Source organism: Aeromonas sp. ASNIH8 (assembly GCF_002919855.1).
Lineage (GTDB): Bacteria > Pseudomonadota > Gammaproteobacteria > Enterobacterales > Aeromonadaceae > Aeromonas > Aeromonas caviae.
Genome location: NZ_PQLN01000004.1, coordinates 1 through 56796 on the forward strand (window position 1 = coordinate 1; position 56796 = coordinate 56796).

A 56796-nucleotide genomic window follows, 5' to 3' on the forward strand; every position below is an offset into this window, starting at 1 on the left:
GATCATGCGGGCAATGCCCAGTTCCTGGCAGAGTGCGGCGACCAAACCAAGGTGATCGAGGTTACGGATCGAGATAGCGGGTGCGGCCATGATGATCTACCTGCAAAAGAGAGTAATAGATCAGAACTGCCGATCGCCGTCAAGCACTGAAAATAGCAAAATCAGGTGCGGAATGACGGATTACTCCTCGTTGACGGTTTATTGCCCGCAAGGTGATATAGTCGATGACTCGAGAAATCGGAGCCAGATGACCTTTGTCGGCAACGCTGGCGGTGATGATTCATCAACCAAGGAGATGTTATGAGCAGTCCGTTTATCGAACAGATCAAAGCACGTCGTACCATCTATGCCCTGGGCAACAGGGTGACCCACTCCGAGGCCCAGCTGACCGCCCTCATCAAGGATGCCGTCAAGCACAGCCCCTCTTCGTTCAACTCCCAGAGTTCCCGCGCCGTCATCCTGTTCGGCGAGCAGCACCACAAGCTGTGGGACATCGTCAAGGCGGAGCTCAAGAAGATAGTGCCGCCGGAGGCCTATCCCCAGAGTGAAGCCAAGATCAACGGCAGCTTCCGCGCCGGGGCTGGCACCGTGCTCTTCTTCGAAGACACCGCCGTCATCGAGGATCTTCAGCAGAAATTCGCTCTCTATGCCGACAACTTCCCCATCTGGTCCGAACATGCCACCGGGATCGCCCAGTTCGCGGTCTGGACCACCCTGGCCCAGGAGGGCATCGGCGCCTCCCTGCAACACTACAACCCGCTCATCGACGATGCGGTGCGCAAGGAGTGGGACCTGCCCGCCAGCTGGCTGCTTCGTGCCCAGATGCCTTTTGGCAGCATAGAGCAACCTGCCGGCGACAAGACCTTCATCGACGACGACGTGCGTTTCCGGGTCTTCAAGTAAGCCTTCACGCCCCCTCCACCAGGGGGCGTTTTCATCTCGCACTCGTTCACCCTTGTCACGTGCCAGCCATACTCTGAGCAAACCCTCTCTTGTCAGGAGGTCCCCATGGGGGACATCGCACGCCAACGTACCTCATGCACATTGACGCCCTTGTCCGCTCTGTTGTGTGTCGCCGCCCTGGTACTGCTGTTCTCGCTGATCGGCATCTTCACCCGCCCCCCCAACCTGCTGGCGGCCTTCTGGCCTGCCAATGCGGTCATGCTCGGCTGCATGGTGCGCTATCCGCGCCTGGCCACCCCGGCGGGCTGGGCCGGCGGCATACTGGGCTTTTTTCTCGCCGCCCTCTTCACCGGCGAGCCCCTGTTCAAAACCATCTTGCTGACCTGCGGCAACCTGGCCGGCATCGGCGTCGGGTATCTGCTGATGCATCGGCTCGCGCCTGCCGACAAGCTCCTCAGGCGCCCCACCTCCCTCGTGCTCCTGCTGCGAAACACCCTGGCCGCCTCCCTCGCCGCCGGCGTGGTCGGCGCCATCATCAATCCCATCCTGTCTCTGGGCTCCCCGCTCTACGGGCTGGGCTTCTGGTTTGCCAGCGAGCTGGTGAACTACATGACCATACTGCCGGTGCTCCTGACACTGCCTCCCCATGACAGCGTGCCCCCCTGGTGTACCCTCCTCTATCGCACCGAGTTCTCCTGGGCCGGATTGATGCCGTTGCTGAGCCTGGTGGCCTCCCTGCTGCTCACCCTGCTCATCGAGGGGCCGGGATCCATCGCCTTCCCGGTACCGGCACTGCTCTGGTGCGCAGTCACCTACTCCGTCTTCGCCACCAGCCTGCTGACCCTGAGTTACAGCACTCTGATCCTGATCGCCCTCTCAAACGGCCATCTCGTCATCAATCACGATGTCCAGACTCAGTACTGGATGTTCTCCGTCCGGATAGGGGTCATGCTGATCGCTCTCACCCCCCTGACCGCCGCCAGCATCATGGCGGCCCGCAACAGCCTGCTACGGGAGATGAAACACCTGGCCCACCACGATCACCTGACCGGTGCGCTGAACCGGGCCGGCTTCTGGTCGGCCGCCAACGAACTGCTCCAGCACCTCACGGTGCAGCGCTACCCTGTGGCGGTCTGCATGCTGGACATCGATCATTTCAAACGCATCAATGATCGGCACGGTCACGAAGAGGGGGACAACCAGTTGAGCGGCTTCGCGGCCCGGGTGCGCGACCAGCTTCGACCGGGGGACCTCTTCTGTCGCCTGGGGGGAGAGGAATTCGTGGCCATCTTGCCCGGCCTCAGCGAGGAGCAGGCCATGGCGGTGGCCGAGCGGCTGCGAAAAATCGTCGCGCAGCCAGGGGAAGAAAATGGAGCCGAGCCCGCCGTCTGCATCACGGTCAGCATCGGTATCGCCTCCCAGAGAGAGGGCCCCTTCAATCTGGACGAGCTGCTCTCTCGCGCCGATCAGGCGCTCTATCTGGCCAAGCACAATGGCCGCAACCGGGTGGAACGCTACTCGGCCGAGCAGGCTTCCCCCAGCGTCGGGCAATCTTGCGGCACCTGAATGGCGTGGCTCTTGTCGTCATCATCCGGCCTCTGCCGGCTGCGGGGCGGGCAGATGAAGATGGAGCCCGTCCGATGCCACCTCGATCTCGATCCCGCGCCAGTCCCGCAGCCAGCCCTTGAGCCTGTCGTCATACCGCCTTGTTCCCCCCATCTGCACCACCTGGCAACCCGCCTGCAGGGCGCTGGCGATGCCCGCTGGCGCATCCTCGAACACCAGGCAATCGGCCGGAGCCAGTCCCAACCGGCTGGCAGCCAGCAAATAAGGCTCGGGATCCGGCTTGCCCCGTACCACATCCCCGGCGCACACCAGGAGACGGGGCAGCGGCAATCCGGCGTGCAGCAGCCGGTGCTCTGCCACCCTCCGGCTTGCGGAGGTCACCAGCGCCCAGCGCGTCGATGGCAGCTGTTCGAGCAGTCGCCGGGCACCGTCCAGGGGCATCGGCGCCGCAGCATATGCCATCTCCAGATCGTCGAGCAGGGCCACCTCCACCGCCATGTCCAGCTGGGGAGCCAGGGCCCCTATCACCTCCCGTGAGCGCACGCCGTGGCACATGGCGAGCACGGGAGCGGGATCCAGCCCATGGTGCTGACACCAGCGCCGCCACACGACTTCCACGTCGCCGGTGGAGTGGACCAAGGTCCCATCCATGTCCAGCAGCAGGGCCTCGGCCCTCACGCGCACCGCGCTCACAGGGCTCTCCCCGCCAGCGCATCGGCGAAGACCTGCCGCTGGGCAGCGGCCTCGTAACAGGCGAGCGCCTGCTCCGCATTGCTGGCCCACACCGGCAAGGGGGCGACGACGAACCCCTGCTGCAACAGGCTGGTCAGCAGCTCCCCGGTCTCCGGTGCGGCCAGCGGCTGAGCCATCACCAGGCTCCCCTTGATCAAGAACAGATAGCGTTCGCTCGACATGACATGACTCCTTGTGGCTGAACAGCGGGCAAGCAGGCCCGTTTCGAGACCATTAGAACAAGGAGATTAGATAATTTATAATCAATAAATCGCCACATTTGATAACCAAACGGAATGAGATTCGACCTGAGACAATTGCAGGCCTTCGTCATGCTGGCCGAGAGTGCCAACTACCGGGAGGCGGCCAGCCGGCTTTTTGTGACGCAACCGGCCCTGACCAAGCAGATCCAGGGGCTGGAGCAGGCCCTCGGCAGCACCCTGTTCAACCGGGGCCGCCATGGGGCCGAGCTGACAGCCATCGGCCTCCAGTTGCTGCCCCAGGCCAAGGCTCTGGTGGATCACGGCAAGGGATTCGAGCGGCATGCCCTGGCGCTGGCAAGCGGTGCCGCCGGACGCCTCAATATCGGGTTCGGGCTCTCCAGCTTCGCACTGGCCCCCTCCCTGGTGGCCCGTTTCAAACAGCAGGCCCCCGACGTGCTGGTTCACCTGCGGGACACCACCTCCGCCATCCAGCAGGAGCACTTGCTGGCGGGTCGGCTGCAACTGGGCTTCATGCGACGGCCTGATGCGCCACAACTGAGGGAACACAGGTTGCTGACGGACAGACTGGTCCTGGCCGTCCCCACCCAGGTGGCAGGGCCGGACTTCGACCTGGAGCGGGCGCTGATCCGCGATCCCTTGCTGCAGATGGTGGGCCATCGCTGCCCGGGTCTCAGCCAGCAGATCGCTCGCTTCCTCGGTGCCAACCGGCTGACCGGTCTCATCCAGGAGGCGGAAGACATCCAGACCCTGGTCGCCCTGGTGGCCGCCGGTATCGGCAACGCCATCCTGCCGCGCAGCGTGGGGTTCATCGCGGGCAAGGAGGTGACCCTCTACCCTCTCTCCGGCCCCTGGTCGGAATGGGAAATCAGCCTGGTGTGGAACCCGGAATTTGCCGATCCCATTCGGGATCGCTTCCTCGCCATGGTGAGAGAGACGCACCCCGAGCCCGCATGAGGTGCATGAGATACCTGCAGGAGAGGATGGCCGGGCTCAGTCCCGTTCCGCCAGCTCCGCGACCTTGATGATCTCGGCAATGCGACCGAGCATGCGCAGGGAAGCCTGGTGTTCTGCGGCATCCGCCGCCGCGCAGGCATCCTCCAGGATGGTGATGGCGTAGTCCCGATCGTGGCCATCCCGTACCGCCCCCTGAATGGCCCAGCTGGTGCTCACGCCGCACACATAGAGATGCTCGATGCGATTGGCCCGTAGCGCAGGCTCCAGCGCCGTGCCGTAGAAGGGGCTGACCCTGGGTTTGGTCAGCACCAGATCCCCGGGTTGCACATCGAGCTCCGGGTGAAAGTCGGTGCCGCTGTCCGCCAGGGAGAGGGCCCCGAACTGCCGGGCACGGCCAAACATGGGGGAACCCCTGGGATGCAGCAGATAGCCCTCGTCAAACCCCACCTTGATGAGCACCACCAGCCAGCCGTGAGCGCGGGCATGGGCCAGCGCCTGATTGGCGTGCGCAATGGCGTCCTGCTCGAGCACCTGGGCCGCCGAGGCGGCAATGCGCCCGTCCGGGTGGGCGATGTCGTTGATGAAATCGATCACCAGCAATGCCTTGTTCATGGTGTTCTCCCCCTTGCCTGAGGCCGTTTTGCCCCTGCGCCGCCAGGATCACTCCTCGCGGCCATATAAAAAACCGGCTGGCACCATCACACGGATTGATATGCCACCCGATTGGCACCTGGCAGTGCCACGCACTGCCTCATACCAGCCCAAGCGCATAGCGTAGCGCCATCTCCTTGAGGGGGCCCGCCTTGTCCGCCAGATTCAGCGCCAGGTTGCGGGCAAGCCTGAGGGGGCCTATCTCGTTGCTGAAGACCCCGTAGAAGAGATCCATCCCCGACTGCATCAGCAGATTGTCAGGGCGGCGTCGCCCCTCGTAACGCCCGGCCAGCGCCAGCTCGTGCCACTGTGCCCCCGCCTTGCCGAGCAACCCGGCCCAGCAGGCCACGTCCTTGAAACCGAGGTTCACCCCCTGTCCCGCCAGCGGGTTGATGGTGTGGGCCGCATCCCCGAGCAGCACCACTCGCCCGGCGTGATAGTCGTTGGCGTGGCGGCGCACCAGGGGGAAGCTCCCCTTGGCCGTCACGGTGAAACCGCCAAGGCGGCTCGGGAAGTGGCGGCGCACCTCGACGGCCAGGGCCTCGTTGCTCATGGCGGCCAGCGCCCGGATGCGGGCCGGGCTGTCATACCAGACCAGAGAGCCATGGCGGCCCGGCAGCGGCAGGAAGGCGCGCGGGCCACTCGGGGTGAACTGCTGCCAGGTGATGTCTTCCTGGGCAAAATCGGTGTCGATGTTGATCAGCATGCAATGCTGGCGGTACTCGAAACGCGACACCCCGATACCGGCCAATCGCCGGGTGTGGGATTCGGCACCATCGCAGGCCAGCACCCAGCGCGCCTGCAGCTCGGTGCCGTCATCCAGGGTCAGCACGGCGTCATCCGCACTCTGGCGCAGACTCGTCACCGCCGCCGGGGTATGGGTCTGGATGGTCGGGAAATCCTCCATCCTTTTCAGCAGCGCGAGCTGGATCAGCCGGTTTTCGATGATGTAGCCGAGCTGGGGCAGCCCGAGATCCACCGCGTCGAAGCGGGTAGCGAAGCCGTCCAGCTCCCAGGTCTCCAGCCGGCGATAGGGGCACAGCCGCATCTGCTGCAGATATTGCCAGGCACCGGCCCGGGTCAGCAGCGCCACCGAGGCCTGACTGATGGCGGAAACCCGCAGATCCAGCGACTGCTCGGGGGCATAGGGCTCGGGCAACCGGGTCTCGATGACCCGTACCGAGAGCCCCTCTGCCGCCAGCAGGCAGGCGGTAGCGGCGCCCACCATGCCGGCGCCGACGATGGCGATATCACACTGTTCCATAACTTGATTCCTGCAAGGAGTCCCCGCGATAAGGGGCAAGGGCCGAACCGAATGGGGCATGATAACGCAAGGAGGCGGCAGAAACAGTGAGAGGGATGCGCAATTGCCGACGACAAGCTGGCCCTGATGGCGACGGGCGGCCCCAGACTGGTCAGCACCGGGATTGCGGAGTAAAATGGCCGGTCCTTTGACCCTGCCGATTTCAAAACCAGTCACGAGAAGCAATGAGCAAGAAACTTCATATCAAGACCTGGGGCTGCCAGATGAACGAGTACGACTCGTCCAAGATGGCGGACCTGCTGGATGCCAGCAATGGCTACACGCTTACCGAGGAGCCGGAAGAGGCAGATGTGCTGCTGCTCAACACCTGTTCCATCCGCGAGAAGGCCCAGGAGAAGGTGTTCCACCAGCTCGGTCGCTGGAAGAAGCTCAAGGCGAAAAAACCGGGGCTGGTGATCGGGGTGGGCGGCTGCGTCGCCTCCCAGGAAGGGGAGAACCTGCGCAGCCGGGCGCCCTATGTGGACATCGTCTTCGGACCCCAGACCCTGCACCGCCTGCCGACCATGATCAAGCAGGTGCAGGAGGGGCGCGGTGCCCAGGTGGACATCGCCTTCCCCGAGATCGAGAAGTTCGACAACCTGCCCGAACCCCGTGCCGAGGGGGCGACCGCCTTCGTTTCCATCATGGAAGGCTGCTCCAAGTACTGCTCCTTCTGCGTGGTGCCCTACACCCGTGGCGAGGAGGTGAGCCGGCCGCTGGATGACGTGCTCTATGAAATCGCCCAGCTCGCCCAGCAAGGGGTGCGCGAAGTGAACCTGCTCGGCCAGAACGTCAACGCCTACCGGGGGCCGACCTTCGACGGGGAGGTCTGCACCTTCGCCGAACTGCTACGCCTGGTGGCTGCCATCGACGGCATCGACCGCATTCGCTACACCACCAGCCACCCGGTCGAGTTCACCGACGACATCATCGAGGTCTATCGTGATACCCCCGAGGTGGTCAGCTTCCTGCACTTGCCCATCCAGAGCGGCTCGGATCGCATCCTGACCATGATGAAGCGCCCGCACACCGTGCTGGAGTACAAGTCCAAGATCCGCCGCCTGCGCGCCGTGCGTCCCGACATCACCATGAGCTCCGACTTCATCGTCGGCTTCCCGAACGAGACGGACGAAGACTTCGAGGCCACCATGAAACTCATCGAGGAGATCAACTTCGACATGAGCTTCAGCTTCATCTACAGCCCGCGCCCCGGTACCCCAGCCGCGGACCTGCCCGATGACGTCGACATGGAAGTGAAGAAGGCCCGCCTGACCCGACTGCAAAACCGCATCAATCACCAGTCCATGCTCATCGGCCGCGCCATGCTGGGCTCGGTGCAGCGCATCCTGGTGGAGGGGCCCTCCAAGATGGATCCCATGCAGCTCAGTGGCCGCACCGAGAACAACCGGGTGGTCAACTTCGAGGGGCCGCACCGCCTCATCGGCGGCTTCGCCGACGTGGAGATCACCGACGTACGCCCCTACTCCCTGCGCGGCCGCTTCATCCGCGGCGAGGACGAAATGAACCTGCGCATCGCCACGGCCCCGAGCGAGATCCTCGCCCGTCGTCCTGACAACGTGCCCGATGATCTGGGCGTTGCGGCCTTCAGACCCCATTGATGACTCTCTCCCCCGCCCCCTGGCGGGGGAACAACCGATAAGAGGACACCTTGAGCCGACACATCTCCACCCTGAATCTGCATCTGGAACCCGCCGACAACCAGCGCCTCGCCAGCCTGTGCGGACCCTTTGACGACAACCTCAAGCAGCTGGAGCGCCGTCTCGGCATCGAGATAAGCTACCGGGACAACCACTTCCAAGTGATCGGCAAGCAGGCCCAGGTGGAGGCGGCTGCCGTCATCCTCAAGCACCTCTATGTGGAAACCCAGCCCCTCAAGGGGAGCAAGGTGAGCGACATCACCCCCGAGATGGTGCACTTGGCGGTGCAGGAGTCCCGCGTGCTGGAGCAGGACGACGAACCCGCCCCTTCCCTGCCGTATGGCAAGGAGGTCACGGTCAAGACCAAGCGCGGTCTCATCAAGCCCCGCAGCCCGAACCAGGCCCAGTACATCGCCAATATCGTGCGCCACGACATCAGCTTCGGCATCGGGCCCGCCGGGACCGGCAAGACCTATCTCGCCGTGGCCGCCGCCGTGGATGCCCTGGAGCGCCAGGAGATCCGCCGCATCCTGCTGACCCGCCCGGCGGTGGAAGCCGGTGAGAAGCTCGGCTTTCTGCCCGGCGATCTTTCCCAGAAGGTGGACCCCTACCTGCGCCCCCTCTACGACGCCCTGTTCGAGATGCTGGGCTTCGAGCGGGTGGAGAAGCTGATGGAGCGCAACGTCATCGAGGTGGCGCCGCTTGCCTACATGCGCGGCCGCACCCTCAACGACGCCTTCATCATCCTGGACGAGGCCCAGAACACCACCACGGAACAGATGAAGATGTTCCTGACCCGCATCGGCTTCAACTCCAAGGCGGTGGTGACCGGCGACATCACCCAGGTGGACTTGCCTCGCAGCACCAAATCCGGTCTGCGCCACGCCCTGGAGGTGTTGCAGGGGGTCGATGGTCTCTCCTTCAACTTCTTCGAGTCCAAGGACGTGGTGCGCCATCCCGTGGTGGCCCGCATCGTGCAGGCCTACGAGGCATTCGATGCCCAGCAGGCGGCCGAGAAGAGCGCAGCCACTCCCCGCAACGAGAACACCAGCAAAGAGAGTGCCCAATGAGCGTGACCCTGGATCTGCAACTGGCCTGCGCCAGCACGGACGGCCTGCCGACCGAGGCCCAGCTGCAAGGCTGGCTCGACGGCACCATTCTGGGCTTCCAGCCCGAGGCCGAGGTGACGGTGCGCCTGGTGGACGAGGCGGAGAGCCGCGAGCTCAACCACACCTATCGCGGCAAGGACAAGCCCACCAACGTGCTCTCCTTCCCCTTCGAGGCGCCACCGGGTCTCGAGCTGCCACTGCTCGGGGATCTGGTGATCTGCCGCCAGGTGGTCGAGGCCGAAGCCGTCGAACAGGGCAAGCCCCTGATGGCCCACTGGGCTCACATGGTTGTGCATGGCAGTCTGCATCTGCTAGGTTATGACCATATCGAGGACGAGGAAGCCGAGGAGATGGAGCAGCTCGAGCGCGACATCATGCAGGAACTGGGCTTCGCCGATCCTTATCTGAACGACGAAGAGTAACGAACCGGATGGTCATCGTCTTGAAACAGCCGATGCCCATCCTCATATAGCCACAACGATTTCAAGTGTGTTCATACGAGTAACCAAGAGAGAAAATGACCGACGATCACCCTAGTACCGGCTCGCCGAAGAAAACCTGGCTCGACAAACTCAGCCAACTCTTCCAGGGCGAGCCAAAAGACCGCAACGATCTGGTAGAGGTCATCGCCGATGCCGAAGAGCGGGACCTCATCGATCAGGACACCAAGGACATGATCGAGGGCGTGCTCGAAATTGCCGAGCTGCGCGTGCGTGACATCATGATCCCCCGCTCCCAGATGGTGACCATCGAGAAGTCCCAGCCGGTGGACGAGTTCCTGCCAGTCATCATCGAATCCGGCCACTCCCGCTTCCCGGTGATCAACGAAGACAAGGATCACGTGGAGGGCATCTTGCTGGCCAAGGATCTGCTGCCGTTCGGTTTTGGCGGCCAGCATGCCAGCGAACCGCTCCAGCTGGAGAAGATCCTGCGTCCCACGGTGATCGTGCCGGAGAGCAAGCGGGTCGATCGCCTGCTCAAGGAGTTCCGGGAAGAGCGCTACCACATGGCCATCGTGGTGGACGAATTTGGCGGTGTCTCTGGTCTCGTGACCATTGAGGACATTCTGGAGCTCATCGTCGGCGAGATTGACGACGAGTTCGACGACATCGAGGACGAGCCGGAAGAGATCCGCCGCATCAGCAAGCGGGTCTTCTCGGTGAGCGCGCTGACCGAGATCGAGGACTTCAACGACTTCTTCGGCACCCAGTTCAGCGATGAAGAGGTGGACACCGTCGGCGGTCTGGTGATGCACGCCTTCAGCCACCTGCCCAAGAAGGGTGAAGAGATCGAACTCGACGGCTACCTGTTCAAGGTGATGCACGCCGATCGCCGTCGCCTGCAACAGTTGCAGGTGAAGATCCCCGAGCATCATGCGGCGGCGCAGCCGGAGTCCTGATCCCGCCCAACCCCACGCACATCCCGCGCCCCTCTCGTCAGGGGCGCTTTTTTTGCCTCTCTCCCGCCGCGCGACCGCCCCTGGGCCCACGCCGACCGCGAGGCTCGCCGTTGACCCGGTTTGCGGTTAAGATGTCGGCCATTGTGTTTCCATTCAGTCCAATTCGAGCCCCGATCCCCCGTGAAATCGAAACTCCTGACCAGCCTGTTTGCCATTGCCAGCGGCGCCATCGCCGTGCTGGCCTTCTCCCCTTTCGGCTACTGGCCCCTGGTGATCCCCTCCCTGCTCGGCCTTTACGCCCTGCTGGACAAGGCCACCCCCAAACAGGCAGCCTGGCGCGGCTTCGGCTACGCCATGGGTCTGTTCCTGCCCGGGCAGTGGTGGATCCACGTCAGCATGACGGAGTTTGGCGGCATTCCGCTGCCAGCCGCCTTCGTGCTGCTGGCCGGGCTCTGCGCCTATCTCTCCCTCTATCCGACCCTGGCCTGCTGGCTCTTCGCCCGCTTCTTTGCCGGCCGCCACTGGAGCCGCTGGCTGCTCGCCTTCCCGGCGCTCTGGCTGATGGCCGACTGGCTGCGGGGCTGGGTGATGACAGGCTACCCCTGGCTCTGGTTCGGCTACACCCAGATAGACGGCCCCCTCAAGGGCTTCGCTCCCCTTCTCGGGGTGCAGGGCATCACCCTCGCCCTGCTGCTCACCGCCTCCGCCCTCTGGCTGGTATGGCAACACCGCAAGCCGGCCTGGCTGCTGCTCCCCGTCGCCCTGGTGGGCGCCGCCCAGGGGCTGATGCAGCTCAACTGGGTGACCCGGGGTGAACCGGTCAAGGTCGCGCTGGTGCAGGGCAACATCGAGCAGTCCCTCAAGTGGGATCCGGAGGCCCTGGTGCCGACCGTGCGCAAGTATCAGGATCTCAGCCGCGAGAACCAGGATGCCGACATCATCGTCTGGCCGGAGTCCGCCATCCCAGCCATCGAGAAGGAGATGGGTACCTATCTGGAGAGCCTGGACAAGGCGATGAAGGTGAACGACACCGGCCTGCTGGCGGGGATCATCCATTACGATCTGAAACAGCAGCGCTTCTTCAATACCGTACTCGGCATGGGGGTACAGGATGCTGAGGGCAAGGAGTCCTACTACTACGAGCACAAGAACCGCTACTACAAGTACCATCTGCTGCCCATCGGCGAGTTCGTGCCCTTTGAAGATCTGCTGCGTCCCATCGCCCCCTTCTTCAACCTGCCCATGTCCTCCTTCAGCCGGGGGGACGAGGTGCAGCCAAACCTGATCGCCAAGGGGCTCAAGTTTGCCGCCGCCATCTGTTACGAGATCATCTTCCCGGACGAGGTGCGCCGCAACGTGCAGTCGGATACCGACTTTCTGCTGACCGTCTCCAACGACGCCTGGTTCGGTACCAGCATCGGCCCCTGGCAGCACATGGAGATCGCCCGCATGCGCGCCCTCGAGCTGGCCCGCCCGCTGCTGCGCGACACCAACACCGGCATCACCATCGTCACCGAGATAGACGGCAGCATCATCGCCCAGATCCCGCAGTTCGAGGCTGGAGTATTGCGTGCCGAGGTACGCCCCGCCCACGGCCAGACCCCCTATCTGCGTTTTGGCAGCTGGCCCATGTATGGCCTGGCCGCCGCCCTGCTGGGGCTGGCCCTGTGGCTGCGCCCACGTGCCCACCCCTGGGCGCGCAAGGGCTAAGACCACACAACGCCAATAAACAAAAGAGGCGCCCTTGGGCGCCTCTTTTTATGGTTTGGCTTATGGCTTGGCACAGTCTGGCGGCTCAAGGAGACAGCGGCTCGCGATGATATTCATCGGCCCCACACTCCGGGCAGGTGTCAAGCTGCTCCGGGTGCAGCACGGTATGGCGCCACTCGCAGTGATCGCACACCAGCACCCCGAGTCCCACCCAGTCCCCCGCCCGGTAGACCCCCTTGTGTTCCAGCTCGTCCGCCAACTCCTGCCACTCCACCTGGGTACGGTCGGTCACGTCCGCCAGCCAGGACCAGGCGGTGTCCTTGAGCGCCAGCATGAAGGCGGACTCCTCCACCTGCTCATCCTTGCGCCCTTCGTCATAGTTGCCCAGATCCCGCTTCACATACTCGGCGATCAGCGCCAGCTCGTCCTGGGTCAGATCCCCGGCCGCCTCCAGATAGGCCTGCACCTTGGCGATCATCCGGTTGAGGTGCTCTCCCTGAAACGCTTCCGTCTCTTCCCACTGCTTCTTGAGCTGGGCGATAAAGGCTTCATACCCTTGTCGACGTTTGTCCATGGCCATCACTCCTCTGCTGAATCCCGATCGAGCCAGACCCTGACCTCGGGCTCGGCGGATACGGGCGGCGGTTGCCATTCTCACTTCGTTGCGACTCTTGCGGCTCTGCAAATCCTCGCGGGTACCGGACCTGGCCCGAGACCGGGCGGATGCTGGCGGTTGTTGCCGCCGCAGGATATGGGTATTCTATCGGGATTTCCCAGCCGTTTTATCTATTCATTTCACAGATCCGGATGTCACCAATGCAAGAGCAATACGTTCCCCAATCCATAGAACCAGCAGTGCAGAAGCACTGGGATGCCAAGAAAACCTTCAAGGCGGTGGAGAAAGTAGACAAGGAAAAGTTCTACTGCCTCTCCATGTTCCCCTATCCGTCTGGTCGTCTACACATGGGGCACGTTCGCAACTACACCATAGGTGATGTGATCTCCCGTTATCAACGGCTCAATGGCAAGAACGTGCTGCAACCCATCGGTTGGGACGCCTTCGGCCTGCCGGCAGAAAACGCCGCCATCAAGAACAACACGGCGCCGGCCCCCTGGACCTACGAAAACATCGAATACATGAAGAACCAGCTGAAGATGCTGGGTCTGGGCTATGACTGGGATCGGGAGCTGGCCACCTGCAAGCCGGACTACTACCGCTGGGAGCAGTGGTTCTTCACCAAGCTCTACGAAAAGGGCCTGGTCTACAAGAAGACCTCTTCCGTCAACTGGTGCCCGAACGACATGACGGTGCTGGCCAACGAGCAGGTAGTGGACAACTGCTGCTGGCGCTGTGACACCCCGGTGGAACAAAAAGAGATCCCTCAGTGGTTCATCAAGATCACCGACTACGCCGAAGAGCTGTTGAACGACATCGACAATCTGGAAGGCTGGCCGGAGATGGTCAAGACCATGCAGCGCAACTGGATTGGCCGCTCCGAAGGGGTCAACATCAGCTTCAATATCGACGGTCAGGCCGAGCACCTCGAGGTCTACACCACCCGTCCGGACACCTTCATGGGTGTGACCTATGTGGGCATCGCCGCCGGTCACCCGCTGGCGCAGCAAGCAGCCCAGAACAATCCGGAGCTGGCCGCCTTCATCGAAGAGTGCAAGAACACCAAGGTAGCCGAAGCTGAACTGGCCACCATGGAGAAGAAGGGCATGGCAACCGGCCTCTACGCCATTCACCCGCTGGATGGCCGCAAGGTGCCCGTCTGGGTCGCCAACTTCGTGCTGATGAACTACGGCACCGGCGCCGTGATGGCGGTACCGGGTCACGACCTGCGTGACCACGAATTCGCCACCAAGTACGGCCTCGAGATCAAGCCTGTCATCAAGCCGGTTGATGGTGACGTCGACGTGAGCGAAGCGGCTTATACCGAGAAGGGCGTGCTGTTCAACTCCGGCGAGTTCGACGGCCTCGACTTCCAGGGTGCCTTCGATGCCATCGCCAACAAGCTGGAAGGGCTCGGCAAGGGCAAGCGCACCGTCAACTACCGTCTGCGCGACTGGGGTGTCTCCCGTCAGCGCTACTGGGGCGCTCCCATCCCCATGCTGACCCTGGCGGACGGTACCGTGGTGCCGACCCCGGAAGATCAGCTTCCGGTACTGCTGCCGGAAGACGTGGTGATGGATGGCATCCAGAGCCCGATCAAGGCCGACGCCGAGTGGGCCAAGACCACCTACAACGGCCAGGAAGCGTTCCGCGAGACCGATACCTTCGACACCTTCATGGAGTCCTCCTGGTACTACGCCCGCTACTGCTCCCCGGACTACGACAAGGGCATGCTGGATCCGGCGGCTGCCAACCACTGGCTGCCGGTGGATCAATACATCGGCGGCATCGAGCACGCCTGTATGCACCTGCTCTACGCCCGCTTCTTCCACAAGCTGCTGCGTGATGCGGGCCTCGTGAACAGCGACGAGCCGTTCAAGCGCCTGCTCTGCCAGGGCATGGTGCTGGCCGACGCCTTCTACTACAAGGATGAGAAGGGCGGCAACGTCTGGGTCAGCCCCCTCGACGTCAAGGTGGAACGTGACGACAAGGGCCGCATCACCAAGGCGGTCGACCTTGAGGGTCGTGAAGTGATCCACTCCGGCATGACCAAGATGTCCAAGTCCAAGAACAACGGCATCGACCCGCAGTTGATGGTGGAGCGTTACGGCGCCGATACCGTCCGTCTGTTCATGATGTTTGCCTCCCCGGCCGAGATGACCCTGGAGTGGTCCGACTCCGGCGTAGAGGGTGCCCAGCGCTTCCTGCGTCGCCTGTGGCGCATCACCTTCGAGCACGTATCCGGTGGCGCCGTTGCCGCACTGGACGTCGCCGCCCTCACCAGCGACCAGAAAGCCGTGCGCCGCGAGCTGCACAAGACCATCGCCAAGGTGAGCGACGACGTGGGTCGCCGTCAGACTTTCAACACCGCCATCGCTGCCATCATGGAGCTGATGAACAACCTGGCAAAACTGGGCAGCGACGCTCAGGATCGCGCCCTGATGCAGGAAGCGCTGGAAGCGGTCGTGGTCATGCTCTACCCCATCACCCCGCACATCGGCTTCGAGCTGTGGAAGATGCTGGGCAAGGAAGGGGACATCGATGTCGCGGCCTGGCCGGTGGCCGACGAAGCGGCCATGGTCGAGACCGAGAAGCTGGTGGTGGTGCAGATCAACGGCAAGATGCGCGGCAAGCTGACCGTGCCGGCCGAGATAAGCCAGGCCGACGTCGAGAAGCTGGCCATGGCCGATGCGTCCGTACAGAAGTTCACCGACGGTCTGACCGTGCGCAAAGTCGTGTACGTGCCGGGCAAACTGCTCAACATCGTGGCCAACTGATGACGCCTCCCCTGGCGGCGGCCGACGGTCTGGGCCAGGGGCTGACGACACACGGATGATGACGGCGGGCCCTGCGCCCGCCGCTCTTCCCTTCATGCAAAGAGGATTTTTTATGGGCACCATCTTCACGCGCTGGATGGCCATCGTGCTGGCAGGACTGTTGCTGCAGGCCTGCGGTTTTCAGATGCGGGGCACCGCCATTCCCCCCGAACTGATGACCATGAAAGTGGTCGGTGACAACAAGAGCGACTTCTACCGACTGGTCACCACCCGCCTCAAGGCCGCTGGCGTGCAGCTCGCCGACAAGGAGGGCATCCCGGTGCTGACCCTGGCCGGGGTACGTAGCCGCAGCCAGGTCGCCTCCGTCGACTCCATCGGCCAGGACCGCGAATACCTGCTCAGTTACAGCACCCAGTTCACCGTGGTCATGCCGGGCAAACCGACCCAGGTCTTCCCCATCACCTTCAACCGCAGCTTCCTGAACAAGCCGGATGCGGCACTCGCCTCCTCCCGCGAGCAGGAACAGCTCGGCAAGGAGATGCAGGAGCAGGCCGCCAACCTGGTTATTCGCCAGCTCAGTCAGGTCAAGTTCTGATGCGCGTATCTTGATGAGAGGGTGTTGATGAGAGTCTATCCCGAGCAGTTTGCGGATCATCTCAAGGCAGGGCTCAAGCCCTGCTATCTCATTTTTGGGGACGAGCCCCTGCTCAAGCTGGAAGCCGTCGACGCCGTGCGCCAGGTGGCACGCAAACAGGGCTTCGATGAACGCCACAGCTTCGTGGTGGAACAGGGGCTGGACTGGAACCAGGTCTACGATGCCTGCCAGGCCATGAGCCTGTTCTCGGCCCGCCAGATCATCGAGCTGGAGCTGCCCGCCAAGATCGACAAGGATCTCGCCGCCCGCATCAGCGACATTGGCAAGCAGCTCCACCCCGACCTGCTGCTGGTGCTCTCGGGCCCCCGCCTCAACCAGACCCAGATGAAGGCGGCCTGGTTCGACAAGCTGAGCCAGAGCGGCACCTATGTACCGGTCAACCACCCCGAGCCCCGCTTCTTCCCGCGCTGGATGAGCGCCCGCTTTCAGCGCTTCGGCCTCAAGGCACTGCCGGATGCGGTCAACTTCATGTGCCACGCCTACGAGGGCAACCTGCTGGCCGCGAGCCAGGAGATCGAGAAGCTGACCCTGCTCTCGCCGCCCCAGCCCATCAGCGTCGCCTATCTGCAGGAGACCATCATCCGCCACGCCCACTTCACTCCCTTCCAGCTCGTCGATACCCTGCTGGAAGGAAAGGTGAACCGGGCCCAGCGCATCCTGCTGGCCCTGCGCGCCGAGGGCACCGAACCCGGCATGCTGGCCTGGACCCTGTGCCGCGAGCTGGAGCAGCTCACCGAGCTGGCGCTGGCCGCCCGCGCCGGACAGCCCCTGGTGGAGCATTTCAGCCGCCTGCGCATCTGGCAGAGCCGCCAGCAGCTCATCCAGCAGGCGCTGACCCGGCTTCCCTTCCCCAAGATCCGGCAACTCTGGCAACTGATGGCCCAGCTGGACCATGCCCAGCGCCATTTCGACACCGAACAGGCCTGGCTGATGCTGCAAACCATCGCCCTCGGCTTTCGTGACGGTACCCCGCTCCCCCTGCTGGAGACGGAATCATGCTGACACCGCCCATCGGGATCCTCGGCGGCACCTTCGATCCCATTCACATCGGCCACCTGAGGCCCGCCATCGAGGCACGGGACGCCCTGGGTCTGGCCGAGGTGCGCCTGCTCCCGAACCATATCCCGCCCCACCGGGCCAATCCGCTCTGCTCCAGCGAGCAGCGGCTCGCCATGGTCCGGCTCGCTGCGGCGGACAACCCGGGATTCGTGGTGGATGAGCGGGAGCTCAGGCGCGACACCCCCTCCTGGACTATCGACACCCTTGTCGAGTTGAGGAGCGAGCTGCCGGACACCCCGCTCTGCTTTTTGATGGGGATGGATTCCCTGCTCGGCCTGCCGGGCTGGCACCGCTGGCAGGAGCTGCTCGATTACGCCCATCTGGTGGTGAGCTGCCGCCCAGGCTGGCAACCGGATTATTCCGTCCAGGTTGCCGAGCTGCTGGCCCGCCACCAGACCCGGGACATTCAGGATCTCCATCGCCAGCGCCACGGTCATGTCTGGCTTTGTGACAACCTGCCCGTCGAGCTGTCGGCCACACGCCTGCGTGCCCTGCTCGCGGCAGGCCAGGATCCCAAATACCTGCTGCCCAACCCGGTCGCCGACTATATCCGGCGCCACGGGCTCTACCGCTCATCGGCAACGCAGTAAACGGCGCCACGCAGGCGGATCAGCCGACACGTCCGGGCGCACCGGGCCCGGCCCTGACTATTGCCAGGCCGGGTTGCACACTATAGTGATCGTCAAGGGGCCCCTCCCCCACGGGACGCCTCCCCGGGCGATGCTCCCTTTGCCAGGCTGGGAAACGGGAGTGACCATGATATAATCCGCCGCCCTCTGGCGCCGGAAGATAGGAGAAGACATTGCAAGGCCAAGAATTGCTCGCCTTTATCGTCGACAAGATCGATGACATGAAAGGCCGCGACATCATCACCCTCGATGTGCGCGGCAAATCCAGCATCACGGACACCATGATCATCTGCTCCGGCAACTCCAATCGTCACGTCAGTGCCATCGCCCACAACCTCGCCAGCGAGGCCCGTCATGCGGGGCTCGACCTGCTGAGCGTGGAAGGGGAACTCACCGGTGAGTGGGTGCTGGTGGACATGGGGTCGGTCATCGTCCACGTGATGCAGGATGAGTACCGCGACTTCTACCAGCTGGAAAAACTCTGGAGCGGCGCCGCCCAGGTCAATTCGCAATAAAGGGCGACAGCGTAACCAAAGATGAAGATCCAGTTGATTGCCGTGGGCACCAAGATGCCTGCCTGGGTAGAGCATGGCTTCGAAGAGTACCGTCGCCGCTTCCCCAAAGACATGCCGTTCGAGCTGGTCGAGATCGGCGCAGGCAAGCGCGGCAAGAATGCCGACATTCCCCGCATCCTGCAAAAGGAAGGGGAAGCCATGCTGGCCGCCGCCGGCCGCTCCCGTATCGTGACCCTGGACATTCCGGGCAAGCCCTGGACCACGGAGCAGCTCGCCGTGCAACTGGAAGCCTGGAAGCTGGATGGCCGGGATGTGGCGCTGCTGGTGGGTGGCCCGGAGGGGCTCTCCCCCGAGTGCAAGGCTGCCGCGGAGCAGAGCTGGTCTCTCTCGCCCCTGACCCTGCCCCATCCCTTGGTGCGGGTACTGGTGGCCGAGAGCCTCTATCGCGCCTGGAGCATCACCACCAATCACCCTTATCACAGAGAGTGACCCATGCCGACCCTGAGCATGCATTTCTCCTCTCTCACCCGCACGTCAGCCACAAGGTAACGGCATGCTGAAGAATCGCATTGAAATGCGCGATCACAGTGCCGAGGGACGTCTGTTCTTCCGGCGCACCCTGGTCGCCTACATCGGCATGGTCACCCTCATGCTGGTGCTGCTGGCTAACCTCTACTACCTGCAAGTAGAGTCTTACGAAACTTATCAGACCCGATCCAACGACAACCGCATCCGTGTGGTACCGGTGGCGCCGCCCCGTGGCCTCATCTACGACGCCAACGGTGTCCTGCTGGCGGAAAACCGCCCTGTCTACAGCCTGGAGATCGTGCCCGAAGAGACCGAGAACCTGGAGAAGACCGCGGACGACCTCATCACCCTGCTGGCCCTGCCGGAGGGGACCAAGGAGAAGTTCCTGGCCGAGGTCAAACGTCAGCGCCGCTTCAAGCCCGTGCCCCTGTTCGAGAAGCTGACCGAATACCAGGTCGCCCTCTTCTCGGTCAACCAGCACAACTACCCGGGGGCCAGCATCGAGGCCTACCTCAAGCGCTACTACCCGTTCGGCGATACCCTGACCCATGCCCTGGGCTACGTGGCCAAGATCAACACCCGTGACGTGGAGCGCCTCGAGAAGGAGGAGAAGCTCGCCAACTATGCCGCCACCAAGGACATCGGCAAACAGGGGGTAGAGAAGTACTACGAGGATCAGCTGCACGGCGTGGCGGGTTATCAGGAGGTCGAGGTGAACAACCGCGGCCGGGTGGTGCGCACCCTGAAATTCCAGCCCCCCGAGCCCGGCAAGGACATCTACCTCAACATCGACATCCGCCTGCAGTTGAAAGCCCAGGAGCTGCTGGCCGGCCGCCGGGGCGCCATCGTGATGATGGAGCCCAACACCGGCGCCATCCTGGCCATGGAGTCGAGCCCGAGCTACGACCCCAACCTGTTCGTGACCGGCATCTCCAGCGCCAACTACTCGGCGCTGCTCAACGATCCCGCCCGGCCGCTGGTCAACCGCACCACCCAGGGCATCTATGCCCCCGCCTCCACCGTCAAGCCCATGATGGCGGTGATGGGGCTCAATGAGGGGGCGATCACCCCCAATTACCGCTACTTCGGCGGGCCCAGCTTCTCCATCCCGGGCACCACCAAGAAGTTCCGGGACTGGCGCCGCTGGGGCCACGGCTGGCTCGACGTCTATCGCGCCATCGAGGTCTCGGCGGATACCTATTTCTACGATCTCGCCTACCGGGTCGGCATCGACAAGATCAACAGCTACATGACCAAGTTCGGCTTCGGCCAGTACAGCGGCGTGGACCTCTATGAAGAGACCCGGGGCGTCATGCCCTCCCGGGACTGGAAGATGGCCCGCTGGCGTCAACCCTGGTACCAGGGGGACACCATCTCCATCGGCATCGGCCAGGGCTACTGGAGCGCCACCCCGATCCAGCTCGCCAAGGCCATCAGCATCCTGACCCAGAACGGTCACGACGTGACGCCGCACCTGCTCAAGAGCACAGCCTCCTCCGATGGCGTGGTCAACGCCCCCATCAACCCGAACGTGGCCATCGCCGCCAAGAGCGATACCTACTGGCAGGTGGCCAAGGACGGCATGTGGCGCGTCATCAACGGCCACGAAGGGACGGGGCGCCGCGCCTTCGCCAATACCCCCTACAAGGCGGCGGGCAAGTCTGGCACCGCCCAGGTGGTGGGCCTGAAAGAGAACCAGGTCTACAACGCGGCCACCACCAAGGTGGAGCACCGCGACAACGCCCTGTTCGTCGCCTTCGCTCCCTTCGAGGCACCCAAGGCGGTGGTCGCCCTGGTGCTGGAGAACGCCGGGGGCGGCAGCGCCATGGCGGCACCGGTCGCCCGCCACATGCTGGATGCCTATCTGCTGCCGCCGGAACCCCAGTTGCCACCGGCACCGGAAAAGCCGTCCCAACCGAGTGAGGTCGTTTCCCAATGAGTAATTCTGCCCGCCAGCAGAGCATCTGGTACAAGCTGCACATCGACCTGCCGCTGCTGCTCGGCCTGCTGACCCTGATGGCCCTCTCCATGGTGGTGCTCTACTCCGCCTCGGGCCAGGATCTCGACTCCATCGTGCGCCAGCTGGTGCGCGGCGCCCTGGCCTTCGGTCTGATGATCGGCATGGCCCAGCTGCCGCCCTCCCTCTATGCCCGCTGGTCGGTGCCCCTGTTTGCGGTGGTGGTGCTGCTGCTCATCGCGGTGGACGTGTTCGGCCATATCGGAAAGGGGGCCCAGCGCTGGCTCGATCTCGGCTTCATGAAGTTCCAGCCCTCCGAGGTGATGAAACTCTCCATGCCCATCATGGTGGCCGCCTGGCTCAGCCGGCACTCCCTGCCGCCAAAGTTCAGCCATGTGATGATCGCCCTGGTGATGGTGCTGCTGCCCACCCTGCTGATCGCGGCCCAACCCGATCTCGGCACCTCCATCCTGGTGGCCGCTTCCGGCTTCTTCGTCATCTTCCTGGCGGGGATCAGCTGGTGGCTCATCGGGCTCGCGGTCTTGCTCATCTGCGCCTTCATGCCGGTACTCTGGTTCTTCCTGATGCACGACTACCAGCGCCAGCGGGTGCTGATGCTGCTGGACCCGGAGAAGGACCCGCTCGGTCGCGGCTATCACATCATCCAGTCCAAGATTGCGATCGGCTCCGGCGGCGTGTTCGGCAAGGGGTGGCTGCAAGGTACCCAGTCCCAGCTCGAATTCCTGCCAGAGCGCCACACCGACTTCATCTTCGCCGTCTTCAGCGAGGAGTTCGGTCTGGTGGGAGTGGCCCTCTTGCTGGTCATCTACCTCTACATCATCAGCCGCTGCCTGTTTATCTCCATGCAGGCCCAGAACAGCTTCGAACGCCTGCTGGGGGGCGCCCTGACCCTGACCTTCTTCGTCTATGTGTTCGTCAACATGGGCATGGTAAGCGGCATCCTGCCAGTGGTAGGAGTTCCCCTGCCACTGGTGAGCTACGGCGGCACCTCCATGGTGACCCTGATGGCGGGCTTCGGCGTTCTGATGTCCATCCAGACCCACAGGCGGCTGCTCGCCTGATGCGGCTCGGCTGGCTGGCTCTATCTCTGTGCACCCTGACGGCGGGTGCTGCCGTCTCGCCGGCCCGGCTCAGCCTGCTGGCCGAGCAGCAGCAGGTGCCGCTGGCAGAGTTGCAGGCCGCCGCCGCCCAGGCCAGCCTGCGCCAGGAGGTACTGGACACCATCCGCCGCCCCTGGGAAGCCAAGCCCTGGCACCGCTACAGGCCGCTGTTCGTCACCCCGGAGCGCATCCGGGACGGAGTGGGATTCTGGCAGCGCCATGCCGCCACCCTGGCACGGGCCGAGCAGACCTACCAGGTCCCCGCCTCCCTCATCGTCGCCATCATCGGCATCGAGACCTTTTACGGTCGACAGATGGGCCGCCATCCGGTGCTCGACAGCCTTTACACCCTGGGATTCCACTACCCAGAACGGGCGGATTTCTTCGCCAAGGAGTTTGCCCAGCTGGTGCTGCTTGCCCGGGAAGAGAAGTGGCCGCTCACCAATCTCAAGGGCTCCTATGCCGGCGCCATGGGCATGGGCCAGTTCATGCCCTCCAGCTACCGCCACTACGCGGTCGACTTCGACGGAGACGGCAAGCGGGATCTCTTCGCCAACCCGGCAGATGCCATCGGCAGCGTGGCCAACTACTTCGCCCTGCACCACTGGCGCTGGGGCGAGCCGGTGGTGGAGCCCGCCTTGATCGGATTGGCGCCAGTAGGTACCCTGCTTGCACCCGAGCCCGAGCTAAGACACCGCTGGGCAGAGCTGGCCGCTGCGGGCATAGAAGTCGCCACACCGCCGTCACCCGAGACGCCGGTAAAACTGCTGGCGATGGAGCAGGCCGAAGGACCGGAATACTGGGTCGCGCGCCACAATTTTTACGTGATCACCCGCTACAATCGCAGCCCTCTCTATGCGATGGCGGTGCATCAACTCAGTCAAGCAATCCAGGACGCTTATGCATTACAGCCACAAACTTCTTCCCCTCAGCCTGACCTTGTTGCTGGCCGCCTGTAGCAGCCAACCCGAGCCCCAGCCGCTGCCGCCAGAGCCCATCCCCCAGGAGAAGCCCCAGGTCATCGAGATTCCCCAGGCGACCGGCGCCATTCCCCGCCCCGAACCCATGAGCGAGAGCGGCAACCGGGACTACTGGATCGGCAAGCAGAAGTTTGAGGTGTGGCGCGACGTCAAGCACTACAGCGAGGAAGGCACTGCCAGTTGGCTCTCCCGGGATCTGGACGGCAACAAGACTGCCAACGGTGACGTGCAGGACAGCACCCTGTTCAGCGCCGCCCACCGCAACCTGCCCCTGCCAAGCTACGTGCGGGTCACCAATCTGGACAACGGTCTGGAGACCATAGTTCGCGTCAATGATCGCGGCCCCTTCGGCAGCGATCGCCTCATCGATCTCTCCCACGCCGCCGCCGCGCAGCTGGAGATGGTGGAAGGGGGTGAGGCCCGGGTGCGCCTCGAACTCATCACCGATCAGCCGGATCAGATGGTAGAGATGGTGCCCATGACCCCGATGACGCCCATGGAGCCTGCGGCGCCAGCAGCCAATTCCTTCGCGAACGAGACGCCGGCCCCCACGGCACCGGCCAAGGCCGCGCCTGCTCCTGCCGCCACGGCAACCACCACCGTCTCCCCCCCCAAGGCCGGTGCGACCCAGGGCAAGATGATCCAGGTGCTCGCCAGCGGCTCGCAGGCGCGGGCCGAGGCCATGGGCAAGGTGATGACCCAGCGCTATGGCGTGCCGTACCAGGTGGTGGCACATGGCGCCGTCTTCCGCGTCCTGCTCGGACCCGTGGCCAGCGACAAGCAGGCCCCTCTGCTCGAGCAGATCCGCCAGGGTGGGTTGGAGCAGGCCTTCATCGTGCCCTGATACCCGCCCCGACCTCGCGCCGGGATACGACGCGAGGTCGGGGACCATCCCATAAAATCCCGTCCAGGTCGCATCTCGGACTATGACCGACACGCACATCTGGTATAGTGGGGCCCGCTTTTTTTCAACTTGGGTACATCCCATCCAGGCACCAGGAATTTCAAGATGTCCAAATTTGCCCGCTCCGTTATTCTGGCCTCCCTGTTAAGCGCCACCGCTCAGGCCAACCAGCCTGTTCCGACCCCGGATTCGGCCCTGCCGAGTGCCCAGCCGGTCCCCACTTTGAACAGCGCCCCCATGGTGGTGCCTGCCGCGCCCGAGATCTCCGCCAAGGCCCACATCCTGATCGACTACTTCTCGGGCCAGGTGCTGGCCGAGCAGAACGCCGACGAGCGTCTGCCCCCCGCCAGCCTGACCAAGATGATGACCTCCTACATCGTCGGCGACGAGCTGCACAAAGGGAACATCAAGGGCACCGACATGGTGACCATCAGCCAGAACGCCTGGTCCAAGAACTACTCCGACTCCTCCAAGATGTTCATCGAGGTGGGCAAGCAGGTCTCCGTCGATGATCTCAACAAGGGCATCATCATCCAGTCCGGCAACGACGCCTGCGTCGCCATGGCCGAGCACCTGGCAGGCAGCACCGACTCCTTCGCCAGCCTGATGAACGCCTGGGCCGCCAAGCTCGGCATGAAGGACTCCCAGTTCAAGAACCCCCACGGCCTGGATGAAGAGGGCCACTACAGTACCGCCCGCGACATGGCCCGCCTGGGTCAGGCCCTGATCCACGATCAGCCGGAGGAGTACAAGATCTACTCCCAGAAGTCCTTCGTGTTCAACGGCATCACCCAGCACAACCGCAACCGCCTGCTGTGGGACCAATCCCTGCAGGTTGACGGCATCAAGACAGGTCACGTCAGCCAGGTCGGCTACAACCTGGTCTCTTCCGCCACCAACAACGAAGGCATGCGCCTGATCGCCGTGGTCATGGGGGCCAACAGCGAGGCCTCCCGCGCTGCCGAGAGCAAGAAGCTGCTCACCTACGGCTTCCGCTTCTTCCAGAGCCTGACCCCCTACAAGGCGGGCACCGAACTGGTCACCCAGAAGATCTGGATGGGCGACAAGCCGGAAGTGAAGCTGGGGGTCGACAAGGACGTCTCCGTGCTGGTCACCCGTGGCCAGGGCAACAACCTCAAGGCGGACTTCCAGCTGGAGAGCGAGCTGAAGGCGCCCCTGGCCAAGGGCCAGCGCGTCGGCACCGTGTACCTCAAGCAAGGGGACAAGGAGATCAAGCAGGTTCCCCTGGTTGCCCTGGAAGAGGTGCAGGAAGGTGGCCTGATGAGCCGCCTGTGGGATTACCTGGTGATGCTGGTCTCCAGCTGGTTCAAGTAACAGACCCTTCCTCAAGCAGCGGCGCCAACAGGCGCCGCTCCTGTCTTTTGCGGTCTGTCCAGTCAATAACCCTGTAATCTGCAGGTTCCGCCGACTGACGATTTGTGGTAAAAAGCAGCATTTCCACGTCTTGCCGCACCGCCGGGTCTTGATCCCGAGGCGGCTCATGCCCATATAGACTGGGAACTGTCCCCTGGGGGCAGATGAGGGGACCGTTTCGGCGGCCCTCAAAGACGTAAAGATGACGTCGCGTCCCGGCGACCCAGAAAGGTGAAGTAGATGAATACCAAGTTTGATGAACTGCTGGAGTTCCCCTGCAAGTTCCCGTTCAAGGTGCTTGGCGTGGCCGATCCCGCCCTGCCCGACATGGTGGTGGAAGTGCTGCAGCAACATGCTCCCGGCACCTACAGCCCGACCGTTCAACCTAGCTCCAAGGGCAACTATCACTCGGTACGGGTGACGGTCACCGCCCAGAGCAAGGAACACATCGAGGCCATGTATACCGCCCTTGGCAAGATCGAGCTGGTTCGTTACGTCCTGTAAGTTGCCTCTCTCGCCCCGCCACCGGGGCGACTGATTATTTGCCGCCCGGTCGCAGCGGCGACCGTACCGACACCGCGCCGCCAGTGAGGAAAGATGTCACTCGAAACGCCCGCCGAGCCACAACCGTCAGCCGGCCAACTGCTCGTCAGACAGCTGGGCCGTCGCCCCTACCAGCCGGTGTGGGACGCCATGAAGGCGTTCACCGACAATCGCACCCCCGACACCCCGGACGAGTTCTGGGTGGTGGAGCATGACCCCGTCTACACACAGGGTCAGGCCGGCAAGGCCGAACACCTGCTCGCCCCCGGCAACATCCCGGTGGTGCAGAGTGATCGCGGTGGCCAGGTGACCTATCACGGCCCGGGCCAGCTGGTGCTCTACGTGCTGGTGGATGTGCGCCGCAGCAAGCTCTCGGTACGGGAGCTGGTGACCTGCCTCGAAACCGCCATCATCAACACGCTCGCCAAAAGCAATATTGAGGCCTACGCCAAGGCCGATGCCCCGGGCGTCTACGTGAAGAGCGATCTGGGTATGGAGGCCAAGCTGGCGTCCCTGGGCTTGCGCATTCGCAAGGGGTGCTCGTTCCACGGGTTGGCCCTCAACGTCAACATGGACATGACTCCCTTCCTGCGCATCAATCCGTGCGGCTATGCGGGCATGGCCATGACCCAGACCAGCGCCCTGGGCGGCCCACAGAGCGTCGCCGAGGCACAGTCCCTGCTGGTGACGGAGCTGGCCCGCCTGATTGGCTACCAAGAGATCACGAATACCGAAGAGGCGGCATGAGCAACCCCATGCCCCGTGGTCACGAGGGAGCCGCAAGGCCTCTGGTGACCGTCAACCAGACAATAACAAACACCGAGAGTGAATCATGAGCAAACCCGTTCGTATGGAGCCGGGCGTCAAGCTGCGCGATGGCGACAAGATGGCCCTGATCCCGGTGAAATTCATGCCGGATCCCAACGAGGAAGTGCTGCGCAAGCCGGAGTGGATGCGGATCAAGCTGCCGCCGTCGAGCCAGAAGATCGAGCACATCAAGAGCACCCTGCGCAAAAACAAGCTGCACTCTGTGTGTGAAGAGGCTTCCTGCCCCAACCTGGCGGAGTGCTTCAACCACGGCACCGCGACCTTCATGATCATGGGCGCCATCTGTACCCGCCGCTGCCCCTTCTGCGACGTGGCCCACGGCCGTCCGTTGCCGCTGGATCCGGAGGAGCCGAAGAAGCTGGCGCTGACCATCAAGGAGATGGGGCTCAAATACGTGGTGATCACCTCGGTGGACCGCGACGATCTGCGGGACGGCGGTGCCCAGCACTTCGCCGACTGCATCAAGCAGATCCGCGAGCACAGCCCGCAGACCCGCATCGAGATCCTGACCCCGGACTTCCGTGGCCGGATGGAGCAGGCGCTGGAGGTGTTCCGCGAGACCCCGCCTGACGTGTTCAACCACAACCTGGAAACCGCCCCGCGCATGTACCGGGTCGCCCGGCCGGGTGCCGACTACAAGTGGTCGCTGGAGCTGCTGCGCCGCATCAAGGAGATGCACCCCCACGTGCCGACCAAGTCCGGCGTCATGATGGGTCTGGGCGAAACCAACGAAGAGATCGTGCAGGTACTCAAGGACTTGCGCGAGCACGGCGTCAACATGCTGACCCTGGGCCAGTACCTGCAACCGAGCCGCCACCACCTGCCGGTGAAGCGTTATGTGCCGCCCGCAGAGTTCGACGAACTCAAGGATGTGGCCATGGATCTCGGCTTCAGCCACGCCGCCTGCGGTCCCTTCGTGCGTTCCTCCTACCACGCAGACCTGCAAGCCAAGGGGGAAGAGGTCAAATAAGCCTCTTTTCCTGCTGGCAGAAAAAAGAGCGCCTCTGGGCGCTCTTTTTTTTATCGCCGTCACCGCGCAGGCAGCGGTTGTCCCTTTGTGATTGGCGCCGTTCTGGCGTAACGTGGCCACTCCCCTTCTCTGGAGTGCTGTGCCGGATGCCGACTCTCACCGTTCGCCTGATCCCCCTGCGTGACGCAGACTTTCCCGCCTATCGCGACTACTTCATCGAGGATTACGCCCAGGATCTTGCCAGCAACCACGGGATGGCGCTGCCTGACGCCCACCGTCAGGCCGACGCCTCGTTGCAGCAGCTCCTGCCACTGGGTGTCGCCACCCCGGGTCATCACCTGCTCGCCATGGTACCTGAAGCCTCGAACGCGCCGGGCGAGCCTCTGGGCTATCTCTGGCACGCCATCGACGGCGCCGCCGGCACCACCTTCATCTACGACTTCTATGTGACACCGCCCCATCGTGGTCGCGGCCTCGGCAAGGCAGCCATGGCCGCCCTGGAAGCGCAGCTCGCCCCCCTAGGCATCCACCAGATCAAGCTGAGGGTGGCCCATGACAACCCGAGGGCACTGGCGCTCTATCAGGCGCTGGGCTTCACCATCACCGGCTACAACATGGCAAAGCGTCTGGATTGAGCACCTTCATTGGGCCACCACCCGGCCCATGGCTCAGAGCGAGATGCCGGAAAAAGACATGAAGCCGAGGGACATCAGCCCGGCCACGATGAAGGTAATGCCGATCCCCCGTAGCCCCTCTGGCACATCCGAATACTTCATCTTCTGGCGCAACCCCGCAATGGCGACGATGGCCAGCAGCCAGCCCAGCCCTGAGCCCGCCCCGTAGACCACGGATTCGATGAAGTCGTAATCCCGCTGGGCCATGAACATCACCCCGCCGAAGATGGCGCAGTGCACCGTCAGCAGCGGCAGATAGATACCGAGCGCGTGATGGAGCGCCGGGAAATGTTTGTCCAGCACCATCTCCATCACCTGCACCAGGGCCGCCAGCACCCCGATATAGACGATGAAATCGAGAAAGCCCAGATCAAACTCCCCGAGGAAGGTACTCTCGGGACGCAGGATATGGCGGTAGATCAGGTTGTTGAGGGGGATGGCGATTACCATGACCACCAGCACCGTCATGCCCAAACCGAAGGCGGTGTTGATGTTCTTGGAAACGGCCAGGAAGGTGCACATGCCAAGGAAGAAGGCCAGCGCCAGGTTTTCCACAAAGATCGACTGGATGAAGAGATTGACGTAATAGTCCATGAATGAGTTCACCACTTGGTTGCAATAAGAGCACGTCCGCGCCCGGCCAACGGCCAGTCGCGAAGATGACGTTTACAGAGAGAGCTGGCGCAGCACCCGGTAATGACCACGGCAGCCGCCAGACTGCCGAGCAGCCCGGTCAGCGGTACTCAATGACGGGGATCAAACGGGCAGGCGCCCGGCTGGTGAACCTAGTCGCCCTGGCAGAAGCGATATTGCAGGTGGTGGCAGCGAAGCCGCCGTGTGTGCAGAGCGCCGAAGTAGTCGGGCCGCTGCCTGAGGTAGATGAGGGGCAGGAAGAACAGCAGGCCACAGAGCAGGCCGAGGATCTCGTGCTGGAACCAGGCCAGCAGCATCTGGTAGAGCTCGGCATGAGCGGCCCCTTCCAGTCGCCGTCCCTGCTCGAAACCGAGCCGCCACTGGGAGGCGGGCGGCAGGCTGACGTTGTCGGCAAGCCCCGGGTTCGCTGGCTCATGGAACAGCATCGGCCGCTCCTGCCCTTGCGTCTCCATTCCCTTAGTTGCAACGACCCCTGCCGCCGCCGCAGCGGCAAGCCAGAGAAGGCAGGCGATGGCAAGCACCATCGGCCATGACGAGGGGCGGCGAGAGGATGACAAGGGGGCTGTCCGTCAAGAAAAATTACAGGTGGAATATATCACAATACCGTCACTTATTGCATTTTCCACCATGAGATATTAACAGGAGCGATATTAAACACCGCCCCATTCCCTAAAACCGGCAAGGTTGCACCACCTTGAGAAAGCGGCTTTCATCTTCCTCAAGGTGAGGGCTTACCCCTGCTGGAAGGCCGGGTGGTAACACACTTCGCCACTGGGCATGGCAGCACCGAACGAGCGGGCCATGAAGTACTCGGCTGGCACGCCGGGCAGCGTCAACCCCGGCTCGGGCACGAAACCGAAACGGCCGTAGAAGCCGGGATCCCCCAGCACCACGCAGCCGGCCGCCCCTATCCCCTTGAGCTCGGCCAGACCCGCGTCCATCAGCCGTGACCCCAGCCCCCTGCCCTGAAGCGCAGGGGAGACGGAAATGGGGCCAAGGCCATACCAGTGCGGGCTGCCATCGCTGATGGTGACCGGCGAGAAGCAGAGGTGGCCGACCACCCGCCCCGCCTGCTCCGCCACCAGCGACAGGCTGAGTGCCCCGGCCTGGCGCAGGTCACGCACGATCAGCTGTTCGTTGTGATCGGTATGGGGGGCATTGAGGAACGCGGCCACGGTCAGCGCTTCAATGGCGTCGTGATCGGCGCCCGTTTCAGGTCGAATGAGAATATTCATAAGGTTTTCTCCGTTTGTTATCTTGCAATGGATGACCTGATCAGACTGCCTGCAGGCAGCAGATCACATAGCCATAGCTGCCCAGGTATTGGCGGTGAATGGCCACTTCCCGGCTCAGATCCTGCCAAGCTGGGCTATCCCCCAGCTCGGCACTGTGGCGCGCCAGATTGCGCTCGATGGGATCCAGATAGTTGTCCCAGGCCCTTGGCGGCAACGGGGTGTGCCACAGACAGCGATAACCCGCCTCCTGCACCGTTTTGAGCAGGCCCGCCAGGGTCTGCATGGCGGGATAATCTCGCTGCCAGAACGCCAGCGCCTCCTCTGGGGGCGTGTCAGTCAGCCACACCAGGTCGCTCAGCACCAGGCAGGCATCAGGATCGGCAAGGTACGCCCGCCAGGCTTTGAGCGCATTGGCCACCCCTATGGTGTAGGCGCTCCCCTCGGCCCAGATGAGATCGGCGGGGACCAGGTCCGCCGGCAGCGCCGCCATGTTGGCGCACAGGGTGGTGACCTGCTCAAAGCCAGCCGCGCTGGCCGATCTCGCCACGGCGGCCAGCGCCTCCTCGTCCAGATCGATGGCCACTATGGTGGCGTCCGTCACCTGTGCCAGCGCCAGGGTGGCGGAGCCGCGCCCGCAGCCCATGTCGAAGATCCGGCGAGGCTGGCTGGGCAGCGCGGCAAATTGCTGCTGGGTGAAGAGGCTATCGCCCGGCCCCCAATAGCTCATGCCATCCAGCAGCAGCTTGAAATCCCGGATGTAGCGCTCATGTTCATTCATGTCTTTGCTGAGCCACTGCAGGTGGTAACGCGCTTTTTCACTGAATCCCTGCTTCATCACCCAGGCAAAGTAAGCCTGCGGGGCTTGATGCTGCAGTTGCCGCTGCCAGGCCTTGAACTCGTCGCCGGAGTGCGCACGCAAACCGGCGAGATCCGCCAGCAGATCCCGGGCGCGTTGCATCCGCGCCAGCTCTTCATCCAGCTCCCTGACCCGGGCCTGCAATGCCGCCTGATCTATCTCGCCAGCCAGACAGGCGAGGCACTGCTTGAGGCTGAGACCACCTGCCTGCAGGGCCTGTACCATCCGCAGCCGCTGCAGATCGTCATCGTCGTAGTGGCGATAGCCGTTGGCGCCCCTCGTGCCCGTAATCACCCCCAGCTTCTCGTAATAGAGCAGGGTAGAGCGGGCCAGGCCGCAGCGCCGGGCCAGTTCGGATATTTTCATGACAGCGACTCGCAGTGGGGTCCGTGACCCGATGAAGGGAAGCTTAAACTGTGAAGCAATAGACGGGTCAACGACAACATCCGGGTTAACACCATAAAAAAACGGCCACCCTGAGGTGGCCGTCATCGACAGCAAGAGAGACTCGCGGGATCAGAGGCCGGCGGCTTCCAGATGCTCCACCAACAACTGCACGCTGCGGTTGCCACGCCACTCGTTGACGTCGAGCCGGTAGACCAGCCGCACCCGCTTCACCGAAGCATCGGGCCAGCGCTGCAAGTCGACGCCAAAGGCGATGGCATCCACCGCGTGGCCGGAATCCGTGGTCAGCATCATCTTGAGGTGCTTCTCCCCCACCAGCCGCTGCTGCACCAGCACGAACTCGCCGTCAAACAGCGGCTCGGGGAAGGCCTGACCCCAGGGGCCGGAGGCGCGAATAAGCTCCGCCAGCTCGAGGGTGAGCTCGTCCGGCAGCAGTTCGCCATCGGTGAGCAGCACCCCGGTCAAGAGCTCAGGGGTCACCAGCTCGCCGATGACCGCCTCAAAAGCCCGCCCGAAGGCCTCGATATTGGCCTTGGGCAGGGTCAACCCGGCCGCCATGGCGTGGCCGCCAAACTTGCCCATCAAGCCGGGGTGGCGGGTATCGAGCAGTTCCAGCGCATCGCGCAGGTGCACCCCCGGGATGGAGCGCCCGGAGCCCTTGAGCTCGGTCTCGCTGCTCTCGGCAAAGGCGATGACCGGGCGGTAGTACTTCTCCTTCACCTTGGAGGCCACCAGCCCCACCACCCCCTGATGCCACTCGTTTCGGTGCAGCACGATGCCGGAGGGCACCTCGCCGTCGCGAAAACGGATCTGCTCCAAAGTGGCGAGCGCCTCCTGCTGCATCCCCTGCTCGATCTCCTTGCGCTCCTGGTTGAGGCTGTCCATTTCGGAGGCGAACTGGCGCGCCAGGTTGATGTCGTCACAGAGCAGACAGGCGACCCCGAGGGACATGTCATCGAGCCGGCCCACCGCGTTGAGGCGCGGCCCCAGCGCAAAGCCGAGATCGGCAGCGCACAGGCGACGACCGTCGCGGCCCGACACATCCACCAGCGCCTGGATGCCGGGGCGACAACGGCCGGCCCGGATCCGCTGCAACCCCTGATGGACCAGGATGCGGTTGTTGCCATCCAGCGCCACCACGTCGGCCACGGTGCCGAGGGCCACCAGATCCAGGTAATCTGCCACGTTGGGGGCGCGCAGCCCCTGGCGCTCATACCAGCCGCTCTGGCGCAAATGGGTGTTGAGAGCCGCCATCAGATAGAAGGCGACCCCGACCCCGGCCAGGGACTTGGAGGGGAAGTCGCAGCCATGCTGGTTGGGGTTCACTATCGCGTCGGCGTCAGGCAGCTCCTGGCCGGGCAAATGGTGATCGGTAACCAGTACCTGCATGCCGGCCGCCTTGGCCGCCGCCACCCCGGCGATGCTGGAGATGCCGTTGTCCACCGTGATCAGGAACTCGGCGCCGCGGGCCACCGCCAGCTCGACGATCTCCGGGGTGAGGCCATAGCCGAACTCGAAGCGGTTGGGCACCAGAAAATCGATGTGGTGCCCCCCCATGGCGCGCAAGGCCAGCACGCACAGGGCCGAGCTGGTGGCGCCGTCGCAGTCAAAGTCACCGACGATGAGAATGCGTTTTTGCGCCGTAAGCGCCTCGGCCAGCAGCGGCACCGCCTGCGCCATGCCGAACAGACGCTGGGGCGGCAGCAGCTGGTTGGCGCTGCGCTCCAGCAGAGCGGGATCTTCTACCCCGCGGCTGGCGAAGATCTGGCGAAGTAGCGGGTGCAGGGTGGCGGGCAGATGGGAATCATCAACTCGCGGACGACGACGGATTTGCAGGGGCATTGATGTGATCCAGTATCTTGAGCAGTTGTTCGGGGCTCTGGTAACCGCGCACCAAGTCGCCATTGGGCAGGACCCAGCTCGGTGACGCCTTGATCCCGAGCCATTGGCTCAGGCCGATATGATGGGCAAGGATCGCATTACAGCCGCTCTCAGGCAAACGATCGCTGAAGTTGAGTTCGCGCAGCAGCCTGGGATCGCACCAGAGCGCCTGCGTCTCGGCCAGCTCGACGAAGGGGGCAGCCAGGGGCAGCAACTGCACGCTCACCCCTCTTTCCTGCAATTGCGGCAACTCGTCCAGCACGGCGTGACAGCGGCGGCAGCCGAGATCGGTAAACAGGGTCACCCGGTAGCGCTCGTTCGGCGCCTTGAGCCAGAGCCGGGCCTCCCCTATCTGGGAGAGCGCCAGCCTGCGTTGCTGCTGCTGGCTGAGCCGGGTGAGGTTTCTCATGTCGTGGGCCAGATCCAGCATGGAGCCCTGCAGCACATAGTCTCCCCTGGCATCGCTGTAGAGCAGTCCCTGGGCCGTGCCCAGCAGATAGAGGCCCGGCATGGGGGTCTCGTCCACCAGGTAGACCTGCACACCGAGGCGCTGCTCTATGGTCTGTTTCAACACATGGGGGTCCATCCCCGCGCTGGCCGCAAAAGCGCACAGCAGCATCATTCCCAGCAGTAAATATCGCATCAGCTCATTCACTTGGCATGATTGAAGGGTCTCATAAGGTAACCCAGACAATTCCCTCTCCCAAAGACCTTAATTAGTGATTGATTAATAACGTCCGCAAGAAAAAATCACGGGATGACAGGTTGCCAATCGGGCTTGAGCCCCGCAAGCTAATCAGGACGACGGGAGACATCTTTAGTCATCCCTCTGTTTTGCTGATGTTTTATTATTCAAATCGACGTGCGCTCAGGTGGCACTTCGTCCATTTCTAGGGGGAAAAATGAGTCTGATTCAAGAGTTCAAGGCCTTTGCATCCAGGGGCAATGTGATCGACATGGCTGTCGGTATCATCATAGGTGCCGCCTTTGGCAAGATTGTCTCCTCCTTCGTGGGAGACGTGATCATGCCCCCCATCGGGCTGATCCTGGGGGGCGTGGATTTCAGCGATCTCGCCGTGACCCTGAAGGCCGCCGAAGGGGATGCCCCTGCCGTGGTCATCGCCTACGGCAAGTTCATCCAGACCTGTATCGACTTCCTGATCATCTCCTTCGCCATCTTCATGGGGCTCAAGGCCATCAACACCCTGAAGAAGAAGCAGGAAGAGGAAGCCGCTGCCCCGGCCGGCCCCACCAAGGATCAGGAGCTGCTGACCGAGATCCGCGACTTGCTGAAATCCCAGCAGGGGAAATAACCGTTTCCTCCCTGTCGTGTGCTGAAAAAAAACCGCCTTCGGGCGGTTTTTTGTTGCAAGGCAGGTGAGGCGATCAGGCTCTGGGGTGGTGCTGGCCGTGCAGTGCCTTGAGCCGCTCGTTGGCCACGTGGGTATAGATCTGGGTTGTGGAGAGATCCGCGTGGCCCAGCAGCATCTGCACCACTCGCAGATCGGCGCCGTGATTGAGCAGGTGGGTGGCGAAGGCGTGACGCAGGGTGTGGGGGGAGAGCTCGCCCTGGATGCCGGCGCGCTGGGCATAGAGCTTGATGCGGTGCCAGAAGGTCTGACGGGTCATCATGCGCGCCTGCTTGGAGGGGAACACCACGTCCGAGCTGGTGCCGCCGAGGAGCAGGGTACGCGCCTCCCGGTAGTAGCGCTCCAGCCAGTGCACCGCCTCCTCCCCCATGGGGACCAGGCGCTCCTTGTTGCCCTTGCCCACCACCCGCACCAGCCCCTGGCGCAGGCTGACGTGTTCGGCGGTCAGCCCCACCAGCTCGGACACCCGCAGCCCGGTGGCGTAGAGCAGCTCGAGCATTGCCTTGTCCCGCAGCTCCAGCGGATCGTCCACCAGGGGGGCTTGCAGCAGCGCCTCCACCTCGGCTTCGCTCAGATCCGATGGCAGCTTTTTGGGGAGCTTTGGCCCCTCCAGCAGCACGGTGGGATCGTCGCTGCGCAGCTTCTCGCGATTGAGATACTGGTAGAAGCGGCGCAGGGCCGAGAGGAAACGGGCCGTACTGCTGGCCGCGAACTGATGGTCCACCCGCCAGGCGAGGTAGTGCTGGATGTCGTCCAGCCCCGCCAGCAGCAGGGAACCGCCTTGCTCATCGAGCCAGAGGGCAAATTTTTCCAGGTCGCTGCGATAGGAGCTGACCGTGTTGTCGGAAAGCCCCCGCTCCAGCCAGAGGGCGTCGAGAAACGGCTCGATCAGGGGATGGGATTCTGCTTTGCTCATGGTGCGCCGCGCTCAGGGAAACAGGTCGCCATTGTAACGTGCCGACCCACCCGGGCCGCAAGGCAAGGCTGCACATCCTCTCAGGCGGTGAAGAGCCCGGCGCAATCTGCTAGACTGGCGCCCTCCCCCCGGGCGCCGCTGTGCCGGTCACGCCCCTTGCCGACTGCGATCAAGAGAAGAGCGATGAAGATAGGTTTGTTTTATGGCTCCACCACCTGCTACACCGAGATGGCCGCCGAGAAGATCCGCGCCCTCATCGGCCCCGAGCTGGTCGATCTCCACAACATCAAGGATGTGCCCCTCGCCCGCATGCAGGAGTACGACATCCTGATCCTGGGCATCTCCACCTGGGACTTCGGCGAGCTGCAGGAGGACTGGGAATCCCGCTGGGAAGACATCGCCGACCTGCATCTGGAGGGACGCATCATCGCCCTGTTTGGCATGGGCGATCAGCTGGGCTATGGGGAGTGGTATCAGGATGCCCTCGGCCTGCTGCACGATCAGCTGGTCCCCAAGGGAGTCAAGCTGGTGGGCTACTGGCCCAACGAGGGGTACGAGTTTGACGCCTCCAAGGCGCTCATCGACGATGGCCGTCACTTCGTCGGGCTGGCCCTCGATGACGCCAACCAGTACGACCAGACCGAGTCCCGCATCGAGCAGTGGGTCGACCAGATCCTGAGCGAGATCCACGAACTGCTCTGACCCTGGCCGTCTGGATGTTCGACGACGCCAGCCAATGGACGACCAGACCGACCCCGCATCGAGCAGTGGGTCGACCAGATCCTGAGCGAGATCCACGAACTGCTCTGATCCTGATCGCCTGGATGTTCGACGACGCCAGCCAATGGGCGACCAGATCGACCCCGTATCGAGCAGTGGGTCAACCAGATCCTGAGCGAGATCCACGAACTGCTCTGACCTTTATCGCCTGGATGTTCGACGACACCGGCCAATGGGCGACCAGACCGACCCCGTATCGAGCAGTGGGTCGACCAGATCCTGAGCGAGATCCACGAACTGCTCTGACCCTGATCGCCTGGATGTTCGACGACGCCAGCCATTGGACGACCAGACCGACCCCGTATCGAGCAGTGGGTCAACCTCATATAAAACGAGCGCCATGAGCGGCGCCAACCTCCCCTGCCGGTAGCCTGCGCTCGGGCTGCCGGGCGCATAAATCGCACCGATTTTCTCGTTTGGTATCATCGGCTGACGCTATAGCGACTTTTTGCTTCTGGTCTGCAACAATGAGGTCGACACCCCATAACAACACAACGCCGGGTGTCGGAAGCAAACGGACAGACCAGAAAAGGATATTCTATGACTTCATTCTCCCTGTTGGCCCCCGCCATCGCACGCGACGTGCTCGATCACGCGCTGGCGCTGGGTGCCGATTTCGCCGAGCTGTTTGTGGAGCACAAGCGCCGCAGCCAGCTCAGCCTGCTCTCCAGCCAGATAGAGAACATCAGCGGTGGTCTCGACTTCGGTATCGGCGTTCGCCTGTGCTACGGCCACAAGGTGCTCTACGGCTACACCAACCTGGCCGATCGCAACGAGCTCTTGCGCATCGTTACCCTGCTGGCGGCCAAGGACAGGCGTGACCCCGTGGTCACCGCCACTGCCTTTGACTTCACCCGCCTGACCGACCGCAACCCGATCGCTCTGCCGCTGTCGGCCGACAAGCTGCTGGAGCAGAAGATCGCCTACCTGCATGCCATGGACGCTGCGGCCCGCGCCGAGAGCGACAAGGTGAGCCAGTTCTCGGGCAACGTGCTCGGCTGGGAGCAGGAGGTGGAGATCTTCAACAGCGAAGGGGTGCAGGTGAGCGATCGCCGCCACTACAACCGCATCATGGCTCAGACCATCGCCCTTGACGGGGGCGAGCAGAGTGTAGGCTATGAAGCCCCCGGTGCCATGAAGGGATGGGAGCATGCCGAGAGCATCGATCCCCGCGAGCTGGCTCTCACCGCTACCCGCCAGGCACTGGTGAAGCTGGGCGCCGCCCCCTGCCCGAGCGGCAAGCTGCCGGTCATCATGGAGAGCGGCTTTGGCGGCGTCATCTTCCACGAGGCGTGCGGTCACCTGCTGGAGACCACCTCGGTAGCCAAAAAGGCATCCGTGTTCCACGACAAGATGGGCCAGCTCATCGCCAACCCCGCGGTCAGCGCGGTGGACGAGGGCTTGCAGGGCAACGCCTGGGGCTCCATCAACGTCGATGACGAGGGGATGGCGACCCAGCACACCCAGCTCATCAAGGACGGCGTGCTGACCGGCTTCCTAGTGGACAGAATGGGGGCCCTTCGCACCGGCTACGCCCGCACCGGTTCCGGGCGCCGGGAATCCTACAAGTTCGCCCCCGCCTCCCGCATGCGCAACACCTATATCGAACCGGGCAACTACAGCCTCGACGACATGCTGGCAACCGTGGAGCACGGCATCTATGCCAAGCGGATGGGGGGTGGCTCTGTGCAGCCCGGTACCGGCGAGTTCAACTTCAACGTGCAGGAGGCCTACCTCATCGAGGGGGGCAGGATCACCCGGCCCCTCAAGTCGGCCACCCTGATCGGCACCGGCCCGCAGGTATTGAAGGAGATCTCCATGGTGGGGCGCGATCTGGCCCTCTCCGCCGGCATGTGCGGCTCGGTCTCCGGATCCATTCCCGCCTCGGTCGGCCAGCCGCCGCTCAAGGTTGACAGCATTCTGGTCGGAGGGAACGCCTGATGAACATCCATGACACTCTATGCGGTTCCATCTCCCGCCTCATTCGCGTTTCAGTCGGCCAGCCGCCGCTCAAGGTTGACAATATCCTGGTCGGAGGGAACGCCTGATGAGCCAACTCGACATGAACCAACTGCTTGCCCGTCTGCTGGAGCAGGTCGCCGATCTGGGTGCCGAGGCAGACGTCATCGCCAATCAGGAGAAGGCCTTCTCCCTCAAGGCCGACAAGGGCGAACTCAGTGAATACAAGGTCACCAGCAGCCAGCAGATCGGCATTCGCCTCATCAAGGAAGGCCGGGTCGGCATCGCCTATTCCGAGTCCCTCGACGCGTCGGCCCTGGACGCCATGGTGCAGGATGCGCTGGATGCCGGCCGCTTCGCCAAGGTGGACCCGGATCAGCGCATCACAGTGCAGCAGAGCCGGCTCATCACCGACTGCGCCGAGATACATCAGGCCGACACCACGGCGGTGGAAGAGAAGATCGCCCTGACCCTGCGCCTCGAGTCCGACATGCTGGCCCTGCCGGACGTGACCGGCGCCCCCTACAACGGCTTCTTCGAGGGGGAGAGCCGCCTCTGGCTTGCCAACAGCCAGGGCAGCCTCTGCGAACATCAGGAATTCAGCGTCGGCTGCCACAGCTCCGCTCTCATCGAGCGAGAGGGCCGCCAGTCCATGCACTACCAGGGACAGTACGCACGACGCTTCGACGAGTTGGAGAGCCAGCCTCTCATCCGCCAGATCCACGCCGTGGCCGATGGCCTGCTGATGGGTGAGGCGGTGCCGAGCGGTCGCTACAGCGTCATCTTCAGCACCCACTGCTTTGCCAGCCTGTTTGGCTGCTTCCAGTCCGCACTGTCTGGCAAGTGGGCCCAGCAGGGGATCAACCCCTGGCGCGACAAGCTGGGCCAAAGCGTGGCTTCTCGCTGGCTCACCCTGGAGAGTCGTGCCTATATGCCGGGGGGCATGAAGATCAAGGCGTTTGACGGCGAAGGGGCCGCCACTTCGGATCTCCTGCTCATCGGCGAGGGGGAGCTCAAGACCCTGCTGCACAACAGCGCCACCGCCCGCCACTTCGGCGTGACAAGCAACGGTGCAGCCGCCCGCAGTGCCCGCAGTGCCCTGGACGTGGCCCCTCGTCACCTGGTGTTCGGGCTCGGCCCCCACGGCGAGGCCGAGGTACAAAGCGGTGAGTACCTGGAGCTGGTCAAGCTGGACGGCCTGCACTCCGGGGCCGATGCGGTGAGCGGCGACTTCTCGTTCGGCGCCTCCGGCTTCCTCTGCCGAAATGGCGAGCGCGTGGCACCGGTACGCGGCATCACGGTGGCGGGCAACTTCTATCGTCTGCTCGGGGAGCTGGAAGCGGTCGGCAACCAGCTGCATCACGACGATGGCAAGGACTTCTATGCCCCGCTGATCCGCTTTGGCGGGCTCAGCATTGCCGGCAAATAAGAGGGGGAGCCTTACTCGGCTCCTCCCCCTTCAAGCGGCGCCATCAGGCGCCGCTTTTTTTATCCATGGCGCCCCCCGACAGCCACTTCTAACCTCAAAGAGCCACCGACCGCGTTGGCCGGGAACTCTGGAGAATACGACGATGGACAACACCCTGGTCTGGGCCGATATTCCGACACGGGATCTGGATCGCGCCATGGACTTTTACTCGGCCCTGCTCGATGTGCAGGTCACCCCCATCCAGGAAGAGACCATGCGCTTTGCCATGCTGCGCCACGACGGCAGCAACGCGGCGGCCTGTCTCGGCCCCATGGACAAATATCACCAGCCCGGCGGTGCCGGTCCCCTCATCTATCTCTCCCTCGGTGACAGGCTGCAGGAGGCGGAGCTGCTGGTCCCCCGGCTCGGCGGGCGGGTGCTGGAGCCTCTGCACAGCATCGGCAGCGGTCATGGCTCCCGGGTCATCATCGAGGATACCGAAGGCAACTGGCTGGCCCTCTATGCCCCACCAGCCAGCTGACGTCCGGATACACAGAAACAACAACGGCGACCTGATGGTCGCCGTTGTTGTTTAACTGCACTTGCCGGCCATTACGCCTCTGGATTGAGGCGGGTCGGGATGCCGGTACGCTGTTCCAGCACCTGCTTGACCACGTTGGAATCGCTGTCAGCATGGGCGATGAAGCGGGTGGTAGCCGGGGTCATGGGCAGCGGCACGGAGGCGGTGGAGTTGAACTCTTCCTCGGTGCGCGACAGCGGCTCGTGCACTTCCATGTAGCGACCGCCATCCGGCTCGACCGTGGTCTTGACCGGCTGGTTGACGAACTGGACGCGGGTGCCGACCGGCACGTGATCGAACAGGTACTTGATGTCGTCGGCGCGCAGGCGCACGCAGCCGCTGCTCACCCGCAAACCGATGCCGAAGGTGGCGTTGGTGCCGTGGATGGCGTACAGGTTGCCGATGTAGAGCGCGTGCAGGCCCATGGGGTTGTCCGGGCCGGCCGGCCAGACCGCGGGCAGGGTCTTGCCCTGGGCGGCGTAGCGGCGACGGATATTCTCGGTCGGGGTCCAGGTCGGGTTGGCACGCTTGCGCTCAACCTTGGTGATCCAGTTCTCCGGGGTGTTGACCCCGAGCTGGCCGATGCCGATGGGCAGCACATGCACCACGTTCTTGCCCTTCGGGTAGTAGTAGAGACGCATCTCCGCCACGTTGATGACGATCCCTTCGCGGGGAGCGTTGGGCAGGATCAGCTGATGGGGAATGATCAGCGTGCTGCCCGCCTTGGGCAAGTAGGGGTCGACGCCCGGGTTGGCTTCCATGATGTTGGTCAGACCCAGCTGGAAGTCGGAGGCGATCTGCTCCAGCGGACGGTTGTCTGCGGGCACCACGTATTCCTGGTTCTCACCGATCAGGCGGCTGTTGGCTGCAGGCAGCGGGTATTCAACGGCGGCGGCCTGCTGGCTGACCAGCGCCAGCGTACATAAAAGAGCCGAAGCGGCAATGCGAAGGGGATTCATAAAATTCCTGTATGGTTTCCTGTTCCTGTGGGCCTTTGCCCTGCTCATCATCGGTCTCTTGTGGGCCCGTCACCGGGGACCAACAACCGAGCGCGCATTCTTTCCCGAGCAGGGCAAAATTTCAACTTGGAGATGGTCTTTTTCGCCGAAAAGATCCATTTCACTGCCAACTCGGGGGCATCTTTCACCCCTTGCACTCTAGCAACCCCAGTCTGAGCGTAAAATGAACATGGCGCAGGCATGTCAAGGCCGTCCCAAATTGCATGACGAGGCGGTCACGAGTACAATCTCGCACCCCGTATATCCGGAGTATCGAGTCACCTCCTGCTCCGATGTACCCCCATCGGATGGCCGTGCGTCGAAGACGGTCGCGCCACCGATGAACCCACACGACGCCATCAGGTGGCGCCGTCCTGATTTGCAATCAGATAAAAGAGTCCAACATGTTCAGACCAGAATTGCTCTCCCCTGCCGGGACCCTCAAGAACATGCGCTACGCCTATGCCTATGGCGCAGACGCCGTCTATGCGGGCCAGCCGCGCTACAGCCTGCGGGTACGCAACAACGAATTCGATCACGAGAATCTGCAGCTCGGCATCAACGAGGCCCATGCCCTCGGCAAGCAGTTCTATGTGGTGGCCAACATCCAGCCCCACAACTCCAAGCTCAAGACCTTCATCCGCGACATGCGCCCCGTGGTGGACATGAAGCCGGATGCACTCATCATGTCCGACCCCGGCCTCATCATGATGATGCGCGAAGCCTTCCCCGACATGCCTATCCACCTCTCGGTGCAGGCCAACGCGGTCAACTGGGCCACGGTGAAGTTCTGGCATCAGATGGGACTGACCCGTGCCATCCTCTCCCGCGAGCTGTCTCTCGACGAGATCGAGGAGATCCGCATGCAGGTGCCGGAGATGGAACTGGAAGTCTTCGTCCACGGGGCGCTGTGCATGGCCTACTCCGGCCGCTGCCTGCTCTCCGGCTACATCAACAAGCGTGACCCCAATCAGGGCACCTGCACCAACTCCTGCCGCTGGGAGTACAAGGTGCACGAGGGCAAGGAAGATGACGTGGGCCAGATCGTCCACCGCCAGGAGCCCATCGCCGTGCAGAAGGTGGATCCGACCCTGGGCGCCGGCAAGCCGACCGATGCCCTGGTGCTGCTGGAAGAGTCCAACCGCCCGGGCGAGTTCATGACCGCGTTTGAAGACGAGCACGGCACCTACATCATGAACTCCAAGGATCTGCGCGCCGTCGAGCACGTCGAGCGCCTGACCAAAATGGGCGTTCATTCGCTGAAAATCGAGGGCCGTACCAAGTCCTTCTACTACTGCGCCCGTACCGCACAGGTCTATCGCAAGGCCATCGACGATGCGGTGGCTGGCCGTCCGTTCGATCCGACCCTGATGGGCACCCTCGAGAACCTGGCCCACCGCGGCTACACCGAGGGCTTCCTGCGCCGTCACAACCACAGCGAATACCAGAACTACGACTACGGTTACTCCGTCTCCGACACCCAGCAGTTCGTCGGCGAGATCACCGGTCGCAACGGTGACATGGTCGAGGTCGAGGTGAAGAACAAGTTCCTGCTGGGCAACAGCCTGGAGCTGATGACCCCCCAGGGCAACCTCAGCTTCAACCTGGAGCAGATGCAGAACCGCAAGGGCGAGCTCATCGACACCGCACCGGGCAACGGCCACGTGGTCTACGTGCCGGTACCCAAGGAGATCGACGTGAATTACGGCATCCTGCTGCGCAACCTCGGCGAGCGCGAGGATACCCGTCAACCTCACTCGGCGGCCTGAGATGGCACTGCTCATCACCGACAAGTGCATCAACTGTGACATGTGCGATCCGGAGTGTCCGAACCAGGCCATCACCCTGGGGAGCAAGATCTACGAGATAGACCCGGATCGCTGCACCGAATGCGTCGGCCACTATGAGAAGCCCACCTGCATCAGCGTCTGCCCTATCGACTGCATCATCTGGGATCCCGCCCATGTGGAGACCGAAGATCAGCTGATGGAGAAATTCGTGCGGATGCACAGGCAGTAGCTGTAGCACCTGCATCAGCGTCTGCGCCCCATGGACGGCATCCTCCGGGATCCCGTCCATAGGGTGGAAACCGAAGATCAGCTGATGGAAAAGTTTGTTCGGATGCACAGGCAGTAAGCCTGTATCAGCGTCTGCGCCCCATGGACGGCATCCTCCGGGATCCCGTCCATAGGGTGGAAACCGAAGATCAGTTGATGGAGAAGTTCGTGCGGATGCACAGGCAGTCAGCGTCTGACACTCGCGGGTGCATTATCCAGAAATAGAAAAAGCCGGGCATGCCCGGCTTTTTCTATTGCGCTGCCCTTCCCTCAGGGTTTGACCAGTTTTTGCAGCGCCTCGAGTTCGCGCTGGGCTTCCAGCAACTCGGCCTGGGACTCCTCCAGCTTGGACTGCTTCTTGGCAATCTTGTCCGGCTTGCCCGATACCCGTGCGCTCTGCAACTCGGCCAGCCGCTCTTCCACTTCTTCCCTCTGCTTGACCACCTTGCGTTGCTGCTCCTCAAGGAGCCCGGCATCGGTACAATGGGCCTCCAGGTTGCGCAGTGCCCGCTCAAGGCCGGCTACCTGCTCCTGATTGTTGTGCGCCCTGGCGAACGCAAGCTGATCCGTCACGGCCTGCTGTCTGGCCTTGCAGCCGATGTTTTCACTACCATAGGCTTGTCCGGCCAACAACAATAAGCCTATTCCGGCGATCTTCCACATAACAACCTCTTTGTTCTGTCATACTGGATGGCCGTCCATGAGACCTGACTCCCTGTGTGAGGTCAAGACACATGGGGCCGGGCTACGACAGAGTGTGCTCTGCATCATGCCGGGCCGCTTTCGCCGAGGCTACAATGGCCCTTTCAATCAGGAGAGCCACATGACCCAACACATTCTCATCATTGCCAACGGCGCCCCCTATGGCAGCGAGTCCCTGTTCAATGCCCTGCGCCTCGGCATCGCCCTTAAAGAGGAGGCGAAGGTAGACCTCAACCTCTTCCTGATGTCGGATGCCGTCACTGCTGCTCTGGCCGGGCAGGCTCCGGCCGAGGGCTACAACCTGCGCCAGATGCTGGAGATACTGCTGGCTCAGGGCACCCGGATCCGGCTTTGCAAGAGCTGCACCGATGCGCGCGGCATCACCCCGCTACCCCTTGTCGAGGGTATAGAGATAGGCACCCTCCCCTTGCTGGCTCAATGGACTCTGGCCGCCGACAAGGTGCTGACCTTTTAGCCGTCAGGGCCCGGCCCGGACCAGCGCAGTGCGCGAGGTCCGGGTACTCAGACCATAGAGCATCAGGATCACCAGGCAGAGCAGCGCCATCAGGGCATAAAGCCAGCTCCCGCCCCAGTGGGCCAGCACCCAGCCTCCCAGCAAGGCCCCCATGGCCACCCCGAGTCCGGAGATGGAGGCCGCCCCGAAATAGCTCCCCTTCAAATGACCAGGCGCCATCTGATCGATCAACACATTGAGCAAGGGGAAGAGGATGCACTCCCCGACGCTCAAGAGGATCACCGCCACTATCCAGTGCCACCAGATGGCGGTATCCCCCAGCGCAAACTGCAACTGGGCACCGAGAAAGAGCGCCACCCCGAGTTGCAGCTTGCGCCGCGTGGACCAGCGGGCAGTCAGGTGCAGCAGGGGGAACTGCAGCATCACTATGGTCAGCGCATTGGTCGTCACCAGCCAGCCGATGAGCCGCTCCACTTCCGGCGTCCCCGCGCGGGTCAGATACTGGATGAGGGGCGACTCGAACTGGGCATAGACCAGCATCAGCAGCAGATTGGCCATGATCAGCAGCAGAAACCCCCTGTCCTGCCAGAGCACCCGCAGCACGGCACGCATGCCGGGCCCGGCCGCCTGGCTGGTGTGGCAACCCGCCAGCCTGAACCCGATGACAAAGACCATGCCAAGCAGCAGATAGCTGGCACTGAGCAACAGGAAGGTCTCCTGACGCGCGCTCAGGCCATAGGTGACGCCGAGCAGAGGACCGATGGCCGCCCCCAGGTTGAGCAGGAAATAACGCAGGTGCAGCGCCAGCTCACGGGCTTTGGGCTCGGCCAGATTGTCGGCCATCAGTGCCTTGCCCGGTGAGTCGATGAGTCCGTAGGAGAGTCCGCTGCCGATCACCCCGAGTGCCAGCCAGCCCACCTGGTGGGAGAGGCCGAGCAGGGCCACACTGGCGGCGGACACCAGGCAGCCGAACAGCAGGATGTTGCGCCGCCCCCATTTGTCCGAGAGCCAGCCGCCATAGAAGCTGACAAGCGTGGAAAGCGCCGCCGTGGCCCCCAGGATCAGGCCTATCAGGGTCGCCGAAAGTCCGTAGTCACGGTAGAGCAGGATGGAGAGAAAGGGCCAGACCATGAAGAAGGTGGTACGCACCATGAAAGTGCCCAGGATGACGATCCAGACCAGGGAAGGAAACTGCCTGAGGTAGGCCCATGACATGCTGCAATTCCTTTTGCCAACGAAGCGGGGCCGTCCCTTATATCAAGGGGCGCCAAAAGGAACAAGGAGACAATCTGCGCCATGCCGGGCGACAGGCACAAAAAAGCCGACCCAAGGGTCGGCTCTTTCACATACGGCAGCCTTATTCGGCAGCCGGCTCTTCGACGGCAACGGCAGCAGGAGCAGCAGCCGCTTCTGTCGGTGCGTTCGCTTCCTTGATGGAGAGACGCACACGGCCCTGACGGTCCACTTCCAGTACCTTCACCTTCACCACGTCACCGATTTTCAGGAAGTCGGCCACGTTCTGCACGCGGGCATCGGTGATCTGGGAGATGTGCACCAGACCGTCTTTACCCGGCAGGATGTTGACGAAGGCGCCGAAGTCAGCCAGGCGCACGACCTTGCCTTCGTAGATGCGGTTCACTTCGATCTCGGCGGTGATGGCCTCGATGCGGCGGATCGCTTCCATGGCGGCTTCGTTGGCCACGGCGGAGATGCGAACGGTACCGTCATCATCCAGCTCGATGTTGGTGCCGGTCTCTTCGGTCAGGGCACGGATCACGGAACCACCCTTGCCGATCACGTCCTTGATCTTCTCAGGATTGATCTTGATGGTGTGGATGCGCGGTGCGAAATCGGAGATCTGGGCACGGGGAGCCTGGATAGCTTCGTCCATCACCTTCAGGATGTGCAGACGAGCGCCACGAGCTTGCTTCAGCGCAATCTCCATGATCTCTTTGGTGATGCCTTCGATCTTGATGTCCATCTGCAGCGCGGTCACACCTTCGCTGGTACCGGCTACCTTGAAGTCCATGTCGCCCAGGTGATCTTCGTCACCCAGGATGTCGGACAGCACGACGAAACCTTCTTCTTCCTTCACCAGACCCATGGCGATACCGGCAACGGAGGCCTTGATCGGCACACCGGCATCCATCAGCGCCAGGGAGGAACCACAGACAGACGCCATGGAGGAGGAACCGTTGGATTCGGTGATTTCAGAGACTACGCGCACCACGTACGGGAACTCGGCGGCGCTCGGCATCACGGCAGCAACGCCGCGCTTGGCCAGACGACCGTGACCGATTTCACGACGCTTCGGGCTGCCCATCATGCCGGTCTCGCCGACGCAGTAGGGCGGGAAGTTGTAGTGCAGCATGAAGCGATCGGCGCGGTTGCCGGTCAGCTCGTCGATGTTCTGGGCGTCACGCTCGGTACCCAGAGTGGCCACCACAATGGCTTGGGTTTCACCACGGGTGAACAGGGCAGAACCGTGGGCACGGGGCAGGATGCCGGTACCGACGGAGAGGGCGCGGATCATTTCCGGATCGCGACCGTCGATACGCGGCTCACCACGTACGACGCGACCACGGACGATGCGGCTCTCCAGGCTGTGGAACTCTTCGCCGATCTTCTTGGCATCTTCTTCCACGCCGGATGCGATGACTTGCTCGACCACGCGGCCCTTGATGGCAGCGATGGTTTCGTAACGAACAGCCTTCTCGGTGATACGGTAGGCTTCACCCAGTTCAGCTGTGGCCAGTTCGGCAACTTTGGCTTTCAGCGCTTCGTTGACGGCAGGCGGGGTCCAGTCCCAGGGCTTGGTACCGACGTCGGCAGCGAATTCATTGATGGCGTTGATCACGGTCTGCATCTGCTCGTGACCGTAGACCACGGCGCCCAGCATCACCTCTTCGGAGAGGATGGCCGCTTCGGATTCCACCATCAGCACCGCATTGGCAGTACCGGCAACCACCAGATCCAGATCGCTCTGGGGCAGTTCGGTGGTGGTCGGGTTCAGCACGTACTGGCCGTTCATGTAACCCACGCGGGCTGCACCGATCGGGCCGCCGAACGGGATGCCGGAGATGGCCAGGGCCGCGGAGGCACCGATCATGGCAACGATGTCGGGAGAAACGGCCGGGTTCACGGACATGACGGTGGCAACCACCTGAACCTCATTGAGGAAGCCTTCCGGGAACAGCGGACGGATGGGACGGTCGATCAGACGGGAGATGAGGGTCTCACCCTCGCTCGGACGGCCTTCACGACGGAAGAAACCACCCGGGATACGACCAGCAGCATAGGTACGCTCCTGATAGTTGACGGTCAGCGGGAAGAAATCACGGCCGTGATCGGCCTCTTTCTTGCCAACGACAGTCACGAAGACACAGGTATCGTCCATGCTGACCATAACGGCCGCAGTGGCTTGACGGGCCATCACACCGGTTTCCAGTGTGACGGTGTGTTGACCGTACTGGAATGACTTTACAATAGGATTCACGTGAATTTCCTTTTAACAATTTGGCGCTTTAAATTCGCGTGCAAGTATACTTGATTCGCATCAAAAGGTAAGCGCGGACGTCAATTCTGTGAGGCAGGCAACGGCCTGCATCCTGTTTGAAACGGGCAATAAAAAAGGGGAACCTCGCGGTTCCCCTTTTTTGCGAAATCTGATGGTCGATTAACGACGCAGACCCAGCTTGGCGATCAGAGCAGCGTAACGCTGAACGTCTTTACGCTTCAGGTAGTCCAGCAGCTTACGACGCTGGGAAACCATGCGCAGCAGACCGCGACGACCGTGGTGATCCTTGGCGTGCTCCTTGAAGTGACCTTGCAGATGGTTGATCTGGGCAGTCAGCAGGGCAACTTGCACTTCGGGGGAACCGGTGTCGTTGGCGCCACGAGCGTTGTCGGCAACGATTTGAGCTTTGATCTCAGCATTTAGAGACATGGTATTACTCCAGTAGAGTGTTTAAAGGTTCACAGCCAATCTCTAATTCAGCCGTGAAATGAGGGCGGTATCATAATCGTCCCCGCCCCTTTTCGCAACGGGAAAGACGCGTGACAGACCGATACCGCCTGAGGATCACTCCTCGTCGTGGTAGCGAACAAGACGCTTGGGCGCCACGCGCCCCTCGTCATCGATCTCGCCAACCCCGATGAATTCGCGCTCCGGGCCAACCGTCATGCGGACCTGGCCGCTTTGGGGGCTACCTGCCACCTGCACGGCCTGACCCTGGTTCACATAGGCGGCCACGGCGACCAGCATGTTCACCTCGGGCAGAGAGGCCACGGCGGTGTCCATCGGCAGCAACAGGGGATCCAGCTGCTCCCGTGGCGGAATGCTTTCGGCCTTGGCCTGCTCGAAGATACACTCGAGCTGCTCCAGGGTCAGCATCCGCTCGTAGGGGTAGCTCGCCACCTGGGTGCGACGCAGCTGGGTGACGTGAGCGCCACAGCCCAGCACTTCCCCCAGATCGTCCACCAGGGAACGGATATAGGTACCCTTGCTGCAATGCACTTCCAGCTTCACCTCGTTCCCCTCGAAGCCGAGCAGCTTGAGTTCGAAGATGGTGATGGGACGGGCTTCCCGCTCGATCTCGATCCCTTCACGGGCATATTCGTAGAGCGGACGGCCGTTGTGCTTGAGGGCGGAGTACATGGACGGCACCTGCATGATGGGGCCGCGGAACTGGTCCAGCGCCTCGATCAGGGTACCCACGGCCACGTTCACCGGACGGGTGGAGACCACCTCGCCGTCGGAGTCGCTGGTATTGGTGCGCTCGCCCAGCTTGGCGGTCACCTCATAGCGCTTGTCCGCTTCCAGCAGATACTGGGAGAACTTGGTGGCCTCCCCGAGGCAGATCGGCAACATGCCGGTGGCCAGGGGGTCCAGGGCGCCGGTATGGCCAGCCTTGGCGGCGTTGTAGATCCGCTTGACCTTCTGCAACACATCGTTGGAAGTCAGGCCGGTCGGTTTGTCCAGCAGCAGGATGCCGTGTACGTCACGGCCTTTGAAACGACGTCTACGAGACATCTCAGGCGTTATCCTCAGTCGTGTCATCCGGTGCGGATTGCTCTTCGTCACGACCGGCTTCAGTCATGCGACGCTTGTCTTCACGCACAGTGTTGGTCACCAGGTTGGAGAGGCGCATCCCCTCGACCAGGGTCTGGTCGTAGTAGAAACGCAGCTCGGGCACCACCCGCAGACGCATGGCGCTACCCAGCAGGCTGCGGATGTAACCGGCAGCCTCGGTCAGGCCCTTGAGCCCTTCCTTGATGCGCTCGGCGTCATTCTCCAGTTGCAAGAAGGTGACATAAACCTTGGCATAGTTGAGGTCCTTGGAGACCTCCACGTCGGAGACGGTCACCATGCCGATGCGCGGGTCTTTCACCTCGCGCTGCAGGATCAGCGCGATTTCACGCTGGATCTGCTGTCCGACCCGACGGGTCCGGCTGAATTCTCTGGCCATATTCTATCCTGCGATAAAAGGGGGCCGCGGCCCCCTATTTTGTCTAACTCTCGGCTTACAGAGTCCGTTGGATTTCAACGGTCTCGTACACCTCGATCTGGTCGCCTTCGCGCACGTCGTTGTAGTTCTTGACCGCGATACCACACTCGTAGCCGTTGCGAACTTCGTTGACGTCATCCTTGAAGCGGCGCAGGGATTCCAGCTCGCCTTCATAGATAACCACGTTGTCACGCAGAACGCGAATGCGGTTGGAACGCTTGACCACACCTTCGGTGACCATACAGCCAGCAACGGCGCCGAACTTCGGCGACTTGAAGACGCTACGCACTTCAGCCAGACCGATGATCTCCTGACGATACTCAGGAGCCAGCTTGCCGCTCATGGCCTGCTTCACTTCGTCGATCAGGTCATAGATGACGGAGTAGTAACGCAGATCCAGGCTCTCGGATTCGATGACCTTGCGCGCAGAAGCGTCGGCACGGACGTTGAAGCCCACCAGGATGGCGCTGGAAGCCGCGGCCAGGGTCGCGTCGGTTTCGGTGATGCCACCTACGCCGGAACCCACGATCTTCACCTTCACTTCGTCGGTGGAGAGTTTGACCAGGGCATCGCAGATCGCTTCCACAGAGCCTTGTACATCGGCCTTGATCACCACGTTCACTTCGGACACTTCGCCCTCGGTCATGTTGGCAAACATGTTTTCCAGCTTGGCCTTCTGCTGGCGGGCCAGCTTGACTTCGCGGAACTTGCCCTGACGGTAGAGCGCCACTTCACGGGCTTTCTTCTCGTCACGCACGACCGTGGCTTCGTCACCGGCAGAGGGAACGCCGGACAGACCCAGAATTTCCACTGGCAGAGAGGGACCTGCTTCCTTGATCTCGCGACCCAGTTCGTCACGCATGGCGCGCACCCGGCCGTACTCAAGACCACACAGAACGATGTCGCCCTGACGCAGAGTACCTTCCTGTACCAGCACGGTGGCAACCGGACCACGACCTTTATCCAGGAAGGATTCGATCACGACGCCGTTGGCCATGCCGTCAACCACCGCTTTCAGCTCCAGGACTTCAGCCTGGATCAGGATGGCTTCCAGCAGGTCGTCGATGCCTTCGCCAGACTTGGCGGAGACGTGCACGAACTGGCAATCGCCACCCCAGTCTTCGGACATGACGTTGTAACGGGCCAGCTCGGTCTTGACGCGATCCGGATCCGCTTCAGGCTTGTCGATCTTGTTCACCGCAACAACCAGCGGCACACCGGCCGCCTTGGCGTGCTGGATAGCTTCGATGGTTTGCGGCATCACGCCGTCGTCAGCTGCAACAACCAGAACAACGATGTCGGTCGCCTTGGCACCACGAGCACGCATGGAGGTAAACGCCGCGTGACCCGGGGTATCCAGGAAGGTGATCATCCCGCTGTCGGTCTGGACGTGGTACGCACCGATGTGCTGGGTAATGCCACCGGCTTCGCCCGCCGCGACCTTGGCTTTACGGATGTAGTCCAGCAGCGAGGTCTTGCCGTGGTCGACGTGACCCATGATGGTCACGACCGGCGCACGCGGCTTGGCTTCGGAGGTCTCGTCACGATCGGACAGTACCGCCTCTTCCAGCTCGTTCTCACGGCGCAGCACTACCTTGTGACCCATCTCCTCGGCGACCAGCTGAGCGGTCTCCTGGTCGATCACCTGGTTGATGGTGGCCATGGCACCCATCTTCATCATCACCTTGATGACTTCAACGCCCTTGACGGCCATCTTGTTGGCGAGCTCCGCCACTGTGATGGTCTCGCCGATGACGACGTCACGGTTGACCACGGCAGCCGGCTTGTTGAAGCCGTGTTTCATGGCGTTCGGCATGGCCATCTTGCCACGCTTGCCTTTGCGGGCACGCGGATCGCGGGAGTTGCGGTCATTGCGGTCGTCTTCGCGACGGCCGACTTTCTTCGGCGCCTTGGCAGCGGCAGCCGTGCGACGGCTGGTCTCTTCCTTACGATCCAACTCATCTTCGGCCGCTTGCGCGTGCTTGTTGGTGGTCAGATGGTAATCGCTGCTCTCTTTGGCGCGAGCCGCTTCTTCTTCAGCCCAGCGGGCCGCATTCTGTTCCGCCATGATGCGAGCCTCTTCGGCTTTCTTCGCGGCGAGTTCTTCAGCTTTTTGCAAAGCTGTCTGTTCCTGTTGGCGCTTCAGTTCTTCTGCTTCGCGCTTGGCCATCTTTTCTGCCTCTTGCTGAGCTGTGCTACCGGCTGCTTTGGCGGGCTGTTGAGCCTGTCGAGCCTTCTGTTGTGCCTCGATCCGCGCCTTTTCCTCAGCTTCACGACGAGCCTGCTCAGCCTCACGGCGAGCCTTCTCTTCAGCGTCGAGGCGGGCCTTCTCTTCGGCCTCGCGACGAGCTTTTTCTTCTGCTTCCAAACGCGCTGTTTCCTCGGCTTCCGCCTGGCGCTGTTCATCTTCCAGCGCCGAGCGTCTTACATAGGTGCGAGACTTGCGCACTTCTACCTGCACTTCCTTGTTCTTGCCACCAGTCCCCTGAACACTCAGAGTGCTCTTGGTCTTGCGCTGCAAGGTCATGCGAGCAGGTGCGGTGACCTCGTCACCTCCATGCTGTTTCTTCAGATGTGCCAGCAGAGTCTGTTTCTCAGACTCGCTGACCATGTCGTCGGCCTTGCTCTTCACGATGCCGGCATCGACAAACTGCTGGAGAAGACGATCAACCGGCGTGTCGATGTCAGTGGCAAGTTGCTTAACTGATACTTCTGCCATTCATTTTCCTCCGTTTGACCTTATTCAGACTGCTCTTCTCCGAACCAACAGATATTGCGAGCAGCCATAATGAGCTCACCAGCCTTCTCGGCGGTCAACTCTTCGATGTCGGCAAGGTCATCGATACCTTGCTCTGCCAAATCTTCCAGGGTGCCGACACCGCGAGCGGCCAGGGCATAGGCCATTTCACGGCCGAGGCCGGAGAGATTGAGCAGTTCTTCGGAAGGCTCGACGCCTTCAAAGGATTCTTCTTTGGCCAGGGCCTTGGTGGTCAGGGCATCCTTGGCACGCTTGCGCAGCTCTTCGACCATGTCTTCATCCAGACCGTCGATGGCCAGCAGCTCGTTGACCGGGACGAAGGCGATCTCTTCCAGAGTGGAGAAGCCCTCTTCCATCAGCAGGCCGGCGAAATCGTCGTCGATATCGAGGGTGCTGGTGAACAGCGTCAGGATGCGGTCGTTCTCGGCCTGGTGCTTGGCACGCATGTCCTCGACGGTCATCACGTTCAGTTCCCAACCGGTCAGCTGGGAGGCCAGACGCACGTTCTGACCGTTGCGGCCGATGGCCTGGGCCAGGTTGGCGGCTTCCACGGCGATGTCCATGGTGTGGTTGTCTTCATCAACGATGATGGAAGCCACATCGGCTGGCGCCATGGCGTTGATCACGTATTGGGCCGGGTTGTCATCGTACAGCACGATGTCGGCACGCTCACCGCTCAGCTCGGCGGAGACGGCCTGAACGCGGGCACCACGCATGCCGATACAGGCACCGATCGGGTCGATACGACGATCGTTGGTCTTGACCGCGATCTTGGCGCGGGAACCCGGATCACGGGCGGCGCCCATGATTTCGATCATCTCTTCGCCGATTTCCGGCACTTCGATGCGGAACAGCTCTTTCAGGAAGTCCGGGCTGGAGCGGCTGACGAACAGCTGGGAACCACGGGCTTCCGGACGCACGGCGTAGAGCAGGCCACGGATACGGTCGCCGGGACGGAAGGTCTCACGGGGCAGCATGTCGTCACGGAAGATCACGGCTTCGGCATTGCTGCCCAGATCCAGGATCACGTTGTCGCGGTTGCTCTTCTTGACCACGCCGCTGATGATGGTGCCTTCCTTGTCCTTGAACTGGTCAACGACCTGGGAACGCTCGGCCTCGCGCACTTTCTGCACGATGACCTGCTTGGCGGTCTGGGTGGTGATACGGTCGAAGGTCACAGAGTCAATCTGGTCTTCAACATAGTCGCCGATCTGGATATCCGGCTGCTCGATCTGAGCGGCTTCGAGAGTGATTTCCCCGTACGGGTTCTCCATGGAAGCCTGATCGGCCACCACGACCCAACGGCGATAGGTGTCATAGTCACCGGTCTTGCGATCGATCTCGACACGCACTTCAATCTCGCCTTCGTATTTTTTCTTGGTCGCAGTCGCCAGCGCAGTCTCCAGAGCCTGGAAAATCTTCTCGCGGGGGACAGCCTTCTCGTTGGACACAGCGTCAACGACCAGCAAAATCTCTTTATTCATATCCGATAGCCTCGTTAACCAAAGTTCGGCACTATGTTCGCTTTTTGGATATTGGTGAAAGCCAACACCTCGTCCTTACCATCTACCGTCAGAGTGATCATGTCCCCCTGCACGGCTTTGATTACGCCTTTGAACTTGCGGCGGTTGTTTGTTGCCATCCGAAGCGTTACCGCCGCCTCCTGGCCAACGTATTTTTCGAACTGGGCGACCTTGAACAGTGGACGATCCAGACCCGGGGAAGACACCTCAAGGTAGTACTCCTCGGTGATGGGATCTTCGACATCCATGATGGCGCCGACCTGGCGGCTCACCTCGGCACAGTCTTCCACCGTCACGCCTTGCTCCGAGTCGATGAAAACGCGCAAGGTCGAGTGCTTACCCGCACGGATAAACTCGATACCCCACAGTTCAAAACCCAAGGCAACGACCGGAGCCTCGAGCAGATCGGTCAAACGTTGTTCCAACGTAGCCAAAGTCACCCTCCGAAAAACGAAAAAAGGGCATATAGCCCAGATAGAAATAGATTCAGAGTAAATTGCACATAACAAAAAGCCCCGATGTCAAATCGGGGCTTGGCGCTTTACCCTGATTGTCGCCTCGCAGCGACCGCCTTCCTGAGCGTAGGAAATGCGTGAAATTTGGTTGCGGGGGCCGGATTTGAACCGACGACCTTCGGGTTATGAGCCCGACGAGCTACCATGCTGCTCCACCCCGCGTCCGAAATCGTGCGAGATTATAGCCACTTCACTCTCGTGAGACAAGACTCAGCGGCTATAACATCCCGGTTACCCGGGTTCACTGCTTAATTGGTGCCGTGGGCGGGACTCGAACCCGCACACCCTAGAGCACTACCCCCTCAAGATAGCGTGTCTACCAATTCCACCACCACGGCAAAACTCTTATTCGGGAACGTCAGTATCTTTCTTGACTGGCGCTTTGCTCTGCTCAACTTGTTGAGTCTGTTGCAGATTTTCCCATTCACTACCCTGTTTGACCTTGTTGCTGGACATGGAACCCAGAACCAGACTAATCAAGAAAAACAGAGTAGCCAAAATTGCTGTTGTGCGGGTCAGGAAACTGCCTGAACCACCGGAGCCGAATACAGTATTCGATGCCCCTGCGCCGAAGGAGGCGCCCATATCAGCCCCTTTACCTTGCTGAATCATCACCAGACCAATCAGAGCCAGCGATACCAGCAGATAAACGACCAAAAGAATCTCGTACATTTAACTTGCACCCTTTGCCGCTTCAACTATTCCTAAAAACGCCTCGCAATCAAGACTTGCCCTGCCTATCAGACCGCCATCAATATCGGGCTGCGCAAACAAATCTTGTGCATTGGCCGGTGTCACGCTCCCACCATAGATGATTCTTACTTTCTCACCTATTACCGGAGTATCCTCCGCCAAGCGACTGCGAATAAAGGAATGAACCTCTTGTGCCTGCTCGGGTGTGGCGCATTTACCTGTACCTACAGCCCAGATTGGCTCGTAGGCGATGATAGCATTATCGAAAGCCATCGCGCCATTTTTCTCTATGACGATGTCCAGTTCCTCGGCAATCACCTCAAAGGTTCTTCTTGCCTGCCTCGCCGCGCCTGACTCACCCAGACAAAGTATGGGTATCAGACCTGCTGCTCTGACTGCAGCAAACTTCTCTGCGACGATAAAACTGGTCTCACCAAAGAGACGCCTGCGCTCGGAGTGGCCAACAAGTACATATCGGCAACCTGCCTCAACCAGCATCTCACACGAGATTTCACCCGTATAAGCGCCCTGTCTGTGCTGGCTCACGTTCTGAGCCCCTAGCTTCACTCTTCCCTGCTCACCGAGCAGTTCGGCTGTGAAACCGAGATGCACATGGGATGGACACAAGACCACATCTACGTCTTCATCAATGCGCTCTGTGCACTGACTCGTAAACTGCTCTAACTGCGACCTACTACCGTGTAACTTCCAGTTGGCTGCTACAAACGGCTTGCGATGTCCCATCGGCAACTCCCTTGCGAAAGCGGGGCTGATAATATCCAGAGGATGCTCAGCTGACAAGTGCTATTTTCAAATTTTCGAATCGTTTGAACAAGATACAACCAAGGCGACTAAAAAGCCGCCTTGGTTGTTCATTAAAACGCCGATTCGACCTGTTTGGCGATGCGCTCTGCCATATCGCGCACCTGCTGTTCGTGTTCACCTTCGACCATGACCCGGATCAGGGGCTCGGTGCCGGATTTGCGCAGCAGCACCCGGCCACGGCCGGCCAGTTCCTGCTCCACTGCCGCCACTTCCTGCTGAACGGCACTGGAGGTCAGCGGATCCTTGCCTTCGGCGAAGCGCACATTGACCAGCACTTGCGGGAACTTGCTCATGCCCGAACGCAATTTGGCCAGCGGCATCTCGGCACTGCGCATGGCCGTCAGCACCTGCAGAGCGGCG

Annotated in this window: 56 protein-coding genes and 2 tRNA genes (1 of these 58 only partly in view); 31 read left to right on the forward strand and 27 right to left on the reverse strand. The window is 62.2% G+C overall.

What is annotated here, in order from left to right; translation table 11 throughout:
• Positions 1-300: 300 nt before the first annotated feature.
• Both C3418_RS01985 and C3418_RS01990 read left to right on the forward strand, forming a co-directional pair.
• A complete protein-coding gene (locus C3418_RS01985; RefSeq protein WP_010673779.1) occupies positions 301-903 on the forward strand; it encodes a nitroreductase family protein in 603 nt (200 codons plus the stop codon).
• Between the two features lie 105 nt (positions 904-1008).
• Positions 1009-2469 (forward strand): GGDEF domain-containing protein, encoded by a 1461-nt coding sequence (locus tag C3418_RS01990; RefSeq protein WP_069784696.1) that lies wholly within the window; start codon positions 1009-1011, stop codon positions 2467-2469.
• Positions 2470-2490: 21 nt separating this feature from the next.
• On the opposite strand, the gene C3418_RS01995 is transcribed toward C3418_RS01990, so the two are convergent.
• Complete coding sequence (locus C3418_RS01995; protein ID WP_010673777.1) at positions 2491-3162, reverse strand: HAD-IA family hydrolase; 672 nt, start codon at positions 3160-3162, stop codon at positions 2491-2493.
• Positions 3159-3383, reverse strand: coding sequence for a hypothetical protein (locus tag C3418_RS02000; RefSeq protein WP_010673776.1), 225 nt, complete (start codon positions 3381-3383; stop codon positions 3159-3161). The genes C3418_RS01995 and C3418_RS02000 overlap by 4 nt, the downstream gene beginning before the upstream one ends.
• Before the next feature lie 114 nt (positions 3384-3497).
• Here C3418_RS02000 and C3418_RS02005 point away from each other — a divergent pair, with 114 nt between their 5' ends.
• Complete coding sequence (locus C3418_RS02005; RefSeq protein ID WP_029314101.1) at positions 3498-4379, forward strand: LysR family transcriptional regulator; 882 nt, start codon at positions 3498-3500, stop codon at positions 4377-4379.
• 36 nt (positions 4380-4415) lie between these two features.
• On the opposite strand, the gene C3418_RS02010 is transcribed toward C3418_RS02005, so the two are convergent.
• Positions 4416-4991, reverse strand: coding sequence for a cysteine hydrolase family protein (locus C3418_RS02010; protein WP_010673774.1), 576 nt, complete (start codon positions 4989-4991; stop codon positions 4416-4418).
• Positions 4992-5130: 139 nt separating this feature from the next.
• Entirely contained in the window at positions 5131-6294 is a 1164-nt protein-coding gene (locus C3418_RS02015; protein ID WP_010673773.1) for an FAD-dependent monooxygenase, read from the reverse strand.
• Positions 6295-6518: 224 nt separating this feature from the next.
• Between C3418_RS02015 and miaB the strand changes: the two genes are divergently transcribed.
• The 5 genes from miaB to lnt all read left to right on the forward strand — a co-directional run bounded on the left by miaB (position 6519) and on the right by lnt (position 12209).
• Positions 6519-7952, forward strand: coding sequence for a tRNA (N6-isopentenyl adenosine(37)-C2)-methylthiotransferase MiaB (gene miaB / locus C3418_RS02020; protein WP_010673772.1), 1434 nt, complete (start codon positions 6519-6521; stop codon positions 7950-7952).
• A 50-nt stretch (positions 7953-8002) separates the two neighbouring features.
• The gene (locus C3418_RS02025) at positions 8003-9061 is read left to right on the forward strand and encodes a PhoH family protein (protein ID WP_010673771.1); all 1059 of its coding nucleotides are present in this window, start codon (positions 8003-8005) and stop codon (positions 9059-9061) included.
• On the forward strand, positions 9058-9522 hold the full coding sequence (ybeY, locus tag C3418_RS02030) for an rRNA maturation RNase YbeY (protein ID WP_010673770.1): 465 nt from the start codon (positions 9058-9060) through the stop codon (positions 9520-9522). Before C3418_RS02025 ends, ybeY begins: the two co-directional genes overlap by 4 nt.
• Positions 9523-9617: 95 nt before the next feature.
• Positions 9618-10499, forward strand: a complete 882-nt coding sequence (gene corC, locus C3418_RS02035; protein WP_010673769.1) for a CNNM family magnesium/cobalt transport protein CorC — start codon at positions 9618-9620, stop codon at positions 10497-10499.
• Between the two features lie 180 nt (positions 10500-10679).
• Complete coding sequence (gene lnt / locus C3418_RS02040; RefSeq protein ID WP_010673768.1) at positions 10680-12209, forward strand: apolipoprotein N-acyltransferase; 1530 nt, start codon at positions 10680-10682, stop codon at positions 12207-12209.
• Between the two features lie 85 nt (positions 12210-12294).
• Here the strand turns inward: lnt and C3418_RS02045 are convergent, their stop codons facing one another.
• The gene (locus tag C3418_RS02045; protein ID WP_029314098.1) at positions 12295-12783 is read right to left on the reverse strand and encodes a zinc ribbon-containing protein; all 489 of its coding nucleotides are present in this window, start codon (positions 12781-12783) and stop codon (positions 12295-12297) included.
• Positions 12784-13025: 242 nt separating this feature from the next.
• Here C3418_RS02045 and leuS point away from each other — a divergent pair, with 242 nt between their 5' ends.
• The 15 genes from leuS to C3418_RS02120 all read left to right on the forward strand — a co-directional run bounded on the left by leuS (position 13026) and on the right by C3418_RS02120 (position 28300).
• A complete protein-coding gene (leuS, locus tag C3418_RS02050) occupies positions 13026-15602 on the forward strand; it encodes a leucine--tRNA ligase (RefSeq protein WP_010673766.1) in 2577 nt (858 codons plus the stop codon).
• A gap of 112 nt (positions 15603-15714) precedes the next feature.
• Positions 15715-16197, forward strand: coding sequence for an LPS assembly lipoprotein LptE (gene lptE, locus C3418_RS02055; RefSeq protein WP_010673765.1), 483 nt, complete (start codon positions 15715-15717; stop codon positions 16195-16197).
• 27 nt (positions 16198-16224) lie between these two features.
• Positions 16225-17259: a DNA polymerase III subunit delta gene (gene holA / locus C3418_RS02060; RefSeq protein ID WP_010673764.1), complete on the forward strand. Its 1035-nt coding sequence runs from the start codon at positions 16225-16227 to the stop codon at positions 17257-17259.
• The gene (gene nadD / locus C3418_RS02065; protein ID WP_010673763.1) at positions 17253-17906 is read left to right on the forward strand and encodes a nicotinate-nucleotide adenylyltransferase; all 654 of its coding nucleotides are present in this window, start codon (positions 17253-17255) and stop codon (positions 17904-17906) included. Before holA ends, nadD begins: the two co-directional genes overlap by 7 nt.
• Positions 17907-18118: 212 nt before the next feature.
• Positions 18119-18460: a ribosome silencing factor gene (rsfS, locus tag C3418_RS02070; RefSeq protein ID WP_010673762.1), complete on the forward strand. Its 342-nt coding sequence runs from the start codon at positions 18119-18121 to the stop codon at positions 18458-18460.
• A gap of 21 nt (positions 18461-18481) precedes the next feature.
• Positions 18482-18949 carry a 23S rRNA (pseudouridine(1915)-N(3))-methyltransferase RlmH gene (gene rlmH / locus C3418_RS02075; protein WP_005298242.1) on the forward strand — a complete coding sequence of 156 codons (468 nt, stop codon included), beginning with the start codon at positions 18482-18484 and terminating at the stop codon, positions 18947-18949.
• Between the two features lie 64 nt (positions 18950-19013).
• Positions 19014-20927, forward strand: coding sequence for a penicillin-binding protein 2 (gene mrdA, locus C3418_RS02080; protein ID WP_010673761.1), 1914 nt, complete (start codon positions 19014-19016; stop codon positions 20925-20927).
• Complete coding sequence (gene rodA, locus C3418_RS02085; RefSeq protein ID WP_010673760.1) at positions 20924-22027, forward strand: rod shape-determining protein RodA; 1104 nt, start codon at positions 20924-20926, stop codon at positions 22025-22027. The genes mrdA and rodA overlap by 4 nt, the downstream gene beginning before the upstream one ends.
• Positions 22027-23025, forward strand: a complete 999-nt coding sequence (gene mltB, locus C3418_RS02090) for a lytic murein transglycosylase B (RefSeq protein WP_010673759.1) — start codon at positions 22027-22029, stop codon at positions 23023-23025. Before rodA ends, mltB begins: the two co-directional genes overlap by 1 nt.
• Positions 22967-23890, forward strand: coding sequence for a septal ring lytic transglycosylase RlpA family protein (locus C3418_RS02095; protein ID WP_029314093.1), 924 nt, complete (start codon positions 22967-22969; stop codon positions 23888-23890). The genes mltB and C3418_RS02095 overlap by 59 nt, the downstream gene beginning before the upstream one ends.
• 165 nt (positions 23891-24055) lie before the next feature.
• Positions 24056-25285, forward strand: a complete 1230-nt coding sequence (locus C3418_RS02100) for a D-alanyl-D-alanine carboxypeptidase family protein (RefSeq protein WP_010673757.1) — start codon at positions 24056-24058, stop codon at positions 25283-25285.
• A 279-nt stretch (positions 25286-25564) separates the two neighbouring features.
• Positions 25565-25828, forward strand: coding sequence for a DUF493 family protein YbeD (gene ybeD / locus C3418_RS02105; protein ID WP_010673756.1), 264 nt, complete (start codon positions 25565-25567; stop codon positions 25826-25828).
• Between the two features lie 93 nt (positions 25829-25921).
• Positions 25922-26614, forward strand: coding sequence for a lipoyl(octanoyl) transferase LipB (gene lipB / locus C3418_RS02110; protein WP_010673755.1), 693 nt, complete (start codon positions 25922-25924; stop codon positions 26612-26614).
• A gap of 85 nt (positions 26615-26699) precedes the next feature.
• Complete coding sequence (gene lipA / locus C3418_RS02115) at positions 26700-27665, forward strand: lipoyl synthase (protein ID WP_010673754.1); 966 nt, start codon at positions 26700-26702, stop codon at positions 27663-27665.
• 146 nt (positions 27666-27811) lie between these two features.
• Positions 27812-28300: a GNAT family N-acetyltransferase gene (locus tag C3418_RS02120; RefSeq protein ID WP_010673753.1), complete on the forward strand. Its 489-nt coding sequence runs from the start codon at positions 27812-27814 to the stop codon at positions 28298-28300.
• A 33-nt stretch (positions 28301-28333) separates the two neighbouring features.
• On the opposite strand, the gene nqrE is transcribed toward C3418_RS02120, so the two are convergent.
• The 6 genes from nqrE to C3418_RS02150 all read right to left on the reverse strand — a co-directional run bounded on the left by nqrE (position 28334) and on the right by C3418_RS02150 (position 34013).
• The gene (nqrE, locus tag C3418_RS02125) at positions 28334-28933 is read right to left on the reverse strand and encodes an NADH:ubiquinone reductase (Na(+)-transporting) subunit E (protein ID WP_010673752.1); all 600 of its coding nucleotides are present in this window, start codon (positions 28931-28933) and stop codon (positions 28334-28336) included.
• Between the two features lie 191 nt (positions 28934-29124).
• On the reverse strand, positions 29125-29418 hold the full coding sequence (locus C3418_RS02130) for a hypothetical protein (RefSeq protein WP_010673751.1): 294 nt from the start codon (positions 29416-29418) through the stop codon (positions 29125-29127).
• Positions 29419-29724: 306 nt separating this feature from the next.
• Positions 29725-30228, reverse strand: coding sequence for a GNAT family N-acetyltransferase (locus tag C3418_RS02135; protein WP_010673750.1), 504 nt, complete (start codon positions 30226-30228; stop codon positions 29725-29727).
• A gap of 40 nt (positions 30229-30268) precedes the next feature.
• Entirely contained in the window at positions 30269-31450 is a 1182-nt protein-coding gene (locus C3418_RS02140; RefSeq protein WP_010673749.1) for a MerR family transcriptional regulator, read from the reverse strand.
• A 150-nt stretch (positions 31451-31600) separates the two neighbouring features.
• Positions 31601-33331 (reverse strand): single-stranded-DNA-specific exonuclease RecJ, encoded by a 1731-nt coding sequence (gene recJ, locus C3418_RS02145; protein ID WP_010673748.1) that lies wholly within the window; start codon positions 33329-33331, stop codon positions 31601-31603.
• On the reverse strand, positions 33297-34013 hold the full coding sequence (locus tag C3418_RS02150) for a DsbC family protein (RefSeq protein WP_029314092.1): 717 nt from the start codon (positions 34011-34013) through the stop codon (positions 33297-33299). Before C3418_RS02150 ends, recJ begins: the two co-directional genes overlap by 35 nt.
• Before the next feature lie 259 nt (positions 34014-34272).
• Here C3418_RS02150 and mscL point away from each other — a divergent pair, with 259 nt between their 5' ends.
• Complete coding sequence (gene mscL, locus C3418_RS02155) at positions 34273-34683, forward strand: large-conductance mechanosensitive channel protein MscL (RefSeq protein WP_010673746.1); 411 nt, start codon at positions 34273-34275, stop codon at positions 34681-34683.
• A 73-nt stretch (positions 34684-34756) separates the two neighbouring features.
• Here mscL and xerD read toward each other — a convergent pair whose 3' ends face one another.
• A complete protein-coding gene (gene xerD / locus C3418_RS02160; RefSeq protein ID WP_010673745.1) occupies positions 34757-35656 on the reverse strand; it encodes a site-specific tyrosine recombinase XerD in 900 nt (299 codons plus the stop codon).
• Positions 35657-35839: 183 nt separating this feature from the next.
• Between xerD and fldB the strand changes: the two genes are divergently transcribed.
• The 4 genes from fldB to C3418_RS02185 all read left to right on the forward strand — a co-directional run bounded on the left by fldB (position 35840) and on the right by C3418_RS02185 (position 40344).
• Positions 35840-36358: a flavodoxin FldB gene (gene fldB, locus C3418_RS02165; protein WP_041212516.1), complete on the forward strand. Its 519-nt coding sequence runs from the start codon at positions 35840-35842 to the stop codon at positions 36356-36358.
• Between the two features lie 618 nt (positions 36359-36976).
• Entirely contained in the window at positions 36977-38377 is a 1401-nt protein-coding gene (locus C3418_RS02170) for a TldD/PmbA family protein (RefSeq protein WP_010673742.1), read from the forward strand.
• Positions 38378-38483: 106 nt separating this feature from the next.
• Positions 38484-39824, forward strand: coding sequence for a TldD/PmbA family protein (locus C3418_RS02180; RefSeq protein WP_010673740.1), 1341 nt, complete (start codon positions 38484-38486; stop codon positions 39822-39824).
• 142 nt (positions 39825-39966) lie between these two features.
• The gene (locus tag C3418_RS02185; RefSeq protein WP_010673739.1) at positions 39967-40344 is read left to right on the forward strand and encodes a VOC family protein; all 378 of its coding nucleotides are present in this window, start codon (positions 39967-39969) and stop codon (positions 40342-40344) included.
• Between the two features lie 71 nt (positions 40345-40415).
• Here C3418_RS02185 and C3418_RS02190 read toward each other — a convergent pair whose 3' ends face one another.
• Positions 40416-41342, reverse strand: coding sequence for a L,D-transpeptidase family protein (locus C3418_RS02190; RefSeq protein WP_010673738.1), 927 nt, complete (start codon positions 41340-41342; stop codon positions 40416-40418).
• Between the two features lie 443 nt (positions 41343-41785).
• Here C3418_RS02190 and yegQ point away from each other — a divergent pair, with 443 nt between their 5' ends.
• Together yegQ and C3418_RS02200 are read left to right on the forward strand one after the other, a co-directional pair.
• Positions 41786-43150 carry a tRNA 5-hydroxyuridine modification protein YegQ gene (yegQ, locus tag C3418_RS02195; RefSeq protein ID WP_010675357.1) on the forward strand — a complete coding sequence of 455 codons (1365 nt, stop codon included), beginning with the start codon at positions 41786-41788 and terminating at the stop codon, positions 43148-43150.
• Between the two features lies 1 nt (position 43151).
• A complete protein-coding gene (locus tag C3418_RS02200; protein WP_010675358.1) occupies positions 43152-43400 on the forward strand; it encodes a YfhL family 4Fe-4S dicluster ferredoxin in 249 nt (82 codons plus the stop codon).
• Positions 43401-43708: 308 nt separating this feature from the next.
• Here the strand turns inward: C3418_RS02200 and C3418_RS02210 are convergent, their stop codons facing one another.
• Positions 43709-44101, reverse strand: a complete 393-nt coding sequence (locus C3418_RS02210; RefSeq protein WP_039041125.1) for a DUF1090 domain-containing protein — start codon at positions 44099-44101, stop codon at positions 43709-43711.
• A gap of 160 nt (positions 44102-44261) precedes the next feature.
• On the opposite strand from C3418_RS02210, the gene C3418_RS02215 reads away from it, so the two are divergent.
• On the forward strand, positions 44262-44615 hold the full coding sequence (locus C3418_RS02215; RefSeq protein ID WP_043153224.1) for a DsrE/DsrF/TusD sulfur relay family protein: 354 nt from the start codon (positions 44262-44264) through the stop codon (positions 44613-44615).
• A 3-nt stretch (positions 44616-44618) separates the two neighbouring features.
• On the opposite strand, the gene C3418_RS02220 is transcribed toward C3418_RS02215, so the two are convergent.
• The 13 genes from C3418_RS02220 to glmM all read right to left on the reverse strand — a co-directional run.
• Complete coding sequence (locus C3418_RS02220) at positions 44619-45830, reverse strand: MFS transporter (protein WP_043153227.1); 1212 nt, start codon at positions 45828-45830, stop codon at positions 44619-44621.
• A 142-nt stretch (positions 45831-45972) separates the two neighbouring features.
• Positions 45973-48111, reverse strand: coding sequence for a polyribonucleotide nucleotidyltransferase (gene pnp / locus C3418_RS02225; RefSeq protein WP_029314766.1), 2139 nt, complete (start codon positions 48109-48111; stop codon positions 45973-45975).
• Positions 48112-48291: 180 nt separating this feature from the next.
• Positions 48292-48561, reverse strand: coding sequence for a 30S ribosomal protein S15 (gene rpsO / locus C3418_RS02230; protein ID WP_010675364.1), 270 nt, complete (start codon positions 48559-48561; stop codon positions 48292-48294).
• Between the two features lie 135 nt (positions 48562-48696).
• On the reverse strand, positions 48697-49647 hold the full coding sequence (truB, locus tag C3418_RS02235; RefSeq protein WP_041215670.1) for a tRNA pseudouridine(55) synthase TruB: 951 nt from the start codon (positions 49645-49647) through the stop codon (positions 48697-48699).
• Position 49648: 1 nt separating this feature from the next.
• Positions 49649-50083: a 30S ribosome-binding factor RbfA gene (gene rbfA, locus C3418_RS02240; RefSeq protein ID WP_010675366.1), complete on the reverse strand. Its 435-nt coding sequence runs from the start codon at positions 50081-50083 to the stop codon at positions 49649-49651.
• A gap of 55 nt (positions 50084-50138) precedes the next feature.
• Positions 50139-52841: a translation initiation factor IF-2 gene (infB, locus tag C3418_RS02245; RefSeq protein ID WP_043153231.1), complete on the reverse strand. Its 2703-nt coding sequence runs from the start codon at positions 52839-52841 to the stop codon at positions 50139-50141.
• A gap of 20 nt (positions 52842-52861) precedes the next feature.
• Complete coding sequence (gene nusA, locus C3418_RS02250) at positions 52862-54364, reverse strand: transcription termination factor NusA (protein ID WP_039040286.1); 1503 nt, start codon at positions 54362-54364, stop codon at positions 52862-52864.
• A gap of 14 nt (positions 54365-54378) precedes the next feature.
• Complete coding sequence (gene rimP / locus C3418_RS02255; RefSeq protein ID WP_010675370.1) at positions 54379-54837, reverse strand: ribosome maturation factor RimP; 459 nt, start codon at positions 54835-54837, stop codon at positions 54379-54381.
• 166 nt (positions 54838-55003) lie between these two features.
• Positions 55004-55080 (reverse strand) — tRNA-Met (locus tag C3418_RS02260).
• Between the two features lie 91 nt (positions 55081-55171).
• A tRNA-Leu gene (locus C3418_RS02265) sits at positions 55172-55256 on the reverse strand.
• Between the two features lie 7 nt (positions 55257-55263).
• A complete protein-coding gene (gene secG / locus C3418_RS02270) occupies positions 55264-55590 on the reverse strand; it encodes a preprotein translocase subunit SecG (RefSeq protein WP_010633113.1) in 327 nt (108 codons plus the stop codon).
• Complete coding sequence (tpiA, locus tag C3418_RS02275) at positions 55591-56355, reverse strand: triose-phosphate isomerase (RefSeq protein ID WP_103857876.1); 765 nt, start codon at positions 56353-56355, stop codon at positions 55591-55593.
• A gap of 131 nt (positions 56356-56486) precedes the next feature.
• Positions 56487-56796, reverse strand: the 3' end of a protein-coding gene (gene glmM, locus C3418_RS02280; RefSeq protein ID WP_039040289.1) for a phosphoglucosamine mutase. 1025 nt of this gene lie beyond the right edge of the window; the window shows 310 of its 1335 coding nt (coding positions 1026-1335); its start codon lies beyond the right edge, outside the window — the gene reads right to left on this strand; the stop codon is at positions 56487-56489.

Bases quoted from the DNA above. Each gene is read 5' to 3' on its own strand.
- C3418_RS02215 (WP_043153224.1), top strand. From the start codon at position 44,262: ATGACCCAACACATTCTCATCATTGCCAACGGCGCCCCCTATGGCAGC.
- xerD (WP_010673745.1), bottom strand. From the start codon at position 35,656: ATGAGCAAAGCAGAATCCCATCCCCTGATCGAGCCGTTTCTCGACGCC.
- C3418_RS02210 (WP_039041125.1), bottom strand. From the start codon at position 44,101: ATGTGGAAGATCGCCGGAATAGGCTTATTGTTGTTGGCCGGACAAGCC.
- C3418_RS01990 (WP_069784696.1), top strand. From the start codon at position 1,009: ATGGGGGACATCGCACGCCAACGTACCTCATGCACATTGACGCCCTTG.
- nqrE (WP_010673752.1), bottom strand. From the start codon at position 28,933: ATGGACTATTACGTCAATCTCTTCATCCAGTCGATCTTTGTGGAAAAC.
- C3418_RS02200 (WP_010675358.1), top strand. From the start codon at position 43,152: ATGGCACTGCTCATCACCGACAAGTGCATCAACTGTGACATGTGCGAT.
- ybeY (WP_010673770.1), top strand. From the start codon at position 9,058: ATGAGCGTGACCCTGGATCTGCAACTGGCCTGCGCCAGCACGGACGGC.
- C3418_RS02130 (WP_010673751.1), bottom strand. From the start codon at position 29,418: ATGCTGTTCCATGAGCCAGCGAACCCGGGGCTTGCCGACAACGTCAGC.
- miaB (WP_010673772.1), top strand. From the start codon at position 6,519: ATGAGCAAGAAACTTCATATCAAGACCTGGGGCTGCCAGATGAACGAG.
- C3418_RS02010 (WP_010673774.1), bottom strand. From the start codon at position 4,991: ATGAACAAGGCATTGCTGGTGATCGATTTCATCAACGACATCGCCCAC.
- mscL (WP_010673746.1), top strand. From the start codon at position 34,273: ATGAGTCTGATTCAAGAGTTCAAGGCCTTTGCATCCAGGGGCAATGTG.
- rpsO (WP_010675364.1), bottom strand. From the start codon at position 48,561: ATGTCTCTAAATGCTGAGATCAAAGCTCAAATCGTTGCCGACAACGCT.
- C3418_RS02015 (WP_010673773.1), bottom strand. From the start codon at position 6,294: ATGGAACAGTGTGATATCGCCATCGTCGGCGCCGGCATGGTGGGCGCC.
- rbfA (WP_010675366.1), bottom strand. From the start codon at position 50,083: ATGGCCAGAGAATTCAGCCGGACCCGTCGGGTCGGACAGCAGATCCAG.
- mrdA (WP_010673761.1), top strand. From the start codon at position 19,014: ATGCTGAAGAATCGCATTGAAATGCGCGATCACAGTGCCGAGGGACGT.
- C3418_RS02095 (WP_029314093.1), top strand. From the start codon at position 22,967: ATGCATTACAGCCACAAACTTCTTCCCCTCAGCCTGACCTTGTTGCTG.
- truB (WP_041215670.1), bottom strand. From the start codon at position 49,647: ATGTCTCGTAGACGTCGTTTCAAAGGCCGTGACGTACACGGCATCCTG.
- rlmH (WP_005298242.1), top strand. From the start codon at position 18,482: ATGAAGATCCAGTTGATTGCCGTGGGCACCAAGATGCCTGCCTGGGTA.
- C3418_RS02135 (WP_010673750.1), bottom strand. From the start codon at position 30,228: ATGAATATTCTCATTCGACCTGAAACGGGCGCCGATCACGACGCCATT.
- lipB (WP_010673755.1), top strand. From the start codon at position 25,922: ATGTCACTCGAAACGCCCGCCGAGCCACAACCGTCAGCCGGCCAACTG.
- C3418_RS02045 (WP_029314098.1), bottom strand. From the start codon at position 12,783: ATGGACAAACGTCGACAAGGGTATGAAGCCTTTATCGCCCAGCTCAAG.
- tpiA (WP_103857876.1), bottom strand. From the start codon at position 56,355: ATGGGACATCGCAAGCCGTTTGTAGCAGCCAACTGGAAGTTACACGGT.
- yegQ (WP_010675357.1), top strand. From the start codon at position 41,786: ATGTTCAGACCAGAATTGCTCTCCCCTGCCGGGACCCTCAAGAACATG.
- C3418_RS01985 (WP_010673779.1), top strand. From the start codon at position 301: ATGAGCAGTCCGTTTATCGAACAGATCAAAGCACGTCGTACCATCTAT.
- C3418_RS02150 (WP_029314092.1), bottom strand. From the start codon at position 34,013: ATGCGATATTTACTGCTGGGAATGATGCTGCTGTGCGCTTTTGCGGCC.
- nusA (WP_039040286.1), bottom strand. From the start codon at position 54,364: ATGAATAAAGAGATTTTGCTGGTCGTTGACGCTGTGTCCAACGAGAAG.
- C3418_RS02120 (WP_010673753.1), top strand. From the start codon at position 27,812: ATGCCGACTCTCACCGTTCGCCTGATCCCCCTGCGTGACGCAGACTTT.
- recJ (WP_010673748.1), bottom strand. From the start codon at position 33,331: ATGCCCCTGCAAATCCGTCGTCGTCCGCGAGTTGATGATTCCCATCTG.
- secG (WP_010633113.1), bottom strand. From the start codon at position 55,590: ATGTACGAGATTCTTTTGGTCGTTTATCTGCTGGTATCGCTGGCTCTG.
- C3418_RS02220 (WP_043153227.1), bottom strand. From the start codon at position 45,830: ATGTCATGGGCCTACCTCAGGCAGTTTCCTTCCCTGGTCTGGATCGTC.
- C3418_RS02180 (WP_010673740.1), top strand. From the start codon at position 38,484: ATGAGCCAACTCGACATGAACCAACTGCTTGCCCGTCTGCTGGAGCAG.
- ybeD (WP_010673756.1), top strand. From the start codon at position 25,565: ATGAATACCAAGTTTGATGAACTGCTGGAGTTCCCCTGCAAGTTCCCG.
- lipA (WP_010673754.1), top strand. From the start codon at position 26,700: ATGAGCAAACCCGTTCGTATGGAGCCGGGCGTCAAGCTGCGCGATGGC.
- C3418_RS02190 (WP_010673738.1), bottom strand. From the start codon at position 41,342: ATGAATCCCCTTCGCATTGCCGCTTCGGCTCTTTTATGTACGCTGGCG.
- infB (WP_043153231.1), bottom strand. From the start codon at position 52,841: ATGGCAGAAGTATCAGTTAAGCAACTTGCCACTGACATCGACACGCCG.
- mltB (WP_010673759.1), top strand. From the start codon at position 22,027: ATGCGGCTCGGCTGGCTGGCTCTATCTCTGTGCACCCTGACGGCGGGT.
- leuS (WP_010673766.1), top strand. From the start codon at position 13,026: ATGCAAGAGCAATACGTTCCCCAATCCATAGAACCAGCAGTGCAGAAG.
- nadD (WP_010673763.1), top strand. From the start codon at position 17,253: ATGCTGACACCGCCCATCGGGATCCTCGGCGGCACCTTCGATCCCATT.
- C3418_RS02100 (WP_010673757.1), top strand. From the start codon at position 24,056: ATGTCCAAATTTGCCCGCTCCGTTATTCTGGCCTCCCTGTTAAGCGCC.
- C3418_RS02000 (WP_010673776.1), bottom strand. From the start codon at position 3,383: ATGTCGAGCGAACGCTATCTGTTCTTGATCAAGGGGAGCCTGGTGATG.
- rodA (WP_010673760.1), top strand. From the start codon at position 20,924: ATGAGTAATTCTGCCCGCCAGCAGAGCATCTGGTACAAGCTGCACATC.
- holA (WP_010673764.1), top strand. From the start codon at position 16,225: ATGAGAGTCTATCCCGAGCAGTTTGCGGATCATCTCAAGGCAGGGCTC.
- C3418_RS02170 (WP_010673742.1), top strand. From the start codon at position 36,977: ATGACTTCATTCTCCCTGTTGGCCCCCGCCATCGCACGCGACGTGCTC.
- corC (WP_010673769.1), top strand. From the start codon at position 9,618: ATGACCGACGATCACCCTAGTACCGGCTCGCCGAAGAAAACCTGGCTC.
- C3418_RS02140 (WP_010673749.1), bottom strand. From the start codon at position 31,450: ATGAAAATATCCGAACTGGCCCGGCGCTGCGGCCTGGCCCGCTCTACC.
- lptE (WP_010673765.1), top strand. From the start codon at position 15,715: ATGGGCACCATCTTCACGCGCTGGATGGCCATCGTGCTGGCAGGACTG.
- C3418_RS02005 (WP_029314101.1), top strand. From the start codon at position 3,498: ATGAGATTCGACCTGAGACAATTGCAGGCCTTCGTCATGCTGGCCGAG.
- C3418_RS02185 (WP_010673739.1), top strand. From the start codon at position 39,967: ATGGACAACACCCTGGTCTGGGCCGATATTCCGACACGGGATCTGGAT.
- fldB (WP_041212516.1), top strand. From the start codon at position 35,840: ATGAAGATAGGTTTGTTTTATGGCTCCACCACCTGCTACACCGAGATG.